Source organism: Streptomyces adelaidensis, from assembly GCF_016598475.1.
GTDB lineage: Bacteria > Actinomycetota > Actinomycetes > Streptomycetales > Streptomycetaceae > Streptomyces > Streptomyces adelaidensis.
On record NZ_JAEMUX010000049.1, the window covers coordinates 1 to 57,671 of the forward strand.

The window sequence follows — 57,671 nt, forward strand, 5'->3', positions numbered from 1 at the left end:
GCCCCTCAGCGCCCGAATACAAGCGAGGCTCATGGGAGGGGAGTTGCTCCTGCACCGGTCTCGCCCCCGAGAGGACGGCCATGGAGACCGGTGAGAGCCACCCGGGGAACGGGCTGCGCGACCCACCCGGGAGACACTCGTGGGCACGCTCGCAAACCGGCCGTGGCGCCCGCCCGGACCCGAACGCGGGCCCGCCGGGACGCGGGCCCGCCGGGAAACCAGCCGTGCGGCCCCCGCGCGGAATCCGAACGCGGGTGGCAACCGGCGCGAACACCTCGCGACTATGCGGGCACGACGTCAACGTCCGCCCCCGCTACGGCTTCCCCCCTTGTGGTTGACCGAACGCGGCGGCCGGCTTCGGACGCGCGAGATCGAGGACCGGTTCGCTCTCCACCGCGAGGAACTGGGGCTCCCGGAGCTGGGCCGCCGTGGCCGTCAGGACCGCATACGCAGCCGGGGTGGCTCGCCGACTGGAGCTTCTGACCGCCCGCCTGCGAAGGCGGCTCGCGTTTGACGCCGCCGCACGCCAAGAGCTCGGTTCCCGGTGGCGTTGAGGTGCGGCGTGAAGTGCCGCGACCGGTCCGCCGCTCACGGCCCCCAGGGCTCGAAGTGGGCGTATGAGAGGGAGTACTCACGGGCGGCGCACACGCCTCGGCGCGCACCCGCACGCCTCTCGGAGGTGACTCCGCCGCCCGAACGAGGGCGAGCCTCCGCACACATGATGTGCGGAGGCTCGCCTGCTGTCGGCCGCAGCTGAGTCGGAACCGGCGCCGGGGGAAGTGCGCCGGCTCCCGGTCGGTCTAGAAGACGCTGACGCCGTACGCGCTCAGGGCCTCGGTGACCGGCTGGAAGAAGGTCGTGCCGCCGGAGGTGCAGTTGCCACTGCCGCCGGAGGTGAGACCGTACGCCACACCGTTGCTGCCGTAGAGCGGGCCGCCGGAGTCGCCGGGCTCGGCACAGACCGTGGTCTGGATCATGCCGTAGACAACGTCGCCGCCACCGTAGTTGACGGTCGCGTTGAGGGCGGTCACGCGTCCCGTGCGGGTACCGGTGGTGGAGCCGGTACGGATGACGTTGGTGCCCACGCTCGGGGTGGCCGCGCTGGTGATGTCCACGCTGCCCGCGGTGCCGTCCTTGGCGATGGACGTGTTGCTGTAGCGCACGATGCCGTAGTCGTTGGTCGGGAAGCTCGACCCGGTGGTCGGGCCGAGGACCGTGGTACGACCGGAGTTGGAGTACCAGGTGCCCGCGCCGTCGGTGCAGTGACCGGCGGTCAGGAAGTAGTTGGTGCTCCCGCTGCGGACGTTGAAGCCGAGGGAGCAGCGCCAGCTACTCGCATAGACCGCGTCGCCGCCCTTGATCAGCTTGTTGAACCTGCCCGGCGTCCGCTTGATCGTCAGGGCGTCGGCGTTCTCGCCCGCCACCTTCGCGATCTTCGCGAGCTCCGCCTTGGAGACGGTGCTGTCGGCGGTGACGACGACCTTGTCCGTCGCCGGGTCGATCACCCAGGAGGTGCCCGGGATATCGGCCTGGAGCACCGATGAGCTGGCGCTCTTCAGCTCGGCGGCACTGAAGGTCTGGGTGCCTGCCGCGCTGGCGGTGGGGACTGTGATGGCGGCTGCGGCCACGAGTCCGGTGGTCACGGCGATCAGCCGGGTCCGTCTCGTTATGCCACTGCGGGGGGTGGTGCGCGTGATCCTCACTGTTCGTTCCCTCCAAAGGGAAGTCGGGGGCCCGCGTGGGGGTCGGGGCCCGTGAGGCGTCAGATCAGGGACATCGGTCCGGATTCCGGACACGCCGTGTCCCTGACAAGGCGCTGGGGGGAAGTATTCGGCCGCGCGACCGACCCACGCAAGAGGGCCTTTCGGCCTCTCGGAATGCAACCGGCGCTCCCTCCCCGGCGGTTGACCCCACCAGGGGGTATGTGCGGGTTCTGTGCGAATCCTGAGCGCCCCTCGCGACGGCCGTCGAACGGACCGTCACAGCAGGCCGCGCGACCCGCCGACGACCACCACCGCGCTCACCCGCACCGCCGGGCCTCGCCCGCCGCACCCGGCCGAACCCCTTCGCCACCCGCCCGCGCCTGGCCGGAAGTCATCCTGCCGATCCGCCACGATCCCTTCTCCCGCCGCTCCTTCCTCCCCTTCCTCCCCTTCCTTCGCCCCTTCGCCCCTTCGCACCCGCACCCGCACCCGCACCCGCACCCGCACGGTCACGGTCACGTCGCTCCCCCGGTCGCGGCACGGCAAGCCGCACCCGTCGCTCCGTCGCTCCGTCGCTCACGCGGCGGCGCGACCCCGCAGGTCTCGCAGGAACACAAGGACCCGGGCGGTCGCGTCGTTCTGGCGGAACGCCGGCCCGCCGGTACGCGGCCGGGTGAACGCACCCGGCGTACGGCTGTCCGTGTAGGGCCCGAGCGCGAACCACCGGGGGTGCGGCCGGCCGGACCCGTCCAGCACCCGCCCGTCCGCCGGGTCGACGGCGACCAGTCCTTCCGGTGTCTCGACGTCACCCCCGTCGTCGTACAGCTCGCGCAGCAACATGTCGCGGACCCGCGCGACCGTCGGCTCCGGCAACCGCGCCTCCACGAGCGCCCTCGCCTCGACCGAGCCCCCGGGCACGGTGACACTGGACGCCCGGAACACCCCGCCCTCGGCGGCCACGGCCATGTCCGCCCCGAGGAAGTTCAGGACACCGGCCCGTGACAGGGCGAGCATCTGCCGCAGCCGGGGTCCGGGCGGCCCGGAGGCCAGATAGCTGAAGAAGCCGTGCCACCAGGACCCGACATCCCCGAGCCGGATCAACTGCCCAAACACGGACAACAGCCCGAAGAACACCGCCAGGTCGCCACTGAAGGAAGGATCATGACGTCGACTCAGGTCACCCTCGATATGACCGCGCAGCCCTTCCTGGAACTCCTCGTACGAGCCGTACCGCACCCCCTCCAGCGGAGGGTCCAGCGCGGCGAGGTCCAGCCGGTCGGCGGCATCCGGCACGGCGGAGGCGACCAGCACCGCCCGCTCCCCCGCATCCACCACGGCCGCGTACTTCTCCTCGAAGTCCGCCCAGGCCATGGCCGTCCGCTCGGGGTGGGCCGTGAACAGCCGGTGGTAGTGCGCGAACCCCAACTCCCGCTCCACCAGCGGCCACACATCCCGCCGGAAATCCAACCTGTCGGCCCGCGCGAGCAGTTCGTCGGCCTCGGCCGGCCCGAAGAACCTCGGCAGCGGCGGCCGCTCGCCCTCCAGGTCGTACCCGATCTTCGAGTGGTACGGCACCCCGCCGCGAGCCGACGTGCAGCACCGGCTCCCGCCCGGACGGGTGATACGTCAACTCGCCCTCCGCGTCGCCCTCGTACCGTCCGCCGCGCCCCTCCGTGAGCAACACCATGAGGTCGACGAAGGCGAGCCCGAAGCCCCGGACGAGTACCGGTTCGCCGGGCGCGAGCGGGACAGGTCGCTGTCGGCGGTGAAGTCCGGCGGCAGATGGACGAGCCCATGAGTGCGGGCGTAACCGGCCAACTCGCCCTGCTCCTCGTCGGGTTCGGCGTCCAGATGGCCGAGCGCGAGGACGACGAGGTCCGCGAGCAGCGGCCGTGTACGCCCCTCCAGCCATACCTGCTGGCGCCCCTCGCGCGGACCGCCGATCCGCAGCGCGCGACACGGGTGATGGCGGACGGTGACCCCCTCGGGGAGGGCCGCCACGGCATCCTCGTACGCCCAGCGCAGATACTCCCCCTGTATCCGCCGGTCCGAGAAGAGCCGCCCGTCGAGCCCCGCCCACTCGTACAGGGTGGGTCCCTCCCGTACAGGGCCGTCCATCCGTACGGTCTCGTCGGTGAACACGGTGACGTCCTCGGCCCGCGAGTTCATCCACAGCAACCGCGACTGGTCCGCACGCCAGATCCGCCCGGCACCCGGCGGACAGGGATCGACGAGATGGATGTCGAAGCCGGCGCCGGCGATGCCCGAACCGGCATACAGCTCACCGGTCGAGTGTGGTCCTCTTCCTGTTGAGCCGGACCTGATCCACTGCGCGCCCTGATTCCGCGGGGCGCCTTCGTGTTCTTCCCTCGCTTCTTCCCCCCGCCTTCACACGCGCCCCTCCCCTCGCGCGCCACCTCGTCAGCGGTCGCGACTTCAGCGGTCGCCTCGTCAGCAGTCGCATGCCTCACAGCAGTCGCAGTCCCGGCAGCAGCCCTCACGCTTCTTACGGGACCAGGGACCCTCGTACTCCTTGGCACAGCACAGTCGGCAGGTGCAGCACAGCAGCCAGAACATCCCGCACCCCGCCCAGAACCCCCGCCGCTGCGGCGGCTGAGGCGAGGGCACCCCACCGAAACCACCGCCCCCGCCACCATGGGCGCCGCCCCCACCGAACGGGTTCCCACCGCCTCCCGCAAACGGATTCCCGTCGCCGCCCGCGTACGGGTGGCCGCCGCCTCCGTACGGATCACCCTGCTGGGGCGGCCCGCCCGGCTGATGCGCGGAGCACACCGGGACCGTCCCGAACGCGCGGTGCACCGACCTGCGCAACTCGTGCACGAGCAGCAGATGGGCCAGCCCGCCGTCCACGAAGTGGGCCTCGCGCAGGGCGAGCCGGATGCCGTGCAGGGCGTCCTCGGCGAGCCGTCGGGCCTCGGCCGGAGAGGTCCCCGTGGCGGTCAGCGGGTTCCACGCCCCGTGGGCCGCGTCGGCGGCCCGGTCCTCCACCGCGTCCAGCAGATGGGCGAGCCGCCCGAACAGGCGTCCTGCCTCGGCGAGCGGAGCGGCGTTGTCCGGCCGCCCGGCCAGCACCGCGGTGTAGGCGAAGGCCGCCGCGGTCGCCGTCTCGGTCGGTTCCGTGACCGTCAGCAGCGGGGTGCCCGGCCCGGCGAGTGCCTCGATGCCGACCTGCCGGTCCACGGCGTCGACCAGCACCGCCGTATCGAACCCGATGTCCGATCCCGTACGGGCGCCCGCGCGCCCCCAGTTCGTCGCGACCCGGCGCGCCGCGAGCGCCACCGGCTTGCGCCCGAGCAGTCCGTCCCCGTCGGCCATGTGGTCACGCACCTTGGCCGAGGCGAGCACCAGCGAGACGGCGGCGGCGAGCCGCGCGCCCTCGCCCCGCGCGACCGAGGCGGTGCGCATCCCGCGCAGCAGACAGGGTCCGGCGGTGCGCCGCAGATCGGTGGCTTGCCCGGCCTGAGCCTCCGTCAACACTGATACCAGCAAACCGTCATAATTGGTGACGACACGAGCGAACTGCCCGTGGTCTCCGCGCAGTGCGAGACAGAGCCCGCACAGATGCGCCATCCACTGCGTCCGCAGCCCCTCGCCGAGCCGATGGCTGCATGGCCTCACGATTCCGAACACGACACTCCCCCGTGTCTTCCGTGCACTCGTCGTTGTGGCGGCAGCGTAGCCGCCGGAACGTTCACCCGGACGCACCGACACTCACCCAAACGCCGCGAACAATATTATTTCACTCAGCGTCAGCACGTGTGTACAGCAGAGCCCTTGGGGCACATGGACTCTCGACGAATTCGTTCTGCACCAGTACCGTCACGAAACCCCCGTGCGGCGTCTATCCACTTGGCGAGACATCCGCATCATGGACGACGATAGAGATGCGGAAAGCACGAAAGACCGCTGCGAGAGGAGGCGTCCATGGGATCGGTGCGCAAGGCGAGTGCCTGGCTTGGCCTCGTCGACGACAACGATGACGAGCGTTACTACGACGACGACTACGCCGATGAGCGGGAGTCCGGCTCCGGCGAGGCCTGGGTCACCGACCCTCGCGTCAAGGTCGCGTCCGAGTCCGCGCAGGTGCAGGGACGGCGGATCGGCACGGTCACGCCGGACAGCTTCCGTGACGCCCGGCACATCGGTGAGCTTTTCCGGGACGGCGTCCCGGTCATCATGAATCTCACGAACATGGAGGCCTCCGACGCCAAGCGCGTCGTCGACTTCGCGGCCGGTCTGATCTTCGGTCTGCGTGGTTCGATCGAGCGGGTGTCCAACCGGGTGTTCCTGCTGACCCCCGCCGACACGGAGATCGTCAGCGGCGAGGCCGCTGGCCGTCCGGTGGACGGTTTCTTCAACCAGAGCTGAGGCAGGGCCGCTCGCCGGCCCGTCTTCCGGCGCGCGGGTCATGCCCCGTGGCTCACCGGAAGGCGTCGAGTCCGGTGAGCGCCTTGCCCAGCACCAGTTGGTGCATTTCGACGGTTCCCTCGTAGGTGAGCACGGACTCCAGGTTCGTCGCGTGCCGCATCACCGGATATTCGAGTGAGATCCCGTTCGCGCCGAGGATCGTGCGGGCGGTACGGCAGATCTCGATCGCCTCGCGTACGTTGTTCAGCTTGCCGAAACTGATCTGTTCGGGACGGAGCCGTCCCGCGTCCATCCGCCGCCCCAGATGGTGGGCGAGCAGAATCCCCTTGTGCAACTCGACCGCCATGTCGGCGAGTTTGGCCTGGGTGAGCTGGAATCCCCCGATCGGCTTCCCGAACTGCTCGCGCGACTTGGCGTATTCGACCGCCGTCTCGAAACACGCCCGCGCGGCTCCCATCGCGCCCCACACGATTCCGTAGCGGGCGTGGGAGAGACAACTGAGCGGCCCTTTCAGCCCCGTGACCTCCGGCAGTACGGCGTCGGCGGGCAACCGGACGTCGTCCAGGACGAGTTCACTGGTGACGGAGGCGCGCAGGGACCACTTGTGCTTGATCTCCGGCGCGGAGAACCCGGCGGTGTCCGTGGGCACGACGAACCCCCGGATCCCTTCCTCGGTCCGCGCCCACACGACGGCGACGCCGGCGACGGACCCGTTGGTGATCCACATCTTGCGTCCGTTGAGGACCCAGTCGCCGCCGTCCCGCTTGGCGTGCGTCCGCATCGCCGCCGGGTCGGACCCGTGGTCGGGTTCGGTGAGGCCGAAGCACCCGATCACCTCGCCGGAGGCCATCCTCGGCAGCCACGTCTGCTTCTGCTCCTCGCTCCCGAAGCGGTGGACGGCGTACATCGCGAGCGATCCCTGCACCGACACCAGTGACCGGATCCCGGAGTCCGCCGCCTCAAGTTCCAGACAGGCGAGCCCGTACTGCACGGCACTGGCCCCGGCGCACCCGTACCCGTCCAGGGACATCCCCAGCGCGCCGATCGCCCCCAGCTCCCGGGCCAGTTCCCGGATCCCCGGCAGCTCACCCTGCTCGTACCAGTCGGCCACCCGGGGCAGCACCCGGTCCGCCGCCCAGCTCCGCACGGTGTCCCGGACGGCGAGTTCCTCGGGGTCGAGCAGGTCGTCGAGTCCGAGCGGGTCGGCGGGGTCGAAGGGCGGCAACTTCGCGGGCGCGGACATGGGCAACCTCCGGCTCAGTAAAACTAGCACCGCTAGTCACGGTGCAGGGCGACGGTATCGCCATGCCCGGCTGCGGGCAATCACGCCGACGAGGCGGCCGAGCGCGACTCACCCTCCCGGGCGCCCAGCCCGGTGCGCCGGGGCAGCTCAGCGGATCGACTCGGCGCGGACCGGCGCCTTCGTGGCCTCGCGGGGCCCGGGAACATCCGCCGAGCCCGCCGCGGGCGCCCCGCACTCCATCGCCCGGGGCAGCCGCAGCGCCATGACCGCGCCGAGGACGAGCAGTGCCGCGCTCACCAGCAGTGTCACGTGCAAGCCGTGGACGAAGGAGTCACGGGCGGCATGGCGAAGGGCCTCGCCCGAGGGCCCGCCCAGCCGGTCGGCGACCTCGTACGCCTCGCCGAGCGAATGCCCGGCGGAGTTCGACGCCGAGGCCGGCACACCCGGCACGGAGGACAGCCCAGGCGCGTACGCCGCGTTCATGACGCTGCCGAGGAGGGCGATGCCGATGCCCGCGCCCAGCTGATAGGAGGTCTCGCCGATCGCGGCGGCGCCACCCGCGGCGGACGGGGGCGCCTCGCTCAGCATCGACTCGTACGCGCCGAAGAGGGTCGTCTCCAGGCCGAAGCCGAGCAGCACGAACCCGGCGAGCAGCAGGCCGGCGTTGTCGTGGCGGCCCATCGCGGTGAGCAGGACGACGGCGAGGGCGGTGAGGCAGAAGCCGAGGGACACCATGCGTCGGGGCCCGAAGCGGTGCAGCAGGTGGGAGCCGGCGAGGCCGGCCGCCATCGCGGCGATGGTCAGCGGCAGCAGCCGCAGACCCGTCTGGAGCGGGGACAGCCCGAGGACCAGTTGCAGATACTGCGCGGCGATCAGCTCCAGGCCCACCAGCGCGAGCATGGCCAGCACGATGCAGCCGACGGAGGTGCTGAACGCGGGGCGCGCGAACATCCGCAGGTCGACCAGCGGCTGCGCCCGGCGCCGCTGCCGTCGTACGAACGCGATCAGCAGCCCGCCGCCGCCGAGGAGCGCCAGCGCGGTGCCCGGGTCGAACGGCGGGTGGCCGCCACCGAGCCGCTTCACCCCGAGGACCACGCCGAAGAGACCGACGGCGGCCGTCAGGGCTCCGACCACGTCCCAGGGGCCGTCGCGCTCGCCCGTCGACTCGGGCAGCAGCAGCCGGCCGACCGGCAGGCTGACGAGCATCAGCGGGATGTTGATGAGGAAGACCGAACCCCACCAGAAGTGCTCCAGCAGGAACCCGCCGAGCAGCGGCCCGACCGCCGCGCCCACGGCGGCGACGGCGCTCCAGACGCCGATGGCGAGCGCCCGCTCGCGCCGGTCGGGAAAGACCTGGCGCAGGATCGACAGCGTCGCGGGCATGATCATCGCGCCGCCGACGCCGAGCAGGGCACGGGCCGCGATCAGGACCTGAGGGGTCTCGGCGAAGGCCGCGAGTCCGGAGGCGACGCCGAAGAGGGCGTAACCGAGGAGGAGGATCCGTCTGCGGCCGACCCGGTCGCCGAGCGTGCCGAAGAGGATCAGCAGCGAGGCGCAGACGAGCGGGTAGACGTCGACGATCCACAGGAGCTCCATGGCGCCGGGCTTGATGTCCTCGGTGACGGCGGGCACCGCCACATGGAGCACGGTGGCGTCGACGGCGACGAGGAGCAGGCTGACGCAGAGCACGACGAGGACGACCCAGCGGTTCGCACCGGCCCCGGTCTCCCGACGGCGTCGCGCGGCGGCCGTGGGCGTCCCGGACATGTACCTACCTCCCAGATGCTCTCGCGTTCGGCGGGACCGCAGGGATGGGGACTCCCCAGCGGCTACGGTTCGGGAGGAGTGGTGTCCCGGACCCGCGCAACGAAAGGCGAGCGAGCCGTCAGCGTACGCGAGTCCCGGCAGGTGGAACGTGGCGGGTGTCTCATGGAACCCTCATGCGACGTGTGGCATACGCCACGCCGTAGGCCGTCCACCGGTCCTCCACGGCTCCTTCATCACTCGTCCGTGTTCCGCCCGTCACGGTCCATCACGTGCGGGCGTCCTGGCCGCTTCCTGGCTCCGCCGATAATCGAGCGCGTGACCGATCTCGCTACGCGCCCGGCGCCGCCCCTGCTGCGGCGGGCCGCCCCCGCACTCCTCGGGTACGCCGCCGTGCGCGCTCTGGGGATCGTCGCGCTGACCCTGTGGAGCGCGGCGCGCGACAAGAGCGCCCTCACGCTGCTGTCGGCCCGCTGGGACTCGCTCTGGTACACCCGCGTCGCCGAGCTGGGTTACGGCTACGAGGTGCGCCTGCCGAACGGCGACGTCCATTCGAACCTGGCCTTCTTCCCGCTGCTGCCGTGGCTGGAGCGGGCGGTGTCGGCGGTGACCCCGCTGTCGTACGCGCACGCGGGCCTCGTCGTCGCCACGCTCGCCTCGCTCGCCGCGGCCTGGGGGATCTTCGCGGTCGTCGACCAGGTGTACGGGCGCCGGGTCGGGGTGTGCGCGGTGCTCCTGTGGGCCGTGCTGCCGGTCGGCGTCGTGCAGTCGATGGCGTACACGGAGTCGCTGTTCACCGCGCTGGCCGCCTGGTCGCTGTACGCCGTCCTGACCGGCCGCTGGGTGAGCGCGGGCGCCCTGGCCGCGCTCGCCGGGCTGACCCGCCCGGTGGGGCTCGCCGTGGTCGCGGCGGTGTGGGCGGCGGCGATCGCGTCGTACCTACGAGATCGGAGCACGGGGACATCGGACGGCGCTCCCGTCTGGCCGCGCGCCCTCGGCATGCTGCTCGCGCCCATGGGTGCCGCCGGATACGTCCTGTGGGTCGGCCGGCACACGGGCAGGGGCCCGCTCGGTTATCTCGACGTCCAGGCGGGCTGGCGCAACGGCTTCGACGGGGGTTACGCCTTCGCCCGTTTCGTCGCCGACAAGTTCACGTCGTTCCCGTCGGCCCTGGCGGGGATCGGGCTGATCGTCGGAGTGGCGTTGATCATCTGGCTGTACGTGCTGTGTGTACGACAGGGGCAGCCGCTGTCACTGCTGGTGTACGCGGGGGTCGTCACCGCGCTGGCGCTGTGCGCGTCGAGCTACTTCGGCTCGAAACCACGGCTGCTGATGCCCGCTTTCCCCCTCCTGCTGCCCCTCGCACAGGCCCTGGCACGGGCGCGTACGCCCAGGTCAGCGGCGATCCTCGGGGGCGCCGCGGCGGCGATGGCGGTGTACGGGGCGTTCTGGCTGAATGGCTCCGGCCCTCCGTGACCGGGCGGCGCGGGACGGAGAGCGCCCGGGTAATTCCACGCGAGCATTCGGTGAACGAATTCAAAAGGGTGGTAAAACCGATACCCCCTATTGAGTCATGGAATTAAAGACGGAGCGTCACGGCGATTCGTCCAGCTGAAATAACCATCGATCTGAGAGCAATCCCACATCACGGCGTCATCACAAAGCCGGTGATTCACAGCGCGTCGGAGCTCACTCGCTGTAACGTCGATTGAGTGCGTACCGAACGAAAGCTGACCCGTCTGGACCGGGTCTTCTCCAGGCTGGACCGTGAGCCGGAACGACCGGCCCACATCGATGTGCCGGTGATGACCCGGCACAGGGTGGTGCTGTTCTCCTCCACCCTGGCCTTCTACGGGGCGATCGTGTGGGCCGTGGTGATCACGTCGTGGCTGGTGCGGCTCGACTGGCAGATCATGTTCTTCCGGCCGTACCAGCAGTGGCAGCAGATCCACGCGTTCCTGGACTACTACGTCGTCCTGGGCCAGCGTGGCCCCACCGCCGTGATGGTCGCCGCCTGGCTGGGCTGGCGCTCGTGGCGGCAGCACACCCTGCGGCCGTTGCTCGCGCTCGGCGTCTCGCTGCTGCTGCTGAACATCACGGTCGGCGCCGCCAAGCTCGGCATGGGCCGGCTCGGCCCGCACTACGCGACCGAGATCGGCGCCAACGAGATGTGGCTGGGCGGTGACATATTCCCTTCGGGCCACACCGCGAACGCCGTGGTGACCTGGGGAATCCTGGCCTATCTGGCGTCGACGCCGAGGGCCAGACGCTGGCTGTCCGCGCTGTCCGCCGTGATCTCGCTGGGCGTCGGTCTCACCACGGTCTACCTCGGTACGCACTGGTTGAGCGACGTCGTGCTGGGCTGGGCAGCCGGTCTGCTGATCATGCTGGGACTGCCCTGGTTCGAGCCGCTGATCGCCCGCGCCGAGGCCTGGGTCTTCTCGCTGCGGGACGGCTGGCGCGACCGGCGTACCGCCCCTGTGCCGAGTACGGCGCCCTTGCCCGGTGCAGCGCCGATGCCCGGGACGGCACCCGTGCCCGCTACCGCGTCCGTGCCCGGGACGGCACCCGCGCCGGCGTCCACCGCCGTGGCCGCGGCCTCGCTGCGCAAGCCCGGCGAGGAGTCCCCGGGCGCCCGTGACACGACCATCGCGGCCCGCACCACGCACCCGCCGATCGTGCCGCTGCACCTGGCTCCCGGACCGCATCTGACCAGGTCGGAGCGGGCGTCGGTCACTCCGCTCGGCGCCCGTCGGCCACCCCACGCGGACCGGGTCGCGCACAACGCGAGCTCGGCCCGGCCGCTCGCGGGCGGCTGACACGAGACAGCGGGGCCGGTACGCACACACCTCATGCCCCGCACGGGCGAAGGCCCGGCTCGCGAGAGCCGGGCCTTCGCCCGTCCTGGACCTGACGGCGTGCGGAGTCAGCCCTTCCAGGCGCGCTTCACCCGGCCGTCCTCGACCTCCAGGTTCAGCCGGCCGAAGCGGTACTCCATGGTGATGATCGCGCCCGGCGGCAGCTTTCTGACCGTGGACCAGCCGCGCTCCCGGGCGCGGTGCTCGGCGTTCGGCGCCTCCAGTCCGACGTATGCGTCGGGGTTGTCCCGGGGCTCTTCGGAAGGGGTGGGAATGGGTGCCATGACCGCCACGTTAGGCGGCCGGAGGGCCCGTTGTCCTCCCACAGTCACGCTTCTGTCACAGAACCACGACACGCGATTCGACCGCCCCGACATCCCCTGTCGGCGTAGTGAGCCGTCACACGTACGAGCGGTTCCGTACGCCTTCCGCGCGCTGTCGAACCTAATTCTGGGCCTCTTCGGCACCATCTCGAATAGCCCGTCGGAAAGTATGTCCGGGGCCGTGTGTCCGGTGCGTGTCCGGCCTTTTCCCGCTGATTCCCGAACGGCCCCCGAAAGCCCGTTCCTCATGGGAAATACATGGTTCCCGCACACTTCCCCCCTACGCCCCCTGTCGGAGCGGCGGGGGCACGAGCATCATGGCGTGCTTCACGGGCCCAGGACGCGGCAGCGAAGGGGCGAGCGATGGGGACCGAGACCGTACAGGCACCGGTACGACCCGTGCGGGTCAAGCGGCCGGGGCGGCTGGTGGTCGACTGGCTGACCACCACGGACCACAAGAAGATCGGCCATCTCTACCTGGTCACGTCGTTCCTGTTCTTCCTGGCCGCCGGTCTGATGGCGCTGGTGATGCGCGCCGAGCTGGCCCGGCCGGGTACCCAGATCGTGGACAACGAGCAGTTCAACCAGCTGTTCACGCTGCACGGCACGATCATGCTGCTGCTCTTCGCGACGCCCACCTTCGCCGGGTTCGCCAACGAGATCATGCCGCTGCAGATCGGTGCGCCCGATGTCGCCTTCCCCCGGCTGAACATGCTGTCGTACTGGCTTTTCCTGTTCGGCGGGCTGATCGTGCTGGGCTCGCTGCTGGTGCCGTCGGGGCCCGCGGCCTTCGGCTGGTTCGCCTACGCGCCGCTGAACGGTCTGGAACGGTCACCGGGGATCGGGGCCGACATGTGGATCATGGGGCTCGCGCTGGCCGGCTTCGGCACGATCCTCGGCGCGGTGAACTTCCTGACCACGATCATCGCGATGCGCGCCCCCGGCATGACGATGTTCCGGATGCCGATCTTCACCTGGAACACGCTGTTCACGTCGATCCTGATCCTGATGGCGTTCCCCGTGCTGGCGGCCGCGCTGCTCTGTCTGGAGGCCGACCGGCGGTTCGGCTCGCACGTCTTCGCCGCGGCGAACGGCGGCGCGCTGCTGTGGCAGCACCTCTTCTGGTTCTTCGGACACCCTGAGGTCTACATCATCGCCCTCCCCTTCTTCGGGATCGTCTCGGAGATCATCCCGGTCTTCAGCCGTAAGCCGATCTTCGGCTATCTGACGCTGGTCGCGGCGACGATGGCGATCACCGGGCTGTCGGTGGTGGTGTGGGCGCACCACATGTTCGCGACGGGCGCGGTGCTGCTGCCGTTCTTCTCGTTCATGAGCTTCCTGATCGCCGTCCCGACGGGGGTGAAGTTCTTCAACTGGACGGGGACGATGCTGAGGGGCTCCCTGTCGTTCGAGACGCCGATGCTGTGGGCGACCGGCTTCCTGGTGTCGTTCCTCTTCGGCGGTCTGACGGGGGTGATCCTGGCCTCGCCGCCGATGGACTTCCACGTCACGGACTCGTACTTCGTGGTCGCGCACTTCCACTACGTCGTCTTCGGCACGGTCGTCTTCGCGACCTTCGCGGGGTTCTACTTCTGGTGGCCGAAGTTCACCGGGAAGATGCTCGACGAGCGGCTCGGCAAGATCCAGTTCTGGACGCTCTTCGTCGGCTTCCACACCACGTTCCTGGTGCAGCACTGGCTGGGCGCCGAGGGCATGCCGCGCCGGTACGCGGACTATCTGGCCGCCGACGGCTTCACGGCCCTCAACACGCTCTCGACGATCGGCGCGTTCCTGCTGGGCCTGTCCACACTGCCGTTCCTCTACAACGTCTGGAAGACCTCCCGGTACGGCGTGCGGGTCGACGTCGACGACCCGTGGGGCTACGGCCGGTCACTGGAGTGGGCGACCTCCTGTCCGCCGCCGCGCCACAACTTCGTGACGCTGCCCCGGGTCCGCTCCGAGTCCCCTGCGTTCGACCTGCACCATCCGAAGTTCGCGGCGATCACACCGCCCCAGACCCGGGAGGGGCAGGAGCGGACCCCGCATCCCCGCTTCGGTCAAGAGCGGCCGACAGGCGGTCCCGAAGGGTCCTGATCGTCCCGGTCAGCTCCGCCGGCTCGACGACCTCGAACTCGACGCCCGTCATCATCACGTGAATGGCCATCACGTCCAGGTTCGGGGCCCTGGTACGCAGCAGACAGCTGTGCTCGTCGCAGGCCTCCAGGGTGCCCGCCGAGGGCGAGATCCGCTCGGTGGCCTCCGGCCAGGGGCACGAGCAGCCGTACGACCGCGTGCGAGGCGTACGCGCGCGTCGAGACCCCTTTGGAGACGTACGCGGCGAGGTCCTCGGCCGGTGGCTCGCGGGGCGTGAAGCGCGGGCCGTGCGGCGGCCTGGGCGTGACCCGGTCCACGCGGAAGGTGCGCCAGTCGGCGCGGTCGACGTCCCAGGCGACCAGGTACCAGCGGCGCTCGGTGCACACCAGGCGGTGCGGCTCGACGGTACGGCGGGTGGCGACGCCGATGGGGGTCCACCGGTCGAGGTCGTTCGAGACTGGGGGAGGTCGCGGTACTCGAAGCACAGCCGCTCGGCGTCCCGGCAGGCGTTCGCGAGCTCGGTGAGCACTTCCGGGGCTACGGCGGAGAGCTGCGGTCCGCGCAGCAGGGGCACGGTGAAGGCGTTCAGCGCGCCCACGCGGCGGCGCAGCCGGCCGGGCAGCACCTGTTCGAGCTTGGCGAGGGCGCGTACGGAGGACTCGCCGATGCCCTCGACGCCCTGTCCGGCGGCCGTGCGCAGGCCGACGGCCACCGCGACCTCCCCCATCCTCGAACCTGCTCGGGCGGGAGGGGCCCCACCGTCGTCGTCGAGGAGCAGCGGCGGGAGTTCGGCCCCGGCGCCGAGCTGGTAGCCGCCGCCCGTGCCGGGGCCGGCGTTGACGGGGTAGCCCAAGCTCGCGCAGCCGGTCCACGTCCCGGCGGACCGTGCGCGGGGTGACCCCGAGCCGGTCGGCCGGCGCGGAGCCGGACCATTCGCGGTGGGCCTGCAGAAGCGAGAGCAGCCGCAGCAGCCGTGCCGATGTCTCCGAATAGGGGCGAGTCTGCCGGCGGTCGCGGACAGGGTGTGTCCGCGACCGCCGGTACTCCGTTCGGCTCAGCTCACGGCGCCGACCCTGACCGACAGGTCGTTGTCGGCCGTGTAGAACGGCTCGGCCTCCAGCGGTCCGTGATCCGTCTCGACGCGGGTCCTGGGATAGACGAAGACGGGATGCTTGTCGACGATGTCGTCGAGCAGCCGTGCGATCCGCACGCGCGGGCCGTTCTCCCCCCGCGGCCGCAGCCACAGGTCCCAGGTGCCGGGACGCAGCGCGCCATAGGCCACGGCGCAGCGGAAGCCGCCCTGGCCCGGGGTGAGTTCGGCCCGGACGGCGGGTGCCGACTCCTCGCGGTCGGTGAACTCGGCGTACGCGTCGGGCGTCGGTTCGGTGCCGTACGTCTCGACGGTCACCTCCAGTTCGCCGTCGCCGATGTGGAGTGCGCCCGCCTCGGCGTGCGGGGAGCGCTCCCAGCTGCGGATGGTGAGGTTGCCGTGCTTGGTGCCGTACGGGATGCGGACGGCGATCCGGTCGGCGGTGGGGGCGCGGTCGACGAGGGAGCGCAGGTCGTTGAGGCCCGGAGACAGCCGGCTCGGCTCGCCGCCGGCCACCTGGAGGTAGGCGTCCCAGCGGCCCTCGGGGACGTCCACGCCACTGGGCAGCGCGGCCCGGAGGCGGCCGTCGCCGGCCGGGGTGAGCGGCAGGCTCACCCGCTGATCGCTGTCGCGGAGGAAGAGGACCAGGTGGGCGGGGCCGGGCTCGCCGCGGTCGGCGATGTCGAAGGTCAGGCCGCCCGCCGAGTCGGCGACGCAATCCGTGCGCGGGATGGCCCGGTCCTCCTCGTCGTCGCGGTGCGTGGGCTGCTGCGGAGCCAGCGTCATCATGCGGTGCGCCCCTTCTTGAGAGCGGAACGTCCGGCGTCCCGGACGGCGTACGCGCCGCCGAGCAGCGCGCCCCGGGTGCGGTGCAGGGAGCCGCGCATCCGGCCCACCGACGAGCCGCCGCCACGGGCGACGAGGTCGCCGAAGAGCGTCTCGTAGCGTTCGGCGATGCGGGACGGGTCGAAGCGCTCGGAGTCCGTGAGCGCGGCGTGCGCCATCCGCTGCCGCTTGTCGTCGTCGTTGATGAGTTCGAGGAGACCGTCGGCGATGGCCTTGACGTCGCCGACCTTGACCAGGCGGCCGTCCACGCCGTCCTCGATGATCTCGCCGGGGCCGTGCGGGCAGTCGGTGGAGACCACCGGCAGGCCGCAGCGCATGGCCTCGACGATGGTCATGCCGAAGGACTCCAGGCTGGAGGTGACGGCGGCGATGGAGCCCTTGGCCCACTCGGGCTCGATGGGGTTGGCGGGGCCCATCAGGTAGACGTGGTTGTAGAGGCCCAGTTTGTCGATGAGGGCGCGCAGCTTGTCCTTCTGCTTGCCGCCGCCGTAGATCCGCAGGCGCCAGTCGGGCCGCTCCTCGCGGACCTTGTCGAAGGCATTGACGAGCAGGTCGTAGCGCTTGACGGGGGCGAGCCGTCCGGCGGCGACGACCCACTTGCCGGTGCCGTCGGCGGGGTCGAGGCCCGGCGCGGGCACCGGGTTGGGCACGGCCAGCAGTTGGACCCCCGGCAGCCGCATCTTCGAGCCGTACGCGCGCGCGTCGGCCTCGGTGGTCGTGGTGAGCGCGTCGAGCCGCGGGTAGACGCCGCGCAGGGTGGCGCGCAGGGCCGGGGAGTGACTGTCGAGCGTGAGGTGCTCCTGGCCGACGCGGACCGGACCGCGGCGGGTCTGCCGCGCCATGTGCACGTTCAGCCCCGGCCGGGTGCCCACGAGAACGTCGGCGTCGACGGCGCCGAGGTGCTCGGCCATGCGCCGGTCGGTCAGTGCGCTGTACTGCCCGAAGCGGCCCTCGGCGCGCGGGAAGACCTTCGCCGGGCGCTCCAGATCGGCGTGGCCATTGTCGGCGCCACCCTCCCGGATGTCGACGAGGGCGCGCAGCCGGACCTTCGGGTCCACGTCGAAGACCGGCTCGTCGCGGTGGCGGAAGACGGAGACGATCTCCACGTCGTGCTGCTCGGTCAGGGTGTTCGCCAGGTTGTACGTCGTCCGGATCGTGCCCCCGATTCCGTACGCGTTGTGTATCAGGAAAGAAATGTGCATGCGTCCCCCGAACCCCCGTTTTCCCTGGTCATCCATCAATGGCGGTTCTGGTCAACCGCCACACGGTTAGACCCGGCATCCTGGGGAATGGTTGGACATCCACATCAAGTTGTTCTCCAACGGTTGCGCGATCGGTAGCCGGATGAGGGAACCCGATCGCCCCGAAACGCATCAGGGTCGGTAGGGCAGCTGCGGGACGTCGAAACAGGTGGCGTTCATGTCCCCCTGACTGACCCATCCCTTCCCGTCCTGCCAACGGGCCACCGACACACAGGACCTGCGGGTCTTCGGGGGCTCGGCGAGCCGCTCGAAGCGGACGGGGACGAGGAGTCCACCGGCGTCGTAGGGCTCGTCCCGGTTCATGAACCGGTCGACGCACGCCCGCGTGACACCTCTCTCGCTTCCTTCCCGGCTTCCCGCGCACGATCTCGCCGCGTCCGTGAACCACATCGCGGCCGCCCAGCCCTCCAACTGCCACTGGGAGCGCGTCTTCAGAGTCTTCGTCGCGTCCCGGAACTCCCGCACCGCCGGGTGCCCGGTGTCCTCGTAGTCGCGGCTGGACCCGGTGGCCCACAGGGCGTTGCGGCAGCGCGGGGCGTCCCGGTAGTCCTCGGCGACCTCGGAGGTCCAGTTCTGCACATTGGTGACCTTGGCGGTCACCTCGGCGCCGGCCTCGTCCATCGCCTCGCAGAGCCGGGCGTTGCCGTGGCCGTCGATGGCGTCGAAGACCAGGTCGGCGCCCTGCTCCTTGATGTCGGCGGCGGCCGCGCGGAAGTTGGGCAGCGCGAAGTCGACCTGCTCGGTGACCACCTCGTACCCCTCGGCCTTCAGCCCCTGGACGACGAGCCGCGCGTACGCGGCGGACGCCGACTGGTTGTACGAGACCACGGCGGCGGTACGGGCGCCGTGCTCGCGCTTGAAGTAGCGGTAGACCTCGGTGCCGCCGTACTGCTCGCCGTCCCAGCCGGTCGTGCCGTTCCGTGGCGCGAGGCTGCCGTAGACGCTGTACAGGTGCGGATAGGTGTCGTACGCCGGGCCGATGGGCTGGCCGCCGATGTCGGGCACGCGCGCGCGTGCGACCCGGGAGGCGCCCGCGTAGTCGAGGGCGGTGGTGGCGACCAGCGCCACCACCTCGTCATCCTCCACCAGTTTCCGCACGCACTCGTTGTTGCCGACGCCGCTGCCCCCGTCGTCGCACTCCCGCACCTCGACCCGGCGGCCGTCGATGCCGCCGCGCGCGTTGAGCGCCGCGAAGTAGGCCTTGGCCCCGTCGCGCGGCCCGGTGAACGCGGTGCCGCCGACCGGGCTGGTGACACTGGTGATGATGCCGACGCGCAGCGGCTCACGGTTCGGCGGCGTGGTGCCGGCGGTGTCCCGGTGTTCGAAGTCGCTCTCCGGGAGCCGGCTGCCGCAGGCCGTGGCCAGCAGGAGCAGCAGGCCCGCCGCGGCCGACTCAGCAGCCCGGGCCCGGGGTCGCATTGCCGCTCAGCGTGACCAGCCCGCACAGCGTCTTGACGGACACCTTCCAGGTGCCGTCCTGCTCGACGGCCGTGCCCGCCGCGTCGGGCAGGGCGGTGGCGCCCTCCAGGAGCAGGGTGTAGGTCACGTCGGCGCCGGTCGCCGAGGTGAACGCGACCTTCTGGACCTCGGCCTCCACCTGCCCGCCGCGCTCGTCGCCGCTGAAGGCCTTCAGTACCGGACCCATCTCCTCACCGTTCTCCAGAACGGCCTGTTTCTCCTTCGTGGAGGTGGCCGGATCGAAGAACTTCCGCCAGTTCTCCTTGATCTCCTGCTCCGCCGCCGCCTCGTCCGCCGGCCCGGCCGCGCTCGTACTCGGATCGGCCGGCTCGCTGGTCGTCCGCTCCACCGACGGGGTGGGCAGGGGTGTGTCGCCGCCGCCACCGCTGTCGTCGCTGCATGCCGCGAGGGCCGGGGCGAGGAGGAGGACCAAGGTGGCGGCCAGGGCCGTACCCCGTCCCGCCGCTCCTGGGCCGCGGCCCCGCCGTCCGTTCGCCCGCCTGAGGTCGCTCCCGAGAACCATCTGGCTCACCACCGGGTGTCGGTCCGGGCGGTCTACGCCCGGTGCTTTCAGGGTCAGCTTGCAGGGGGCATAGTGCAAGCCATCGGCTGAGATGGACAGACACACGACGTGTGGAGGCCCGGATGCGAACAGTCCGACCGCGGACCACTCACCCCGTCCTCTGGGCCGGCTGGGCCGCGCTCGCCGGTGGCGCCGTGCTGTGCGTCGTCGGCTGGTACGGCATCTCCGGCGAACGCTTCGCCGAGCGGCAGCTCCCCTACCTGGCCTCCTGCACGGTGCCCGGAGCCGCGCTGATCATCGCGGGCGCGGTCCTCCTCGCCCACGGCCAAAACGCCCTGGCCGCCACGCGCGTCGAGGAGTTGTACGGCCTCCTGGTCACCGCCGAGCCCGCCGGCGCCGACGTGTCCGGGCCGGCGGCGGTCGTGCCCCTCGCCACCAGCGGCAAGCTGCTGATGGTGCCCGGCGGCACCCTCTGGCACCGCGCGGACTGCCCGCTGGTGGCCGGCAAGGCGGAGGCGGTGCCGGTGGACTCCCGGGTGCCGGCGAGCGGCGAACTGCGGCCGTGCCCGATCTGCGAGGCGCCCTCCGGGAGTGACGCGGCCGAGCCCACGGAGGGCTGATGGCGTCGTTGACGTACGACCTCACGCTGGCCGGGCTGTCGGTCGGCGGCGCGGCGGCCCTCACCGGGATCGGTCTGATCGTGACGTACCGGGCCACCGGTGTGCTCAACTTCGCGCACGGGGCGATCGCGATGGTGTGCGCGTATCTGCTGCGGCAGTTCACCGTGGAGTGGGACTGGCCCCTCTGGCTCGGCGCCTCGGTGACGCTGCTGGTGGTGGCTCCCGTCATCGGCCTGGTGCTGGAGCGCTTCGTCTTCCGCCCGCTCGCCGTGCTCGGCGGCGACCCGGCGCAGACCCTCGTGGCGTCCATCGGCGTCTTCGTCCTCCTCGTCGGCGGGGCCGCCCTGCTGTGGGGGCAGGGGGCGCGGGCCGACGCGCCGACGCTGGTGTCCGCCGAGCCGTGGGGCCAGTTGGCGGTGGTCCTGGCGGTCGCGGCGGCCGTCGGCGCGGTCACGCGCTTCACGCGCTTCGGCCGCGAACTGCGCGCCGTCGTGGACGACAGGTCCCTCGCCGTCCTCGCAGGCGTCGACGCGGACCGGGTGGCCGCCGCGGGCTGGGCCTTCGGCTCCTTCACTGCGGGCCTGACGGGCGTCCTGCTGGTCCCGTACGTACGCCTCGACCCGTACGGCATGCCGCTCCTGGTGATGGAGGTGGTCGCCGTGGCGGTCGCCGCCCGGATGCGCGGCCTGCCGGTGGCGGTGGTGGTGGCGCTCGGCATCGGGGTCGCCCAGAGCCAGCTGACCCGGCTGCATCCCTCGGGCTGGGCGGAGCCGCTGCTCCGGGCGGTGGGCGCCGACCTCTTCGTCGTGGCCCTGCTCATCGCGGCCCTCGTCCTGCCCGGCGTCGGCACCCGGGACGCCCTGCCGCGCACGGCGACCGCACGGGTGCGCACGCCCGCCGGGGCCTGGATCGTGGCGGCGCTGCTCTTCCTGATCCCACTGGGCTTCGCGGGCCCGGACCTGCATACGGCCGTCCAGGTGCCGGCGCTGGGCGTGGTCCTGCTCTCCCTGGTGGTGGTGACGGGCCGGGGCGGCCAGATCTCCCTCGGACAGGCGGCGTACGCGGGCCTGGGCGCGCTGTTCACCGCGCTCCTGGCGGCCGGCCGCTTCCCCTTCCTGCCCCCGCTCCCCGAACTGACCGCCCTGCTGGTCGCCGTGCTTCTGGTGGCCCCCCTCGGCCTGCTGACCGGCCGGCCCGCCATCAGCCGCCACGGCCTGGCCCTCGCCCTCGCCACCTTCGCGGTGGGCGTCGGCGTCAGCCGCTTCGTCTTCGCCCAGCCGTACGCGACCTCCGGCCTCACCCTCTCCCGCCCTGCCGGTTTCGAGGGGGACCGCGCGTACTACGTCCTGGAGTTGGCCCTCCTGGCCTGCGCGCTCCTGGCCGTCCACGCGCTGCGCCGGGGCCGCACCGGCCGGGCCCTCGCCGCCCTGCGCGACCACGAGTCCGGCGCCTCGGCGGCGGGCGTCCGCGTACCCGCCCTCAAGCTCACGGCCTTCGTGGCGGGCGCCGCGCTCGCTGCCCTCGGCGGCGGCCTCCTCGCCATGGGCGTCCACGCCTTCGACCCCGGCGCCTACGACCCCGTCCGCGGCCTCCTCTGGTTCGCCGCCGTCGTCGTCCTGGGCGCCGACAGCGCCCTGGGCGCCCTCGCGGCGGCCGCCCTGCTCGTAGGCCTCGACGCCGGCACCAAGGGCGGCGTGGCCGCCGCCGTGATCGGCGTCCTGGCCGTACTGGTGGGCCGCTTCCCCGGCGGCCCGTACGAGGCGGCTCGCGCGGCGGCCACCCGGCTGCGGCGGGGGACGACGCCCCGGGGCGAGCTGACGCCGACGGGGGTACGGGCCCGGGAGCGGGTACGGGCGGGGATGTCGGCCGGGGCGGCTCTGCGGCCCGCGGGCGACTCGGGCGGGGCAGCGGCGGCATCCCCCGAGGCGGGCGGCTCGGGGCGGGACGGCGCCCAGGAACAGCCGCCCACCCCGGCCGCCGCGCCCACCCCGAGACCCACCACCACCGGCACCACCCCTCCCCCTCCCCGCGCCCCCTCCCTCGGAGCCCGCCACCTCAGCCTCCGCTACGGCGAGTTCACCGCTCTCGACGGTGTCGACCTCGACGTCCCGCCAGGTCGCGTCAGTGCGGTCGTGGGGCCCAACGGGGCAGGGAAGAGCACCCTGTTCCACTGTCTCGCCGGAACGCTGCGGCCCGGCGGCGGCCGGGTGAGCTTCGGTGAGCGGGACATCACACGACTTCCGGCACATGCGCGCACCCGGCTCGGTATCGCTCGGACGTTCCAACAGCTGGCTGTTTTCCCATCCTTGACGGTCGCCGAAAATGTGCGGGTGGGCGCCGAGCAGGGTCGGGTCACCGATCCCGGGGCGGTGGAGCGGGCCCTACGGCTGCTCGGACTGGACGGGCCGGTGCGGACGTTGCCCGCCGCCGGGCTGGCGACCGGGACGCTGCGGCGGGTCGAGCTGGCGCGGGCGCTGGCCGGCGGCCCCCGGGTGCTGCTGCTGGACGAGCCGGCCGCCGGGCTCGACGCGGGCGAGGTGGCCGCCCTCGCCCGCGTGCTGCGCGCCCTCGCCGACGACGGCACGGCCCTGCTGGTCGTCGAACACGACCTCGACCTCGTCGCAGACCTCGCGGACGTCGTGCACGTGATGGCGGCGGGCCGGATCGTCACCTCCGGCCCCGCCGAACGGATCCTCCGCTCACTCGACCCGGCGGCCGAACGATGACCCACATCTCCCTGCGCCACGCCCGCGTCCGCTACGGCCCCCTGGAGGCCCTGCACGGCCTCACCCTCGCCGCTCCGGGCCCCGGCCTGACCGTCCTGCTGGGCCGCAACGGCTCCGGCCGTACGACCGCGCTGCGGGCCCTCGCCGGCACGGTCCCGCTCTCCGGCGGCGCCGTGGTGTGGGACGGTGCCGACGTGACCCGGGTGCCCGCCTACGAGCGCGCCCGGCGCGGCCTCGTCCTCGTACCGGAGCGGCGGGCCGTCTTCGGCTCGCTCACCGTGCGCGAGAACCTCGAACTCGCCGCGCCGGACGTCTCCTCCGCCCTGGACGCCTATCCACAGCTCGCCCCGCTCCTCCCCCGCCGCGCCGGCACCCTCTCCGGCGGCGAGCAGCGCATGGTCGCCCTCTCCCGGGCCCTGCCGCCCCACGTGCGAGTCGTCCTCGCCGACGAACCCACCCAGGGCATGTCACCGGCGGTCGCGACCCGCACGTACGCACTGCTCGGCGGCCTCGACGCCTGTGTGGTCGTCGCCGAACAGCGCCTGCCACCGGCGCTGCGCGAGACACCGGGCGTGCTCGTGTACGAACTCCGCCGCGGAGCACTGGCGTTCGGCGGCGAGGCGAGGGAACTCGACTGATCCGGCGCGGCACGGGTCCCGGGGCGCGCGGTCAGAGGTCGAGCCGCTGTCCGGGCACGATGAGGTGGGGGTCACCGCCGATGACGGCCTTGTTGGCTGCGTAGACCTGCCGCCAGGTGGTCCCGTTCCGGGTGGCGATACCGCTCAGGGTGTCGCCCTGACGGACGGTGTAGTCGCCGCGGAACGCGCTGCGGTCGGGATGGCTGGAGGCGCGCGAGGGCGTCTTCGACGACGTGCTCGGCGGAGCCGGCTTGGTGGACTTCGTGGATGCCGAGCCGGTGCCGGGCGCGGCGGGCGCGCCGCCGTACGCTCCGGCGCGCGCGGAGCACGTGGGCCACGCTCCCCAGCCCTGGGCGCGCTGGACCTTCGTGGCGATCGCGATCTGCTGGGACTTGGAGGCCTTGTCCGCGGTGGCCGCGTACGCCGTGCCGCCGTAGGCCCGCCAGGTGGAGGGGGCGAACTGGAGGCCGCCGTAGTAGCCGTTGCCGGTGTTGATGTGCCAGTTGCCGCCGCTCTCGCACTTGGCGATGCGGTCCCACACTCCGCTGTCGGCCGCCGCGGCGTCGCCGGCGGCGGTCAGCAGTCCGAGCGGGGCGAGCAGTGCCGCCCCGGCGAGGACCGCCGTCGTCCGCGCCCTGCGGAGGTCACGCGCCTTGGCGGCGTTCTGCGTCTTGCGAGTGTTCTCGCGTGTGTTGTCGGCACATGCGGACATGTAGTTCCCTCTCGAAGGACTCGGGGTCCCCCAAGGCGGGGCGCGCCGCGCGTCGCACAGGACGCGGTGGCGCGCTCAGCCCCGTCCGCCGGCGGTGGTGTTGCTGTGAGCTGGCTGCGGTGCGGCCGGCGGACGTACCCGAGCGGTGCTCGTTGCACACGGCGGGGAATGTATGGAGGTTGACGCGCTGTCAGCAACCGATGGCTTGTCATGCGAGGCCAGTTCGCCGTTACCGCGAGTAGCGGCCAATTCAGGCCACCCACTTCATTCCCTGATTTCAGGATTTGTCGACCAGACCCCTCGATGATCTGTGACCCACTTCACCCGGCCAACTTCCTGGCTACGCAGAGAAGTTGGCGCGGAGTAACCGATTCCGCCGGTGAATTCACCCTGCGCGTCGGATGGTTCGATTCCGTTCGTCCTCGGGCGTGACTCCGGCCACAGATCGCCCGTTGTCTCCTTCATGAGCCGGAACCTCCGCGCTCATGGGCCGGGCTCCACCCGGCACCGACCCGCACCGCATCCCGAGGAGCCACCGTGCCGCGCATGCTCGACGTCAGCGACGAGGTACGCGCCGAGATCGGCGACGAAGAAGCCGACCGGCTGCTCGCCGGCGAGAACGCCCCCGGCGGCTACGACTGCACGTCGTGCCGCACCCCCGGCGACTCCGAGCAGGAGCGCACCAGCACCGTCCTCTTCGTCGGCGACGAGACAGCCGTTCTCGCCTTCGCCCACGCCACCTGTCTGCCCTCCCAGGTCGTCCAGGTCACCGAGGAACAGTTGCAGGGCGCCGCCCGTTCCATCGCCGGGGACAGCCCGGTCCAGGCCGCGCCCGAGCAGGCCGTGCTCGGCGTCACCAGCGGACTGATCCTGCTCAGCGGCGAGTTGCACCCGGCGCTGGTGGTGGAACCGACCGCCCCCATCGCGCGCCCGGGCACGACCGGCGCGGGCGACGACTTCCTGCCCCTGCTCATCGAGCAGGGCTTCATGCCGCTCCCCCAGATCGACTCCGTACCGCCCGTACTGCACGGCTGGTCCATCCTGCTCGCGATGGGCCAGCTGCACGCCATCCTGCAGCCGGGAACCACCGGTGGTTCGCCGGTCGCGTGGTGGCAGGCGCACCAGGCCCTCCAGGTCGCCGACGCCTGGCGGGCGGCCGCGAACAAGCATCAGCAGGTGCTGATGTTCGCGGCGCCGGTCGGGTCGATCGGACGGCAGCCGCGGGAGGATCTGCTGCGGGACGCGCTCGACAAGGCGGCGGCCAACGGGAAGTTGGTGGCGGCCACGCTGCCGCTCGCCGGGACCTGAGCGCTCCGCCCTGCGGGCCGTCCCTCGGAAGCGGAGCCCGACCGGAGGCTGAATGGTGGAGTCGGCGCATCTCTTCCGCAGCGGGGTCGTTGGCACAGACGTGCACGCATACGACGTTCCCCGCCGCCAGCCCTACCAGTCGATCCCATCCATGCGGCCGACCCAGGATCCCTCGGGCGACCCCTCGGCCACACCGATCTACGACATGCTCTACGCGGAGTGGGTCAGAACCTATCGGACCCTGCCGGGCGACCGGCACGGTGAGGAGGAGATGGGGTTCACGGGCTTCGGGAGCCTCACGCACGGCTCCGGCGGCCAGCGCGGGTCGGGGTCGTACAGCTCCGGCTCGTACGGCGCCCGGCACGCGGCGGGACACCTCGCCACCCAGCGTGAGACGCACCCCGGTCACACGGCCTCGACGACCAGCGTCTGGCAGGCGGTCGGACGCATCCCCACCGGGCAGACGGGGATGCACCACATCCCGTCGCCCCTGCCGCCCAACCCGCGCCGAGGCCTCTGACGACGAAGAGACTCGAAGCGGCGCGCAGGGACACATGAGGAGGGCGGCTCCCCAAGGTCGACAGACCTTGGGGAGCCGCCCTCCTCATTCACGTCGTGCTGCAGGCGCAGGTCTACTTCTTGCGGCCGCGCTTCTCGCGCACCCGCACCGAGATGTGGATCGGGGTGCCCTCGAAGCCGAACTCCTCGCGCAGGCGGCGCTCGATGAAGCGGCGGTAGCCCGCCTCGATGAAGCCGGAGGCGAAGAGGACGAAGCGCGGCGGCTTGGTGCCGGCCTGGGTGCCGAAGAGGATGCGCGGCTGCTTGCCGCCCCGGATCGGGTGCGGGTGGGCGGAGACCAGCTCGCCGAGGAAGGCGTTCAGGCGGCCCGTCGGGACGCGGGTCTCCCATCCGGCGAGGGCCGTCTCGATCGCGGGGACCAGCTTCTCCATGTGCCGGCCGGTGCGCGCCGAGACATTGACCCGGGGCGCCCAGGCGACCTGGCCGAACTCGGTCTCGATCTCCCGCTCCAGGTAGTAGCGGCGCTCCTCGTCGAGGGTGTCCCACTTGTTGTACGCGATGACCAGCGCGCGGCCCGCGTCGACGGCCATCGTCACGATGCGCTGGTCCTGCACCGAGATGGACTCGGAGGCGTCGATCAGGATGACCGCGACCTCGGCCTTCTCGACGGCGGCGGCGGTGCGCAGCGAGGCGTAGTAGTCGGCGCCCTGCTGGAGGTGGACGCGCTTGCGGATGCCGGCCGTGTCGACGAACTTCCAGGTCACGCCGCCGAGTTCGATCAGCTCGTCGACCGGGTCGCGGGTGGTGCCGGCGACCTCGTTGACGACGACGCGGTCCTCGTTCGCCACCTTGTTGAGGAGGGAGGACTTGCCGACGTTCGGGCGGCCGATGAGGGCGATGCGGCGCGGGCCGCCGACCCCGGTGCCGAAGGTCTGCGCGGGCGCCTCGGGCAGCGCCTCCAGGACGGCGTCCAGCATGTCGCCGGTGCCGCGGCCGTGCAGCGAGGAGACGGGGTGCGGCTCGCCGAGCCCGAGGGCCCACAGGGCCGTGGCGTCGGCCTCGCCGCTCGGTCCGTCGACCTTGTTGGCGCACAGCACCACGGGCTTGCCGGCCTTGCGGAGCAGGCGTACGACGGCCTCGTCGGTGTCGGTGGCGCCGACCTTGGCGTCGACGACGAAGACGACCGCGTCGGCGGCCTCGATGGCGTACTCGGCCTGGGCGGCGACGGAGGCGTCGATGCCGAGGACGTCCTGCTCCCAGCCGCCGGTGTCGACGAGCTTGAAGCGGCGGCCCGCCCACTCGGCCTCGTAGGTGACGCGGTCACGGGTGACGCCGGGCTTGTCCTCGACGACGGCCTCGCGGCGGCCGATGATGCGGTTCACGAGTGTCGACTTGCCGACGTTCGGGCGGCCGACGACGGCGAGGACGGGCAGCGGGCCGTGGCCCGCCTCCTCGATCGCGCCCTCGACGGCTTCGAGGTCGAATCCCTCCTCCGCGGCGAGCTCCATGAACTCCGCGTACTCGGCGTCGCCGAGCGCCCCGTGATCGTGCTCGAAGCCGTCCGAGCCGTCGGGCTGGGTGTGGTCGTTCATGAAGTCCGTACCTCGTAGTTCATTCGTGGTGATCGGTGGAGCATCCGTTTTGTTGAGGTTGATCCACTACTTGGTTATTCAGTGTCGCTCAGCGCCCGGTCAGGCGCCTGGCGTTTTCCAGGTGGGCGGCCAGCTGTTTCTGGATGCGTTCGGTCGCCTCGTCCAGCGCCTTGCGGGTGCGCCGTCCGCTGCCGTCACCCGCCTCGAACGGGTCGCCGAAGACGACGTCGACGCGGGAGCGCAGCGGGGGCAGCCCCTTCAACAACCGTCCGCGCCGCTCGGAGCTTCCCAGCACGGCGACGGGCACGATCTGCGCCCCGCCGCGCACCGCGAAATAGGCGAGCCCGGCACGCAGCGCGGCGAAATCACCCTCGCCCCGGGTGCCCTCGGGGAAGATCCCGAGCACGCCGCCGTTCTCCAGGACGCCCAGCGCCCGGGTGATCGCCGTGCGGTCGGTGGTGTCACGGTCGACCCGGATCTGACCGACGCGGTTCATGAACGAGCCGAGTGGACCGATGAACGCCTCTTTCTTGACCAGGAAGTGCGACGTCCGGGGTGCCACACCGATGACCATCGGGCCGTCGATGACATGGGAGTGGTTGACGGCGAAGATCACCGGGCCGGTCGCGGGGACCTTCCAGGCGCCCAGGACACGCGGCTTCCACAGCCCGTACATCAGTCCGACGCCAATACGCCGACCGACCTCGGCACCCCGCAGCGTAGGGGCCTGGACCGAGGAAGTCCGGGCCGACGGAGTCCGGGCCGAGGGGGCCCGGCCCGCCGAAGCATCGTCGCTGGTGCTCACTTCCCCGCCCGCTTCTCCTCGACGAGGGTGACGACGCACTCGATGACCTGCTGGAGCGTGAGGTCCGAGGTGTCCACCTCGACCGCGTCGTCCGCCTTGGCGAGCGGCGAGGTCTTCCGGCTGGAGTCGGCCGCGTCCCGCTTGAGCAGGGCCTCACGGGTCGCCTGGACGTCGGAGCCCTTCAGCTCACCGCTGCGGCGGGCGGCGCGGGCCTCCGGGGAGGCGGTGAGGAAGATCTTCAGGTCGGCGTCCGGCAGCACGGTCGTACCGATGTCACGGCCCTCCACCACGATGCCGTGCTCCGCGTCGGCGGCGATGGAGCGCTGCAGCTCGGTGATCCGGGCACGCACCTCGGGCACCGCGCTGACCGCGCTGACCTTGGAGGTGACCTCCTGGGTGCGGATCGGACCGGCCACGTCCGTACCGTCGACCGTGATGGCCGGCGCGGACGGGTCGGTGCCGGAGACGATGTCCGGCTTCCCGGCGACGGCGGCGATCGCCGACGGGTCCTCTATGTCGATGCCGTTGGTGACCATCCACCATGTGATCGCCCGGTACTGGGCTCCCGTGTCCAGATAGCTCAGCCCGAGCTGCGCGGCCACGGCCTTCGAGGTGCTCGACTTGCCCGTGCCGGAGGGGCCGTCGATGGCAACGATCACTGTGGCGCGTTCCACTGGGGAGCACCTTTCCTGGTCCGAGGTGGCGGGGGCTGGACGGAAAGCGCCCCGGACAAGGGTACTGGCTGCCCGTACCCCATCCGGCCGCGCGCCCGGCCCGTCCGGCGTTCGAGGACGAGGCCGTCCAGGCCGACAGCGGGGGCCTGGGGGCGCAGCCCCCAGGAACGGGACGGGACGGGCACGGGCGGCGGGGACGAAAACCCCCACCCGGCCCCGCGCCGACACCATGCCACTACTGCCGGATCGCCCATCCCCGCTCACGCAACGCCCCCGTCAACACCGGCGCCGCCTTCGGCTCCACCATCAACTGCACCAGCCCCGCCTGCTGCCCCGTCGCATGCTCGATACGCACGTCCTCGATATTGACGCCCGCCATCCCCGCATCGGCGAAGATCCGGGCCAGCTGACCGGGCTGGTCGTCGATCAGCACGGCCACGACCTCGTAGACCAGCGGAGCGGTCCCGTGCTTGCCGGGAACCCGGACCTGCCCGGCATTGCCCCGGCGCAGGACGTCCTCGATACCGCCGGCACCCTCGCGGCGCTTGGCCTCGTCGGAGGCCTGAAGGGCGCGCAGCGCCTGGACCGTCTCGTCGAGGTCGGCGGAGACGTCCGCGAGCAGATCGGCGACCGGCCCGGGGTTGGCGGAGAGGATGTCGATCCACATACGGGGGTCGGAGGCCGCGATCCGGGTCACGTCCCGGATGCCCTGCCCGCACAGCCGTACGGCCGTCTCATCGGCGTGCTCCAGCCGTGCGGCGACCAGGCTGGAGACGAGGTGCGGCATGTGCGAGACCAAAGCCACGGCCCGGTCGTGGGCGTCCGCGTCCATGACCACCGGCACGGCCCGGCAGTGCGAGACCAGCTCCAGCGCGAGGTTCAGGACCTCGGTGTCGGTGTCCCGGGTCGGGGTCAGTACCCAGGGCCGGCCCTCGAAGAGGTCGCCCGTGGCAGCCAGCGGGCCGGATTTCTCCCGGCCCGACATGGGGTGCGTGCCGATGTACTGCGACATCACGGCGGGGTCGAGGCCCAGCGCCTCCAGCTCGCGGTGCGGGCCGCCCTTGACGGAGGCCACGTCGAGGTAGCCGCGCGCGAGCCCCCGCCGCATGGCGTCGGCGAGGGTCGCGGCCACATGGGCGGGCGGGGCCGCGACGATCGCGAGGTCCACCGGGCCGTCGGGCACCTCGTCGGTACCGGCGCCGAGCGCGGCCGCCGTACGGGCCTGCGCCGCGTCGTGGTCGGCGAGGTGGACGGTCACACCGCGCTGGGCGAGGGCGAGGGCGGCGGAGGTGCCGATCAGGCCGGTGCCGATGACGAGTGCGGTTCTCACTGGGCGATGTCCTTGCGGAGGGCGGCCGCGGTGCCCAGGTAGACGTGCGCGATCTCGGCGCGGGGCCGGTCGGACTCGATGTGCGCGAGGATCCGTACGACCCGGGGCATGGCGCCCGCGATGTCGAGCTCCTGTGCGCAGATCAGGGGTACGTCGACGATGCCGAGCTTGCGGGCCGCGGCGGCCGGGAAGTCGCTGTGCAGGTCGGGGGTGGCCGTGAACCAGATGCTGATCAGGTCGTCGGGCGTGAGGTCGTTGCGCTCCAGGACCGCGGTGAGCAGCTCGCCGACCTGCTCGTCCATGTGCCCCGCCTCGTCCCGCTCCAGTTGGACGGCGCCCCGGACCGCTCGTACCGCCACGGCTCTGCTCCTCGCTGATGTACATCCCGGCTCTGTTGTACTTCCAGGGTAGTGAGCCCGCGTCGGGCGGGCGCACGGCGCCCGCCTGCCGAGACGCCCGCACCGGCGAGCGTCCCCGGTGGTGGATCTCGGCCGCAGACCCTGACAATGTCCCGCGAACGTCACTGTCACGTCACTTGGGGTGAAACACCTCCGTGCGCCTCTGGACGCCGCCCCGCGCGTCCGCTTGCATGGGGGAGGCCGTCCGCGCCACGCCTCGGGGGAGGCTCGTATGAAGCGCTCCGGACCACTTCTCACACTTCTCGGCGGGCTCTTGCTGGCCCTGTTCATGCTGTCGCTCAACGCGACGACAGGGAGTCGCGCCACATCGTCGTCCACCACGTACGACCCACCGTCCGCCCCTGCCCCGGCCTCACCGAGCCCGTCGCCGACGAAGGTCTCGCCATCGCCGGATCCGTCGCCGAGCCCGAAACCCACGCCGCCGGCCGACGCCGACTACGCGGGCCGTACCGACGACGGCTCCTCGGCGATCGCCGTCACCCTGCGCGACGGCAGGGCGGTCGCGTACTTCTGCGACGGCCGGGACAAGGAGTCGTGGCTCAAGGGCGACGTCGAGGACGACGGCGGCATGAAGCTGACGAGCAAGGACGGCGCCGAACTGAACGGCACGGTCAAGGGCGGGAGCGTCCGCGGCACCGTGGACATCGGCGGTCGGGAGTACGGCTTCACCGCGGACCGCACGATCAAGCCGTCGGGGCTGTACCGCGCGACCGCCAATGTGCGCGGCGCCGAGGTCGACGGCGGCTGGATCGTGCTGCCGGACGGCGGCCAGGTCGGCATCCTCAAGCGCGACGGCAAGCCCGAGGCGGCGCCTCGGATCGACCCGGAGACCGGCGAGGTGACGGTCGACGGCGTGCGACTCACGGCCCGCCCGGTCACCCCGTGACACCGGCAGGGAGCAGCTCATGACCGTCGACCCGAACGCCGCCACCCAGGGCTTCCCGTCCCCGCATCCCGTCCCCGCCCGCGGCCCCGGCGCGACCCGTTATCTGGTCCCGGCCCTCGTGGCGTGCGCGGTGGCGGTCGGACTCGGCGTCTACGGCAAGGCGCACGACCCGGCGGGTACCGCGTTCAACCTCGCGGGTTTCAGCAGCACGGGCGCGGTGAAGTCGTGGCTGGCCACGGCGTCGTTCGGCTTCGCGCTCGTCCAGCTGGTGTCCGCGCTGATGGTGTACGGGAAGCTGCCGGGCCCCAGCTGGTCGGCGGTGCTGCACCGCTGGTCGGGGCGGGCGGCGTTCCTGATCGCGGTGCCGGTGGCGGTGCACTGCCTGTACGCGCTCGGCTTCCAGACGTACGAACCGCGCGTTCTGTGGCACTCTGTCCTGGGTTGTTTCTTCTTCGGTGTTTTCAGTGCGAAAATGCTGTTGCTCCGCTCGGAGCGACTTCCCGGCTGGCTCCTGCCGATCGTCGGCGGCCTCGTCTTCGCCGCTCTCACGGTCGTCTGGCTGACCTCCGCCCTCTGGTTCTTCCGCACGTTCGGAGTGACGACATGACGATGGGTTCGACGCGGCGCACGGTCCTGGCGACCGGCGCGGCGGGCACGGCGGCGCTGCTCGTGGGATGCGGCGAGTACGGCGGCGACAGCGACAGCGGCAGCGGCAGCGACAGCGACACCGTGGAGGAGGCCTCTCCCGGGGACACCGGCACGGGCGGCGGCGAGGAGCTGGCCAGGACGGCCGACATCCCGGTGGGCGGCGGCAAGATCTTCAAGGATCAGAAGGTCGTCGTGACCCAGCCCGAGGAGGGCGACTTCAAGGCCTTCTCGGCGGTCTGCACACACCAGGGCTGCATCGTCGCAAGCGTCTCGGACAAGACGATCAACTGCGCGTGCCACGGCAGCAAGTTCGAGATCGCGGACGGTGCGGTGGCGAACGGTCCGGCCACCAGGCCGCTGCCCGCCGAGGAGATCACGGTCTCGGGAAATTCGATTCAGCTGGCCTGAGCCACCCCGTACGCTCCCGGGCATGCAGCCCCCGCATCCGCACGCCCTGGTCCGCGACCACACGATCTACGCCTGTGTGATGGGTTCGCGCGCCTTCGGTCTCGCGACGGACGACAGCGACACGGACCGGCGGGGTGTCTTCCTGGCCCCGACCGCGCTGTTCTGGCGCTTCGAGAAGCCGCCGACGCATGTGGAGGGGCCGGCGGAGGAGCAGTTCGGCTGGGAACTGGAGCGCTTCTGCGGTCTGGCCCTGCGCGCCAACCCCAACATCCTGGAGTGCCTGCACTCCCCCTTGGTGGAGCACCTCGACGCCACCGGCCGTGAACTGCTCGCCCTGCGCGGGGCGTTCCTGTCCCGCCAGACCCAGGAGACGTTCGCCCGCTACGCCCTCGGCCAGCGCAAGAAGCTGGACGCGGACATCCGCACGCACGGCGCCCCCCGCTGGAAGCACGCCATGCACCTGCTCCGTCTGCTGATGAGCTGCCGGGACCTGCTGCGCACGGGCGCGCTCACCATCGACGTGGGCGACCAGCGCGAGCCTCTGCTGGCGGTGAGGCGCGGCGAGGTCCCGTGGCCCCGGGTCGAGTCCTGGATGACCCGTCTGGCGGCGGAGACCGAGAAGGCCGCGGCCCGCAGCCCGCTGCCGGCGGAGCCGGACCGGGCCCGCGTCGAGGACTTCCTCGTCCGTACCCGGCGCGCGTCAGCCCTGGGGCCCGTCGAGGCGGACGCGGACCACGAAGTCGTGCAGGGCGTCGTAGGCGGCCGGGTTCTCCGGCAGCACTGACAGGGCCTGCTCCTCGTCCAGCACCCGCTGCAGCCGCTCCACGTCCTGCGCGACGCGCTCCTGGTCGACCTCGGCCTTGCCGTGCTCCTGGGCGGCCTTCGCCGCGACCAGGTCCGGCAGATACGTGGGGGCCTCGTCGATCTCCGGCAGCAGGGTGGGCAGATGGGCCCGCACCTCGCCACTGCGCATCAGGTGGATGCCGGTGAGCAGCACCCGGAACGTGTAGAGCAGCGGCTTGAGTTCACCGGTCTTCTCGAAGAGCCGCCACTGGGTGGTCGCGAACCCGCGGTAGTGGTGGGCGTGGTGCCGGGTCAGGACACCGGGGGCGAGCGCGATCAGTTCGCGGTGCGCGTCGCTCGTGTGCACGACGAGCGGGGAGAGCAGCTGCTCCAGCACATAGCCGTTGCGGCGCAGCATCAGCCGGGCGAACTTGCGCACGTCGTGCGTGACGAGGTCCATTTCGACGCCGCCTTGGTCCCACATCCTCGACCGGGTCTCCTCCGGCTCGCCCAGCCCGACCAGTTCGGCCGTGGGCAGCAGGTGCACACCGCGCAGGTCGACGTCCGAGTCGCGTGAGGGGAAGCCGTACAGATGGGCTCCGGAGACGGTGGCGAACAGCAGCGGGTCGGGCTGTTCCGCCACCACCGGGGCCAGGTCGATATCGAGGGCGTCGGTCATCCCTCAAGCGTCCCAGAGGGCTCCCAACGACACGAGGTCGCCCTGGTACTCGATCCGGTCGGCCCACTCGGCGGGCCAGGCGCCCGGCCCGTGGTAGGCGCCCGCGAAGGCACCGGTGAGGCAGGCGATGGAGTCCGAGTCGCCCTTGGTGCAGGCGGCGCGGCGCAGTGCGGTGACGGGCTCGTCGACGAAGAGCAGGAAGCACAACAGGCCGGTGGCGAAGGCCTCTTCGGCGATCCAGCCCTCACCGGTGGCCAGGCAGGGGTCCGTCTCGGGCGACGGGAGCCGCAGGGCCTGCTGGACGCGGTCCAGGGCGCCCAGGCACTCGTCCCAGCCCCGGGAGATGTAGTGCTCGGCCGAGGGGTCCTGGCTGTACGTCCACAGGTCGCCGAGCCAGCGCGCGTGGTAGCGGGCGCGGTTCTCCTGCGCGTACGACCGCAGCCGTCCGACCAGGCCCATCGGCTCGACGCCCTGGGCGAGCAGCCGTATCGCGTGTGCGGTGAGGTCGGACGCGGCGAGCGCGGTGGGGTGACCGTGGGTGAGCGCAGCCTGCAACTGGGCGGCGCCCGCCCGCTGTTCGTCGCTGAGCGGGCCGATGAGGCCGAGCGGCGCGACCCGCATGTTGGCACCGCAGCCCTTGGAGTCGATCTGGCTGGCGAGCTGCCAGGGGGTGCGTTCGGCCGCGAGGAGTCCGCAGGCGACCATGCAGGTGTGGCCGGGGGCCCGGTTGTTCTCCGGGGAGCGGGACCACTCCACGAACTCCTTGCGGACCGCCCGCTCCAGGACTTCGGGGGCGAGCACGCCGCGGTCCATGGCCGCGCGCAGCCCGTGTCCCAGCGCCAGCGTCATCTGGGTGTCGTCGGTGACGATCGCGGGCCGCGGCAGCTCCATCTTCCGCCAGGGACCGAACTTGGCGAGGATGCCCGGGACGTCGTTGAACTCCGTGGGGAAGCCGAGGGCGTCTCCGAGGGCGAGTCCGAGCAGGGATCCGGTGGCGGAGCGCTTCGTACGCAGAGTCATGGTCATCAGGGCCGTCCTTCCGTGGTGGGTCGCAGCAGAGGCGGGTGCAGGGCGGTGGCCCCACCCGCTCGATACAGCGCGGCAGGCTTGCCGCGGCCGCCGGTCAGGCGCGCGGCGCCGGGCACCGGTTCGACGAAGCCCGGCGTGGCCAGCACCTTGCGCCGGAAGTTGGGCCGGTCGAGCGGAGTGCCCCACACGGTCTCGTAGACCTGCTGCAGCTCACCGAGGGTGAATTCGGCCGGACAGAAGGAGGTGGCGAGACAGGTGTACTCGAGCTTGGCGCCGACGCGTTCGTGGGCGTCGGCGAGGATGCGGTCGTGGTCGAAGGCGAGCGGACCGATGGCGTTGAACCGCAGCCACTGGGCCTGGGCCGCGTCACCGCCGCCGTGCGGGACGGGCGGGTCCGGGAACAGCGCGGCGAACGCGACGGTGACGACCCGCATCCGGGGGTCCCTGCCAGGCTCGCTGTAGGTCCGCAGCTGCTCCAGGTGGAGCCCGGAGACGTCCTTGACGCCGGTCTCCTCCGCGAGTTCGCGCCAGGCGGCCTCCTCCGCGGACTCCTCCGGCAGCACGAACCCGCCGGGCAGTGCCCAGCGGCCCGCGTACGGCTCCTGCCCGCGCTCGACGAGCAGCACCTGGAGGGTGCCCGCGCGGACGGTGAAGACGGCCAGGTCGACAGTGACGGCGAAGGGTTCGAAGGCGTACTTGTCGTAGCCCTCGGGTGTGGTCATGTCCCCCACCCCCTTTATGGTCACCTCGACTAATAGTCATGACGACTATAAAAGGGCGAACGCCGGGGCACAACCCCTTTACGGGGAAAGGAAGGCCAGGAGCGGGGCCGGGAACGGCAAAGGGCCGGCCCCGGGAGATGTCCCGGAACCGGCCCCCTCGGCACAGCCTGACGCGGACCCTAGAGGTCGACCTCCTGCATCAGCATCCCGACCTCGGTGTTCGACAGTCGGCGCAGCCAGCCCGACTTCTGGTCGCCGAGGGTGATCGGCCCGAAGGCGGTGCGCACGAGGCTCTCGACGGGGAAGCCGGCCTCGGCCAGCATCCGGCGCACGATGTGCTTGCGCCCCTCGTGGAGAGTCACCTCGACGAGGTAGTTCTTGCCGGTCTGCTGCACGACCCGGAAGTGGTCCGCGCGGGCGTACCCGTCCTCCAGCTGGATGCCGTCCTTGAGCTGCTTGCCCAGGTCACGCGGGATCGGGCCGACGATGTGCGCGAGGTAGACCTTCTTCACGCCGTACTTGGGGTGGGTCAGCCGGTGCGCCAGTTCACCGTGGTTGGTGAGCAGGATGACACCCTCGGTCTCGGTGTCGAGCCGCCCGACGTGGAAGAGCCGCGTCTCGCGGTTCGTCACATAGTCGCCGAGGCACTGCCGGCCGTCCGTGTCCTCCATGGTCGAGACGACACCGGCGGGCTTGTTCAGCGAGAAGAACTGGTACGACTGCGTGGCGACGGTCAGACCGTCGACCTTGACCTCGTCCCGCTCCGGGTCGACACGCTTGCCCTGCTCAAGGACGATCTCGCCGTTGACCTCGACGCGGGCCTGCTCGATCAGCTCCTCGCAGGACCGCCGGGAGCCGTAACCGGCGCGCGCGAGCACCTTCTGCAGCCGCTCGCCCTCCTGCTCGGCGCCGGGGAAGGTCTTGGGCGGCTTGACGTCCTTCTTGCCCGCGTACCGCTCGCGGTTGCGCTCCTCGGCCCGCGCGTCGTACTCGCGCGAGGTCGCCGGGACCGAACGGCCACGTCCGGTGCCCGGCTGGGTCTGCTTGGGGCGGCCCTTGGCGCCGCCGCGGGCCGCGTCGCCGCGCCCGGTCTTGGGGCCTTCGTGGGTGGCGCCGGGGCCCACGTCGTAGCGGCGCTCCTCGGGACGGGGCTTGCTGGGGCGGCCCTGCCCCTGCCCCTGCTTCTGGTCCCTGCCGTTACCGGCGCCGCGGGGTTTACCGCGTCCGCCGCTCTTGCCGCTGCCACTGCTTCGCATCAAAGTTCCGTCGTCGTCGGGTCATCTGTCTCCGGTGCGTCCGGATCGAACGACGGAACACCTTCCTGCGTCTCGGCCTCGATCGCCTCCGCCTCCGGAAGGAAGGGCGCGAGCTCCGGGAGCTCGTCCAGGCCGCGCAGGCCCATCCGCTCCAGAAAGTAGTTCGTCGTCGTGTACAGGATCGCACCTGTTTCGGGTTCCGCGCCCGCCTCCTCCACCAGACCCCGCTGCAGCAGGGTCCGCATGACCCCGTCGCAGTTGACTCCCCGTACGGCCGAGACCCGGCTGCGGCTCACCGGCTGCCGGTACGCCACCACGGCCAGCGTCTCCAGTGCGGCCTGGGTCAGCCGGGCCTGCTGCCCGTCGAGCACGAACCGCTCCACGGCGGCGGCGTACTCGGGCCTGCTGTAGAACCGCCACCCCCCGGCGATCAGCCGCAGCTCGAACCCGCGCCCCTGCCCGGCGTACTCGTCGGCCAGTTCCCTGAGCGCCTTCGCGATCTGCCGCTTCGGTCGCTCAAGGATCTTGCTCAGGTGCTCGGCGGTCGCGGGCTCGTCCACGACCATGAGGACGGCCTCCAGGGCGGGCTTGAGGTCGAGGTCGGCGACGGTACGCGGACCCGCGGGCATGTCGGTGGTCTCCTCGCTCACACCTTCTCCTCCTTCGCCGGCTCGGGCGGCCGGTCGAACTCGTCCGTGACAACGGGCTCCGCCTCCCCGTCCCCGCCGGTCCACCGCACGATCAGATCCCCGAGCGCGGTCTCCTGGTCGAGCGCCACCGCCTTCTCCCGGTACAGCTCCAGCAGCGCGAGGAACCGGGCCACGACGGTCAACGTGTCGTCGGTGTCCTCGATCAGCGCCCGGAACGAGGCCTCCCCCAGCTCCCGCAGCCGCGCGACCACGATCCCGGCCTGCTCCTGCACGCTCACCAGGGGCGCGTGGATGTGATCGACGTACACCTGCGGCTTGGGCTTCGGCTGCATCGCCTTCACGGCCAGCTTGGCGAATCCTTCCGCCCCGATGCTGATGACCACCTCGGGCAGCAGCTCCGCGTGGTGCGGCTCCAGAGCGACGGTACGGGGATAGCGCCGGGCCTCCTCCTCCAGCCGCCGGTTGAAGATGTCGGCGATCTGTTTGTACGCGCGGTACTGGAGCAGCCGGGCGAAGAGCAGGTCCCTGGCTTCGAGGAGCGCCAGGTCGGCCTCGTCCTCGACCTCGGCGGCGGGCAGCAGCCGGGCCGCCTTCAGGTCCAGCAGGGTCGCGGCCACGACGAGGAACTCGGTCGTCTCGTCCAGGTCCCAGTCCGGCCCCATCGCCCGGATGTGCGCCATGAACTCGTCGGTGACCTTGGAGAGCGCGACCTCGGTGACGTCCAGCTTGTGCTTGGAGATCAGCTGGAGGAGGAGGTCGAAGGGCCCCTCGAAGTTGGCGAGCCGAACCTTGAAGACACCGTCGTCGGAGGCCTCGGGCTCGACGGGCTCGACGGCGGAGTGCGCCGCCTCGGCCACCGCCTCGGCAGGCTCCGGTACAGGCCTCGCGGGCTCGGCCGGCGGGTCCGGGGGCTCGCCCCCGGGACCCCGCCCCAGCGCACGCCGACGACCGGCTGAACCGCCGGAGGCCGAGGTGTCATACGAGGTCATAACCCCCGCAGGCTACCCCTACCGCCCGCGAAGCCGTCGTACGAGGATGCTCGCGTCCCCGCGGGACTCCAGATCCGCCAGCACCACGGCGACGGCCTCCCGCACGATGCGGCCGCGGTCGACGGCCAGTCCGTGTTCCCCGCGCAGCACCAGCCGGGCGTGCTCAAGATCCATGAGCTCCTCGGCGGACACATACACGGTGATCTTCTCGTCGTGCCGTTCCCGCCCGCTGGGCCGGCGCCCGGAGGCCCGCCCCCGCTTGCGGGATCCGGCAGAACCTTCCTGCACCTGCGGCTGACGGCCTGCGGCGGCCGATCGCTCGGCCCCCGCGGCGGCGGCACGACTGCGTGGCTCGCCGTCGGACTCGGCGTCCGCGGCCACATGCTCGGACCCCTCGCCGTCACCGCCCTGTACGGGCACGGACGGTGGAGCGTCCTCCGCGGCGGCCCCGTCGCTGTCCCCGGCGGGAGCGGGCACCCGGGCTTCTCCGCCTGGCCCCCGCCGGGGAGCGGACGGCTGAAGCGCCGTTCCCCCTGTCGTACGGAAGAGTTCGTCGGCCCCCGGCAGACTCACTCGGCGTGACACCGGGCGAGCACCTCCCTGGCGAGCTGACGGTAGGCGGCGGCGCCGACGGAGTTGGAGGCGTACGTGGTGATCGGCTCACCGGCGACCGTGGTCTCCGGGAAGCGGACCGTCCGCCCGATGACCGTGTGGTAGACGTGCTCGTCGAACGCTTCGACGACACGCGCGAGCACCTCACGGCTGTGGACGGTGCGCGAGTCATACATCGTGGCGAGGATGCCGTCGAGCTCCAGGTCGGGGTTGAGCCGCTCCTGGACCTTCTCGATGGTCTCCGTCAGCAGCGCGACACCTCGCAGGGCGAAGAACTCGCACTCCAGCGGCACGATCACCTTGTGGGCGGCCGTCAGGGCGTTCACCGTGAGCAGGCCGAGCGAGGGCTGGCAGTCGATCACGATGTAGTCGTAGTCGGCCAGCAGCGGCTTGAGCGCTCGCTGCAGCGTGGACTCGCGCGCGACCTCGGAGACCAGCTGGACCTCGGCCGCCGACAGGTCGATGTTGCTCGGCAGCAGGTCCATGTTGGGCACCGCGGTCTTCAGCAGGACCTCGTCGGCCGACATGCCCCGCTCCATGAGCAGGTTGTAGACCGTGAGGTCGAGCTCCATCGGGTTCACCCCGAGGCCGACCGAGAGGGCGCCCTGCGGGTCGAAGTCGACGAGCAGGACCCGCCGGCCGTACTCCGCGAGCGCGGCGCCCAGGTTGATGGTCGACGTCGTCTTGCCGACGCCGCCCTTCTGGTTGCACATCGCGATGATCGTCGCGGGGCCGTGACTGGTCAGCGGTCCCGGGATCGGGAAGTACGGCAGCGGGCGACCGGTCGGACCGATGCGCTCACGGCGCTGACGCGCCGCGTCGGGCGCGAGCGTGGCCGCGTACTCCGGATCGGGCTCGTACTCGGCGTCGGGGTCGTAGAAGTGCCCGTCGGGCAGCTCGTCGTAGTCGGCGAAGTGGTTGTGGACCCCGCCACTTCCGTCGCCGGCCATGGCGTTCACGTGTTGGCCATCCATGCTCTGGTGTGCTGGCTGAGTTAGCCCGGCTGGTCGCTGACTCTGGTGTGCTGCGAAGGTGCGGACAGCGACAGAGCCGACAGCCGCGAACCCCGTGGGGCCCGAGACCCGCGCAGGCATTCCTGGTTGACCACCCCCGGGAGTAAATGTCGACTCATTCACAAGTCGTCTTACCTCCTTGGTGACCAGGAAACTTCTCGATAGGTCAGCGTGGCACCATGCCGACGGTTGGCGACTCTATGGCGTGTCGGCGGTCCGCAGCAACACAATCCGCCGGACCCGGCCCGATGTGTCGGCAATGAAACATGCGGCTGTCAAGGGCGTAGGGCCGTCGCACAGCAGGTTTCACCGGTGCGCGAAACATCCGAACGGTTACGTTCGAGGCGAGTTGCGCGAGTGTCGCAAAGTGACCATACACACATCCGGCCGGACCTTGTCGGGCAAGATCCGGCCGGGACGGCGCTGTTGACGACCTGTGTTGACGTATCGCCTTTTACCGAAAGGTGACTTAAAGCAGCCGGTCGGCGGCCGGTGGGCAGCTTTTTTCGGTGGCCGGTCAGCCGAGCAGCGAAGCCGGCTCGATGTACTCCAGTCCGTGCGCCTCGGCGACCTCGCGGTAAACGACCTTGCCGTCATAGGTGTTGAGGCCGCGGGCCAGCGCGGGGTCGCGGCGCAGGGCCCCGGCCCAGCCGTGGTCGGCGAGTTCCACGATGTACGGCAGCGTGGCGTTGGTCAGTGCGTAGGTGGAGGTGTTGGGCACCGCGCCGGGCATGTTGGCGACGCAGTAGAAGACCGAGTCGTGGACCGGGAAGGTCGGCTCGGCGTGGGTCGTCGGACGGGAGTCCTCGAAGCAGCCGCCCTGGTCGATCGCGATGTCGACAAGGACACTTCCGGGCTTCATCCGCGACACGAGCTCGTTGGAGACCAGCTTCGGAGCCTTGGCACCGGGGATGAGCACGGCACCGATGACGAGGTCCGCCTCCAGGCAGGCCTTCTCCAGTTCGAAGGCGTTGGAGACGACGGTCTGGATCTTGGTGCCGAAGATCTTGTCGGCTTCCTTGAGCTTGTTGATGTCCTTGTCGAGCAGGGTCACATGGAAGCCCATGCCGATGGCGATCTGCGCGGCGTTCCAGCCCGACACGCCGCCGCCGATGACGACGGCCCGGCCGGCCGCCACGCCCGGCACCCCGCCCGGCAGCACACCGCGCCCGCCGTTGGCGCGCATCAGGTGGTAGGCGCCGACCTGCGGGGCGAGCCGGCCCGCGACCTCGGACATCGGGGCGAGCAGCGGCAGCACACGGCCCGGCAGCTCGACGGTCTCGTACGCGATCGCGGTCGTGCCGGACTCGACGAGGGCGTCGGTGCACTCCTTGGAGGCGGCCAGGTGCAGGTACGTGAAGAGCGTCTGGTCCTTGCGGAGGCGGTGATACTCCTCGGCGATGGGCTCCTTGACCTTGAGCAGCAGGTCGGCGGTGGCCCACACCTCGTCGGCGGTCCGGAGGATCTCGGCACCGGCGGCGACGTACTCGGCATCCGGGATCGACGAGCCGACTCCGGCACCCTGCTCGATGACAACCCGGTGGCCGTGGCGTACGAGTTCGTGCACGCCGGCGGGGGTGATGGCCACCCGGAACTCGTTGTTCTTGACCTCGCGGGGGATGCCGACCTTCACGTCGATCACGGTCCTTGGCTCGGAGGGGTGTGGGGCTCGCACGCAGGGGCGGTACATGCCCGGGCGATGCGTGACATACCCGTACGCATCGGAGCGCACCGGGAGACACCGCAGGAGAACCGGCGGCGCAGCCAGTCTAATGAAGGCGTCCCCGCTGTCTAGCCTTTCAATGCATCAATCTTTCGCCGATGTACTACGGATTTCGCAGGCGTTAGAGCCGTGTTCCGTCTCGATCTCGTCGATGAGGCCGGTCTCGCCGGTCTCCCGGTCCGCAGACTCGTCGCCGAGCAGTCGCTCGGCGGCCGTCCGGTGCAGCCGGGCCGCCGCCGGGTCGCCGAGCCGCTCCAGGGTGTCGGCGAGCCGGAGCTGGAGCGCGGCCTGCAGCCGGGTGTCGTCGGCGCGCCGCGCCCACTCCACCGCCTCCTGGCAGGTGTGCAGCGACTCCTCGGGCCGGTCCGCGTACTCCTGGACGCGGGCCATCTCGCTCAACGCCCTTGCCTGGCCGCCGACATCGCCGAGCCTGCGGTAGCCGGTGAGCGCCGAGCTCCAGTTGCGCAGCGCCTCGCCGTACTGGCCCGCGTGGGTGTGCGCGGCGGCGATCCGGCCGTACAGCCGGGCGGCGTCCTCGCGCTCGTCCCGGGCGAGCCGCTGGACGAGCGCCCTGCCGTACCAGTCGGCGGCCCGTTCGTAGTCCGCCAGCTCCTGGTGGGCGCCGCCCACGGATTCCATCGCGCGGCCGGTCGCGTAGGGGTCGTTCGCGGCCCGTCCGGCGTCGAGCGCGGCCCGGTAGCGGGCCAGTGCCGCCTTCGAACGGCCGGTCCTGGCGTCCAGGTCGCCGAGGTTCAGCAGGGCCGCGGCCTGCTCGCGGGGCAGGTCGCGGCGCTCGGCCACATCGAGGACGAGCCGGTGGATGCCGTACAGGTCGGGAGCCGCGGCCTGCGTGCCGAAATGCGCCACCATGGCCCGGACCAGCTGGGACATCAGCCGCCGGGCCAGGGTGTCCAGCTCCCCGTCGGCGACGGCGAGCCGGGCCGCGGCGAGCAGCGCGGGCCGGCGCGTGCGCAGCCACTCCTCGGCGGCCCTGGGGCTCGGGAAGCGCAGCGCCTTCGGCATGCCGAGGAGCTTCTCGCGCGCCAGCGGGCTGTCGGTCTCGGTGATGGCCCGGCACGACTGCAGCAGCCGTACCGTCCGCTCCAGCATCCGCGCGCGGGCCAACTGCAGCTCGCCCGGCCGCTCCTGGCTCTCGGCGAGGGACCACAGCAGCGGCTGGAGGCAGCCGGGGACCTCGTACTGGGGCAGCGGCGAGTCGACCGGGTGCAGGAACCCGAGGGCCACGAAGTCGTCCAGCGTGGTGCGGGCCGCGCCGACCGAGGAGCCGGCGAGCCCGGAGGCGATGTGCGGGTCGACCAGGCCCTCAGGGGCGAGGGCGAGAAGGCGCAGTATCCGGGCGGCGGGGCTCGGCAGGGACGCGTACGACAGCTTGAAGACCTTGGCGAGCGGCGGGCTGTCGTCGCCCTCGGCGCGCAGCTGTTTGGCCAGGTCGGAGACGGCTGCCATGGGCCGGGCGGCGAGCCAGCCGCCGGCGAGCCGCAGCGCGGCGGGGTGGGCGCCGCACACCTCGGCGAGCCCCTCGGCCGAGCGCGGGTCCACGGTGATCCGCACGGAGCCGGTGAAGCGTTCCAGCAGCTCCACCGCGGACTTGGTGTCCAGTCCGCCCAGCGTGCACGGGCGGACGTCGGAGATGCCCGTCAGCGGCCCCTCGGAGACCGCCACGACCAGGGAGTCGGGGGTGGCCGGCAGCAGCGCGTCGACCTGCTCGGCGTCCGCCGCGTCGTCGAGCAGGAGCACCACCCGGCGCTCGGTCAGCGCCTCCCGCAACGCCTCGCTGAGATCGTCCTCGTCGGCCCCGGCCGGCGCCGACACCCCGAGCTCACCGAGCAGTTCCCGCGCCGCCCGCTCGACCGGGACACGGGTGCCGTCCGGCTCGGTGAGACGTGCCCGCAGCACGCCATCGGGGTAACCGTCGGTAACCTGCCGTACGAGTTCCTCGGCGAGGGCGCTGCGGCCGAAACCGGGCCGGCCGGCGATGAGCAGCACGCGCGCGTGGGGCGCCTTCCGGCCCGCGATGGTGTTCAGCCCGGCCCGGCCGATGTCGGCCCGCAGTTCCTTCAACTCTCTTGCCCGGCCGAGGAACTGACTGTCCGTGGGGGCGGCCTCGACAGCCGGGGGCCGCCCTGTACCGGAGACCCGGGCGCCCCCGATGTCCACCGCCTGATCCGCCACGGGCCACTCTCCCGTCCCACTGCACGAGCAAGCCCGCCGGGACTCCGGTTCGGGCGTTTCCCGAGCCTAGTTCACGCTCTGCGACGATCTGGGCGGAGCACGGCGGGCAGGTCCCTCGATCGGATCAGCAGATCGTAGGACTGGCGGTGTGAGGACGCTGTGAGGACGTCCTGAGGGCGGGTCAGGACTCGAACGGCCGCGCGGGCCACGGCGCCTCGGCCGGGCGCAGCGCTTCGATATCGCCCCCGGCGCGCGCCGCCACCAGCGAAAGCGCCCCCACCACCAGGCAGTTGTTGTGCAGCTCCCCGGCCAGCGCACCCCGCACCAGTTCGTCCAGGGGAACCCGGGCCAACTCCATGTCGGCCTCCTCGTCCTCCACCTCGAAACGCTGCCCCTCGGCCTCGGACAGGTCCCGGGCCAGGAAGATGCGCACGGCCTCGTCGCAGCCGCCGGGCGTGGTGTAGACGTCGGTCAGCACCCGCCAGTCCTCCGCCTTGACGTGCGCCTCCTCGTACAGCTCGCGCTGGGCGGCGTGCAGCGGGTTCTCCCCGGGCACATCGAGGAGCCCGGCCGGGATCTCCCACAGCTTCTGGCGGACGGGATGACGGTACTGCCGGATGACCAGGGCCCGGTCCTGGTCGTCGACGGCGAGGACGGCGACGGAGCCGGGGTGGACCTGGTAGTCGCGGCCGACGACCGAACCGTCCGGCATGACCACGTCGTCGGTGCGTACGGAGGTCTTCTTGCCGACGAACGGCGTCTCGCTCGCCCGGACCTCCCACTTTTCGGCGGTGTCCTTGATCGTCATGTCGACTCGTCCTCCCACACGTGCAACACAGAAACCGGGGCACACATCCCGAAAGACATGCACCCCGGTCACCGTACAGCTCTTGTGCCGCTCGGTTTTACTTACCGGTCTTGCGCTCCACGGCGGCCTTGACCAGCCCCGCGAAGAGCGGGTGCGGGCGGGTCGGACGGGAGCGCAGCTCGGGGTGCGCCTGGGTCGCGACCAGGTAGGGGTGCACCTCGCGCGGGTACTCGACGTACTCGACGAGCTTGCCGTCGGGCGAGGTCCCGGTGAACTGCAGACCGGCCTTCTTCTCCAGTTCCGCGCGGTAGGCGTTGTTCACCTCGTAGCGGTGGCGGTGGCGCTCCTCGACGTACTCCTTGCCGTCGTACACCTCGCGCACGATCGAGCCCTCGGCGAGCTTGGCCGGGTACATGCCCAGCCGCATCGTGCCGCCCATGTCGCCCTCACCGGCGACGATGTCGAGCTGCTCGGCCATGGTGGAGATGACCGGGTGGCCGGTGGCGGAGTCGAATTCGGTGGAGTTGGCGTCCGGGATGTCGGCCAGGTTCCGGGCGGCCTCGATCACGATGCACTGCAGACCCAGGCAGAGGCCCAGCAGCGGGATCTTGTTCTCGCGGGCGTACTGGATGGCGCCGACCTTGCCGGAGACACCGCGGTCGCCGAAGCCGCCGGGGATGCAGATCGCGTCGACGTCGGCCAGCTGGCCCGCGGCGCCGGCCGGGGTCTTGCAGTCGTCCGAGGTGACCCACTTGATCTTCACGCGGGCCTTGTTGGCGAAGCCGCCCGCGCGCAGCGCCTCGGTGACCGAGAGGTAGGCGTCGGGCAGGTCGATGTACTTGCCGACCAGCGCCAGGTTGATCTCGTGGTCGGGGTTGTGGACGCGGTCGAGCAGGTCGTCCCAGGTCGTCCAGTCCACATCGCGGAACGGCAGGTCCAGCTTGCGGACGACATAGGCGTCCAGGCCCTCGCCGTGCACGGTCTTCGGGATGTCGTAGATCGAGCGGGCGTCGGGACACGCGACGACGGCGGCCTCGTCGACGTCGCACATCAGGGAGATCTTGCGCTTGATCGCGGCGGGCACCTCGCGGTCGCAGCGCAGCACGATCGCATCTGGCTGGATACCGATGTTGCGCAGCGCCGCAACCGAGTGCTGCGTCGGCTTCGTCTTCAGCTCTCCCGAGGGCCCGATGTACGGCAGGAGCGAGATGTGCACGACGAAGACGTTGTCCCGGCCGACCTCGTGACGGACCTGGCGGACGGTCTCCAGGAACGGCAGCGACTCGATGTCGCCGACCGTGCCGCCGACCTCGGTGATCACGACGTCGACCTCGTCGGAGGCCATCCGCCGGATGCGGTGCTTGATCTCGTTGGTGATGTGCGGGATGACCTGCACGGTGTCGCCGAGGTACTCGCCGCGGCGCTCCTTGGCGATCACCGTGTTGTAGACCTGGCCCGTGGTGACGTTGGCCGAGCCGTCCAGGTCGCGGTCGAGGAAGCGCTCGTAGTGGCCGATGTCGAGGTCGGTCTCGGCGCCGTCGTTGGTGACGAAGACCTCACCGTGCTGGAAGGGGTTCATCGTGCCGGGGTCGACGTTCAGATACGGGTCCAGCTTCTGCATCACGACGCGCAGGCCCCGCGCCTTGAGCAGCATGCCGAGGCTGGAGGCCGTCAGACCCTTGCCGAGCGAGGAGGCGACACCCCCGGTGACGAAAATGTGCTTGGTCGTCGTGGCGTTGCTGTTTCGGAAAGCAGCGGGCGGCATGGCCAAGAGGGGGCTCCCGTGGTCGCGATTCGGTGTGCGGGTCGGCCGCCGCCCGATCAAGTCGTCGGGGGTGCCGTCGCTGCGGTTCGGGGGTCCCTTGCGAATTTTCGACGTGGGGCGTCCACCGGTCCACGGGCTACCAGGGTATCAGCGAAGGAACACGATCGCTTCCGGCCACGCTCCGCGCACGGGCCGCCACGGACCTGGTACGACGATCGGCGAATCTCGGTCAGGCGTCACCCTTGGGTCACCCGTTCGGCCCACCCGTGTTGTCGGGAGCGGCACGCGGAGCCCTCCGGTGCGTCGTATCCTCTTCGGACACTCGCTGCCGAGCCCGGCCGGCGCAACGGCACCACCCCCGGCCGTCACCGGTTAATCACGAGATCTCGTCAGTTCGTTGAGCAACGATCGCCTCGTTTGCGTTGAGGATCGTTGTAGCGACATCGCATGACACCGTCCCTTGGATCACTCTGGAATATGGATTCCCTGTCGATCCCTCGGGTCCCTTGACCGCACACCGCACAGCGACCGCCCCTCGGGGGGCGACGACGTGGCCGTTCGACTGGAGTTGCACGTGGCCGGGCGCATCGAAGACTACGCACTCATCGGAGACATGCAGACCGCTGCCCTGGTCTGCCGGGACGGCACGGTCGATTGGCTGTGCCTGCCCCGCTTCGACTCCCATGCCGTCTTCGCGGGACTGCTCGGCACGGAGGAACACGGGTTCTGGCGCCTGGGCCCCGCGCACGCGGCGGACGCGGAGCCGCCGACCGCCTCCCGGCGCAGGTACCGCGGCGACTCGCTGATCCTGGAATCCGAGTGGGACACCCCGCGCGGCACGGTCCGTGTGACCGATTTCATGCCGCCCCGTGACGGCGCCCCCCAGCTGATCCGCATCGTGGAGGGCATCAGCGGCCGGGTCCCGATGCGCTCGGCGCTGCGCATGCGGTTCTCCTACGGTCGGGTCGTGCCCTGGGTGCACAAGCACGAGGGGCGCACAGTAGCCGTGGCGGGGCCGGACTCGGTGTGGTTCGACACCGAGTGCGAGACATACGGCAAGGCGCTGACCACGTACGCCGACTTCACGGTGACGCCGGGCGACCGGATCGCGTTCACGATCTCCTGGGAGCCGTCGCACAAGCAGCCCCCGCCGCTGCCGGAGCCGGAGCCGTCGCTCCGGGCGACCGAGGAGTTCTGGCGCGAGTGGGTCGAGCAGTGCACGTACCACGGCCCGTACCGCGAGGCGGTGGTCCGCTCACTCATCACCCTGAAGGCCCTGACGTACGCCCCGACCGGCGGTATCGTCGCGGCGCCGACGACCTCCCTGCCGGAGCACATCGGCGGAGTCCGCAACTGGGACTACCGCTACACCTGGCTGCGTGACGCGGCCATCACCCTCTCCTCGCTGCTGCGGACCGGCTACCGCGACGAGGCCCGCGCCTGGCGCGAGTGGCTCCTGCGGGCGGTCGCCGGCGACCCGGAGAACCTGCAGATCATGTACGGCATCGCGGGTGAGCGGGAACTGGGCGAGGCCGAGCTGGAGTGGCTGCCCGGATACGAGAACTCGGGCCCGGTCCGGGTCGGCAACGGCGCCGCGCACCAGCTCCAGCTGGATGTGTACGGCGAGGTCACCGAGGCCCTGCACCTGGCCCACATGACGGGCCTGGCCCGCAACGACTACGCCTCCCTCCTCCAGCTGAAGCTGATCCGCTACCTGGAGGACCACTGGGACGAGCCCGACGAGGGCATCTGGGAGGTCCGCGGCCCGCGCCGGCACTTCGTGCACTCCAAGGTCATGGCCTGGGTCGCCGTCGACCGCACGATCAAGCTCATCGAGTCCGGCGACGCGGACGGCCCGCTGGAGAAGTGGCGCGAGCTGCGCGACGACATCCACCGGGACGTGTGCGAGAAGGGCTACGACAAGGAGCGCAACACCTTCACCCAGTCGTACGGCTCGAAGGAGCTGGACGCCTCGCTGCTCCTCATCCCGCAGATGGGCTTCCTGCCGCCGGACGACAAGCGGGTCATCGGCACCATCGAGGCGATCCAGCGCGAGCTGTCCACCACGGACGGCTTCATCCTGCGCTACCCGACCTCCGGCGCGGACGAGGGCGTGGACGGTCTGCCGGGCGACGAGGGCGCGTTCCTCGCCTGCTCGTTCTGGATGGCCGACGACCTGGCGATGATCGGCCGCGTGGACGAGGCCCGCAAGCTCTTCGAGAAGCTGCTCTCCCTCCGCAACGACCTGGGCCTGCTCGCCGAGGAGTGGGACCCGGTCCTCAAGCGCCAGGTCGGCAACTTCCCGCAGGCCTTCAGCCACGTGCCGCTCATCGACACGGCCCTGCGCCTGACCGCTTCGGGGGCGTACGGCGGCTGAGCGCGCCGTCGGGCCCGGCGCGCACGGCGGCGGACAGGGGCGCGGGCAGGCGCGCGCGGCAAGCGCTTGCGCTCGCTGGTACGGGTTGCTCGCGCCTGTCGGCGAGGCGCCCGCGCCTGCCGGGCGCGGGTGTTCGCGCCCCCTCCGCGCCGAACAGGACCGATCCGCGGTACACGCCTAGCCTGGGGATAGTCCTGTCCCCTGGCTGAAAGGGGGCGGCTGCGATGGCTCCCCTCTCGAAGGCGGGCGCGGCTCTCGCCGCGCTGCGCGAGGAGCTGGCCGGCGAGGTGTTCGCCCCGGAAGATCCTGGGTACGACGAGGCCCGGACGGTCTTCAACGCCATGATCGACCGGCGCCCGGCCGTGATCGCGCGGTGCGCGGACGAGATCGATGTCGTCCGTTCGGTGCGCTTCGCCCGTGACCTGGACCTGAAGATCGCGGTGCGCGGCGGCGGTCACAGCGTGGCCGGAATGGCACTGAACGACGGCGGACTCGTCATCGACCTGCGCCGGATGCACGCGGTCACGGTCCATCCCGGGTCCATGAGCGTACGGGTCGAGGGTGGGGCCACGATGAGCCATCTCGACCGCGCCACCGAGCCGTACGCCCTCGCGACCACCGGCGGCCGGGCCTCCACCACCGGCGTCGGCGGTTTCGTCCTCGGCGGCGGCAGCGGCTGGCTGGAACGGGCCTTCGGGCTCGCCGTCGACAATCTGCTCGGCGTCGAACTGGTGACCGCCGAGGGCCGTCCGGTCCGGGCGACCGCCGAGGAGAACCCGGAGCTCTTCTGGGCCCTGCACGGCGGCGGCGGGAACTTCGGCGTGGCCACCGCGCTCACCCTCCGGCTGCACGAACTCCCCGCCTTCGCCATCGCCCTGCTGCTGTACCTGCCGGAGCACGGCCCCGAGGTGGCCCGCACGTACCGCGAGATCATCGAGAACGGCCACCCGGAGGCGGGCGGCGGAATCCTGTACCTCACCGGCCCGCCCGAGGAGTTCGTCCCCGAACACCTGGTGGGCGAGCTCACCTGCGGCGCCCTCCTCACGTACGCGGGCACCGAGGACGACATGCGCAAGGTCGCCCAGCCGCTGCTGGCGCTTCCGCACGAGGCGGAGGTCGTCGGGGCCATGCCGTACGCGGACGTCCAGTGCATGATCGACGATCCGCCCGGTCTGCGTAACTACTGGTCGGCGGAGTATCTGACCGGGCTGCCGGACGACCTGGTCGACGTCTTCTGCCGCCGTGCCCGCACGATGCCCGTGCCGACCGGCACCCAGCACGTGCTGTTCCCGATGGGCGGCGCGGTCGCCGACGGCCCCGCCGAGTACCCGGTGCCCTACCGGGGCTCACCGTGGGCCGTGCACCCCTTCGGCATCTGGGAGAGCCCGGCCGACGACGAGCGGGGCGTTCGGTGGGTCCGGGACGTCCGCGCCGACGTCCGGCCGTGGCGCACCGGCGCGGTCTACCTCAACTTCATCGGCGACGAGGGCGCCGACCGGGTCGAGGCGGGCCTCGGCGCCGGGAACGCGCGGCGGCTGGCCGCGGTGAAGACGGAGTACGACCCGGACAACGTCTTCCGCTTCAACCACAACATCCGGCCCGTCTGAGGAGCGGGCGCCGGGCCGGGCCGGAGATGCCCCCGCGCCGCGCGCGCGGGTACCGTCCGGTCATGGACACCCGTGACAGCCGCGAACCCGGTGCCGGCCACGAGGCGCGGGGCGGCATCACCGTGCGCCGGGCGCTGGAGCTGCCCGGGCTGCGCGGCGGGCTGCCGGAGGTCCTGGCCGGCGCCGACCGGCTGCAGCGGACCGTGCGCTGGGTGCACGCGGGCGAGGTCCCGAACATCGCCTCGCTCCTCAAAGGCGGCGAACTGCTGCTGACCACCGGTTACGGGCTGGGCACCCGCCCCGCCGACGAGCGGGCGTTCGTACGGACCCTCGCCGAGCGCGGTATCGCGGCCCTCGTCATCGAACTGGGCCCGCGCTTCACCAGGCTCCCGGCCGCCCTCGTCGAGACCGCGCGCTCGGCCGGGCTCCCGCTCGTCCAGCTGCACCGCGAGGTGGCGTTCGTGACGGTCACCGAGGAGATCCACACCGAGATCGTCAACGGCCACTACGCACTCCTCCAGCAGGCCGAGGAGGTCCACCGGCGCTGCACCGAGGCCCTGCTCGGCGGGGGCGGCGTCCCCCAGGTCCTGGGCATCCTGGCCGACTTCAGCGGCAACCCGATCTTCCTGGAGACCGCCGACGGGCAGCTCCTGTTCGCCGCCGGGAGCGGTCCGGGGGACACCGATCCGCTCCAGGTGTGGGAGGGGCTGCGCGGCCGGCACAAGGAAGAGCCGCCGGCCGGGACGGCCATCGTCGACGTACCGGGCGGCGGCCCGGGAACCGGCTCGGTACGGGCCCGCCTCGTCCTCCTGCCCGCCCTCGCCCCACTGGCCCCCGTGCACCGGATCGCCGCCGAGCGGGCGGCCGGCATCCTCGCCGTGGTCCTCATGCAGGCCCGGCAGGAGGAGGAGCTGGCGGCACGCGGGCGGGGCGACTTCCTCACCGATCTCGCCGAAGGCCGTATCCGGACGGAGGACGCCCCCGCCCAGGCCCGTGTCCTGGGCTTCAAGCCGGGCGGCGGCCCCCTCCTGCCTGTGGTCATGCGCCTCGCCGACGCGGGCCTGGTCCCCGGCGGCGGCTGGGCGGTCCTGGCCCGCGCGGTGGCCGAGGAGCTGGCCTCCGTGGGCGTACCCGCCCTTTTCGGCGTACGCCCCGTCGAGGGCCGCGTCCCGCTGCTGCTGGGCCTGCGCGCGGAGGCGGAGCGCCCGGCGGTGGCGGACAAGGTCGCTGCGGCGCTGCGGGCCGGCGTGGAGCGGGCCGGGACGCGGCGGCCGGGCGACCGGCCGCCCGTGGTGGTCGTCGGGGTGCCCGGCGGCTGGGCGGCCGCCTCGGCGGGCCTCAGACACGCGGCGGCGACGGCGACGGCCGCGCAGGGCCTCGCCGACCGCCCCTGGTACGACGCCCGGCGCCTCGACATCGACCTGCTCCTGTGGCGGCTGCGCGACCACCCCGACCTGGCCGCCTTCGTGGACCGCGCGATCGGTCCCCTGCGCGACCACGACGACCGCTCCAAACCACCCCTGCTGCCCACCCTGGAGACCTACCTGGCCCACGCCGGCCGCAAGGCGGAGACCGCCCGCGAGCTGCACCTCAACCGGCAGACCCTTTACAACCGCCTCGCCCGCATCGGCGAACTCCTGGGCACCGACCTGGACGACCCGCAGGCCGTGCTGGCGCTGAGCCTGGCACTGCGGGCGCGCAGACACGTCATGTGAGCCTGCCGGGGCGTGAGAGTCAGCCGAGCGGCCGGAGCCGCGTCAACTCGTCGTAGACGCTGAGCACCTGGGCCACCGTCTCGTCCTCGGTCGGCCAGGTGGCGGCCTGCCGGGCGCCCCTCTCCCGCAGCGCTTCACGCAGGCCGGGGTCGCCGAGCAGGCGTACGACGGTGGTGGCGAGCGCCTCGGCATCGCCGTAGGGGACCAGTTCGGCGCCGTCGCCGACCAGGTCCGGCACCGATCCGACGGCGGCGGCGACGAGCGGCACGCGCGCGTGGAGGGCCTCCTGGGCGAGGACGGAGCGGGCCTCGGGGCCGCCGGGCAGCAGCGCGAGGTCGGCGGCGGCGATCAGCTCGGAGATGTCGTCGCGCCGGCCGACGAGCCGTACGGGCAGCTCCTCGTCCTCGATGCGCTGCTGGAGGACGCTCCGCAGCGGCCCCTCGCCGGCTACGACGAGCAGCGGCGCGGGGTCGAGACCGCGCCATTCCCGGGCGGCGTCGAGCAGCGTCTCGTACCCCCGGTGGCGGTCGAGCGTGCCGACGGCCATGAGCAGCGGGCGGTCCGTGGCGCCGAGTTCGGCCCGGGTCTTGGAGCGGGGCCGGTCCGTGTCGTCGCGGGAGTCGGCCCGGCGCGGCGCGGGCAGGGCGACGGCGGCGAGCCGGGCGTCGCGCGCGCCCCGGCTGCGGGCCCGGTCGACGAGCTCGGCGGAGGCGCCGAGGACCACCGCGGCGGCCTTGGCGACCCGCCGCTCCAGCAGCCGCAGCAGATGGGCCCGCGCCCCTTCCGCGTACGAACGCGTGTGCCAGGTGACGACGAGCGGGGTGCGCCGCCGGCCGAGCGCGAGGGTGGCCCTGAAGCCGGCGTGCAGCCCGTGCGCGTGCACCAGGTCGGCGTCCGCGCAGGCGCTGCGCAGGGTGGCCACCGAGGCCGGATCGCTGCTGCGGGGCACATGGACGTGGTGGGCACCGACGCCGGTGAAGTCGTACGCGCCGTCGATCTCGGTGGGGGCGCAGACGGTGACCCGTACGCCCCGGGCGACGAGGCCCGAGGCCAGCGATCGCACATGCGCGCCGCTCACCGCGCTGCCGCCGAGCACTTGCACGGTTCGCAGCGGCGACTGGCCTGGCGGTGAGTGGCTGCTCACGTGGCTCACGTGGCCGGGGCTCCTGGTTCGGGGTGGGACGGTCACGAAGGAACGTACAGAAGGATCCCGTGGTGGGGGCGGAACGCACGAAGCGCCTCCGTGTCGTCCACGCGGCACGTCCTGCTACGTCCTGCTCGTCCAAGGATGCCAGGCCGCAAGGGTGTTCTGGGACCGCCGGACGCGGCGGGACCCGGAGCCCCGGGCAACCACGGCCCCAGGGTCACCCACACGAGTGAACTCCCGCACTGGGTTGCCCCTCTGTACGACTCCGGCCCCGTTCCTCGCCGCCGCATTCACTCCAGATTTCCCTCGTGGTTCCACTCCCACTGCCATCCGCGGCCCAGCGAACGAGGCGTCCCCGCCCCCGCCTCACCCGTCCGCGCGGGCCGCCGCCAGCAGTTCCTCCGCATGTGCCCGCGCCGTCTCGGAGTCCTCCTGTCCGGCGAGCATCCGCGACAGCTCGCGCACCCGCTCCTCGCCCTCCAGGACCTTCACACCGGACCGGGTCACGGACCCGTCGCTGGTCTTCTCCACCAGCAACTGCCGGTCGGCGAAGGCGGCCACCTGCGGCAGGTGGGTGACGACCACGACCTGGGCCGACTTGGCGAGCTTGGCGAGCCGCCGGCCGATCTCGACGGCGGCCTTGCCACCGACACCGGCGTCGACCTCGTCGAAGAGATACGTCGGTACGGGGTCCGTCCCCGCGAACACGACCTCCACGGCCAGCATCACGCGCGACAGCTCACCGCCGGACGCGCCCTTGGCGATGGGCCGCGGCGGCGCCCCCGGATGCGGAGCGAGCAGCAGTTCGACCTCGTCGACTCCGGACGGCCCGTACGCGACCGTACGCCCGTCCACCTCTACACCCTCGACATCGTCCGTCTGCCGGATCTCGAACGACACGCGCGCGTGCGGCATGGCGAGCGAGGCCAGCTCGCCGGTGACGGCGGCGGCGAACCGCTCGGCCGCCTCCGCCCGGGCGTCCGTCAGGGCCTGCGCCAGCCCGCCCAGTTCGGCCCGCAGCGCGTCCCGCTCGGCGGTCAGCTCGTCGATCCGCTCGTCGTCGCCGTCGAGTTCGGTGAGCCGCTGGACGCCCTGCTCGGCCCAGGTCAGCACGGAGGCGACATCCTGGCCGTACTTCCGGGTGAGCGCGTTCAGCGCGGCCCGCCGCTCCTCCACGGCCGCCAGCCGCCGCGGATCGGCGTCCAGGTCGTCGGCGTACCCCGCCAGCTCCCCCGCCACATCACCCAGCAGGATCCCGATCTCCCCGATCCGGTCGGCGAGCGCGGCCAGCGCCGGGTCGTGCGACCGCACGGCCTCCAGTGCCCGGTGGGCGCCCGCGACGAGCGTCGAGGCGTCCACGCTTTCCGGGTCCTCGGGATTGCCCGCGAGCGCGGCGTGCGCGGCCGTGGCGGCGGACGCCAGCGCCTCCGCGTGCCCGAGCCGCTCGGCCTCCTCCGACAGTTCCACGTCCTCACCGGCCCGCGGCTCGACGCCCGCGATCTCGTCGAGCCCGTACCGCAGCATGTCGGCTTCCTGGGCCCGCTCACGCGCGCGCGTGACGATCTCGTCGAGCTCGACGGACACCGCCCGCAGCCGCCGATAGGCTTCGCCGTACTTGGTGAGCGGCACGGCCACCGCGTCCCCCGCGTACCGGTCGAGCGCCGCCCGCTGGCGGGACTGCTTCAGCAGCCCCTGCTGGTCGGTCTGCCCGTGCACGGCCACGAGTTCGTCGGCCAGCTCCGCGAGCACGCCCACGGGCACGCTCCGCCCGCCCAGGTGCGCCCGCGACCGCCCCTCGGCGGAAACGGTACGGCTGATCAGCAGCGCACCGTCGTCGAGTTCGGCCCCGGCCTCCTCGGCCCGGACGATCGCCGTCGCGCCCTCGGGCACGGCGATCCGCCCCTCGACGACCGCGTTCTTCGCCCCGATCCGCACCAGCGCCGGGTCCGCCCGCCCGCCGAGCAGCAGACCGAGGCTGGTGACCACCATGGTCTTGCCCGCGCCCGTCTCACCCGTCACGGCGGTGAAGCCTGGCGACAGCTCGACGACCGCGTCGTCGATGACTCCGAGCGACCGTATCCGCATCTCCTCCAACACGGACAAGACCTTACGAGGTCGAGGAGGGCAACCGCGACGCCCCCCGTCCCCAATGTCACCCCGGCGAGCGACAGCGCCCCTTCAGGGGCGCGGGGAACCGCGCGAGCGACCACAACGAAACCGCAGCCGCTGACGACTCCCCACCATCCTTACGGCGCGCTAGTTCCGAGCCCCCCGCCACCCGGAAACAGGCAGAGCGAACTTGGCCACCAACCGATCCGTGAACGACGCATGATGCAGCCGAGCCAGCCGCACAGGCACAGCCCCTCGCCGGACCTCCACCCGCGCCCCCGGCGGCAGCTCAACGGTCCGCCGCCCGTCACACCACAGAACCCCAGGCGGAACATGGGGCAGAACCTCCACCGCCAGCACCGAGTTCGGCGACGTCACCAACGGCTTGGCGAACAGCGCGTGCGCGCTGATCGGCACCATCAGCAGCGCCTCGACCTCCGGCCACACCACGGGCCCGCCCGCGGAGAACGCGTACGCCGTGGACCCGGTCGGGGTCGACAGGACGATGCCGTCGCACCCGAACCCGGTGACCGGCCGCCCGTCGATCTCCAGCACGACCTCCAGCAGCTTCTCCGCGCCCGCCTTCTGCACGGCCGCCTCGTTGAGCGCCCAGTCCGTGTGCACGATGTCACCGTTGCGATGGACGATGACGTCGACCGTCATGCGTTCCTCGACCTCGTACGACCTGGTCACCACCCGGTCGACGACCTTGTCGAGGTCGTCGCGCTCGGCCTCCGCGAGGAAGCCGACGCTGCCGAGGTTGACGCCGAGCATCGGCACCCCGGACGCGCGGGCGAACTCGGCGCCGCGCAGCAGCGTCCCGTCACCGCCGAGGACGATGAGCAGCTCGCACCCGTCGAGGCACTGCGGGGTGGCCTCCTTGACGAGTTCCACCTCCTCCGGCACCGGGATGTCCTCGGCCTCGTGCTCCAGAACGCGCACGCCGATGCCGTGGTGCAGCAGCCCCTTGACGACGAGTTCGGCACTGCGGATGGCCGCGGGCCGCCCGGTGTGCGTGAGCAGGAAAACAGTTCGAGCTCGGTTCTGAGTCAACGCGGCCCCTCCGCCACTGCTCGGTCGACATCGGCCGGGTCCAGCGCGGGCGCCCCGGCACGCAGCCACAGAAAGTACTCGACATTGCCCGAGGGTCCGGGCAGCGGACTGGCCGTCACACCCTTCACTCCGAGCCCCAGTGCCCCGGCCCGCCGGGCCACCCCGCGCACCGCTTCGGCACGCAGCTCCGGACTCCGTACGACTCCCCCACTGCCCAGCCGCTCCTTACCCACCTCGAACTGCGGCTTGACCATCATCACCAGATCGGCATCCGGCTTCACGCACCGCACCAGGGCGGGCAGTACCAGGCCGAGTGGGATGAAGGACAGATCCCCCACGACAAGATCCACAGGCTCCCCATCGATCGCTTCGAGCGTCAACTCGCGTACGTTCGTACGGTCCTTGACGGTGACGCGTTCATCACCGCGCAGAGTCCACGCGAGTTGTCCGTATCCGACGTCCACGGCGACGACGTGCGCGGCCCCGGTCCGCAGCAGTACATCGGTGAAGCCGCCGGTGGAGGCACCCGCGTCGAGGGCCCGGCGGCCCTCGACGGCGAGCCCCTGCGGGACGAAGACCGCGAGGGCGCCGGCGAGCTTGTGG

General features: G+C 71.7%; 47 protein-coding genes and 2 pseudogenes (1 of these 49 running past the window's edge). 16 read left to right on the forward strand and 33 right to left on the reverse strand.

The features are described from left to right. Positions 1-800: 800 nt before the first annotated feature. From I8N67_RS25595 to I8N67_RS25605, 3 genes and pseudogenes are all read right to left on the reverse strand, one after another. On the reverse strand, positions 801-1,703 hold the full coding sequence (locus tag I8N67_RS25595; RefSeq protein WP_200305958.1) for a S1 family peptidase: 903 nt from the start codon (positions 1,701-1,703) through the stop codon (positions 801-803). 576 nt (positions 1,704-2,279) lie between these two features. Continuing rightward, a pseudogene (locus I8N67_RS25600) lies at positions 2,280-4,028 on the reverse strand (FAD/NAD(P)-binding protein). Positions 4,029-4,154: 126 nt separating this feature from the next. Continuing rightward, positions 4,155-5,354: a DUF5685 family protein gene (locus tag I8N67_RS25605; RefSeq protein WP_200305960.1), complete on the reverse strand. Its 1,200-nt coding sequence runs from the start codon at positions 5,352-5,354 to the stop codon at positions 4,155-4,157. Positions 5,355-5,648: 294 nt separating this feature from the next. On the opposite strand from I8N67_RS25605, the gene I8N67_RS25610 reads away from it, so the two are divergent. Continuing rightward, on the forward strand, positions 5,649-6,092 hold the full coding sequence (locus tag I8N67_RS25610; protein ID WP_200305962.1) for a cell division protein SepF: 444 nt from the start codon (positions 5,649-5,651) through the stop codon (positions 6,090-6,092). 52 nt (positions 6,093-6,144) lie between these two features. On the opposite strand, the gene I8N67_RS25615 is transcribed toward I8N67_RS25610, so the two are convergent. Next, on the reverse strand, positions 6,145-7,335 hold the full coding sequence (locus I8N67_RS25615; RefSeq protein ID WP_200305964.1) for an acyl-CoA dehydrogenase family protein: 1,191 nt from the start codon (positions 7,333-7,335) through the stop codon (positions 6,145-6,147). A 147-nt stretch (positions 7,336-7,482) separates the two neighbouring features. Further along, positions 7,483-9,102: an MFS transporter gene (locus I8N67_RS25620; RefSeq protein ID WP_200305966.1), complete on the reverse strand. Its 1,620-nt coding sequence runs from the start codon at positions 9,100-9,102 to the stop codon at positions 7,483-7,485. 315 nt (positions 9,103-9,417) lie between these two features. Here I8N67_RS25620 and I8N67_RS25625 point away from each other — a divergent pair, with 315 nt between their 5' ends. Continuing rightward, positions 9,418-10,575: a glycosyltransferase family 39 protein gene (locus tag I8N67_RS25625; RefSeq protein WP_200305968.1), complete on the forward strand. Its 1,158-nt coding sequence runs from the start codon at positions 9,418-9,420 to the stop codon at positions 10,573-10,575. 236 nt (positions 10,576-10,811) lie between these two features. Further along, positions 10,812-11,918 carry a phosphatase PAP2 family protein gene (locus tag I8N67_RS25630; protein WP_200305970.1) on the forward strand — a complete coding sequence of 369 codons (1,107 nt, stop codon included), beginning with the start codon at positions 10,812-10,814 and terminating at the stop codon, positions 11,916-11,918. 107 nt (positions 11,919-12,025) lie between these two features. Here the strand turns inward: I8N67_RS25630 and I8N67_RS25635 are convergent, their stop codons facing one another. Then, positions 12,026-12,241 (reverse strand): I78 family peptidase inhibitor, encoded by a 216-nt coding sequence (locus tag I8N67_RS25635; RefSeq protein ID WP_200305972.1) that lies wholly within the window; start codon positions 12,239-12,241, stop codon positions 12,026-12,028. Positions 12,242-12,643: 402 nt separating this feature from the next. Between I8N67_RS25635 and ctaD the strand changes: the two genes are divergently transcribed. After that, positions 12,644-14,374, forward strand: a complete 1,731-nt coding sequence (gene ctaD, locus I8N67_RS25640; RefSeq protein ID WP_200305974.1) for an aa3-type cytochrome oxidase subunit I — start codon at positions 12,644-12,646, stop codon at positions 14,372-14,374. On the opposite strand, the pseudogene I8N67_RS25645 reads toward ctaD, so the two are convergent. From I8N67_RS25645 to I8N67_RS25665, 5 genes and pseudogenes are all read right to left on the reverse strand, one after another. Further along, positions 14,283-15,345 (reverse strand): annotated as a pseudogene (locus I8N67_RS25645) (helix-turn-helix transcriptional regulator). The gene ctaD and the pseudogene I8N67_RS25645 overlap by 92 nt on opposite strands. An 83-nt stretch (positions 15,346-15,428) precedes the next feature. Beyond that, a complete protein-coding gene (locus I8N67_RS25650) occupies positions 15,429-16,250 on the reverse strand; it encodes a hypothetical protein (RefSeq protein ID WP_200306077.1) in 822 nt (273 codons plus the stop codon). Next, positions 16,250-17,512 (reverse strand): glycosyltransferase family 4 protein, encoded by a 1,263-nt coding sequence (locus I8N67_RS25655; protein WP_200305976.1) that lies wholly within the window; start codon positions 17,510-17,512, stop codon positions 16,250-16,252. Before I8N67_RS25655 ends, I8N67_RS25650 begins: the two co-directional genes overlap by 1 nt. A gap of 171 nt (positions 17,513-17,683) precedes the next feature. Then, positions 17,684-18,991, reverse strand: a complete 1,308-nt coding sequence (locus tag I8N67_RS25660; protein ID WP_200305978.1) for an ABC transporter substrate-binding protein — start codon at positions 18,989-18,991, stop codon at positions 17,684-17,686. Then, positions 18,966-19,553 carry an MTB12 C-terminal domain-containing protein gene (locus tag I8N67_RS25665; RefSeq protein WP_200305980.1) on the reverse strand — a complete coding sequence of 196 codons (588 nt, stop codon included), beginning with the start codon at positions 19,551-19,553 and terminating at the stop codon, positions 18,966-18,968. The genes I8N67_RS25660 and I8N67_RS25665 overlap by 26 nt, the downstream gene beginning before the upstream one ends. Before the next feature lie 122 nt (positions 19,554-19,675). Here I8N67_RS25665 and I8N67_RS25670 point away from each other — a divergent pair, with 122 nt between their 5' ends. The 3 genes from I8N67_RS25670 to I8N67_RS25680 are packed head-to-tail and all read left to right on the forward strand — an operon-like array spanning position 19,676 to position 23,537. Beyond that, on the forward strand, positions 19,676-20,173 hold the full coding sequence (locus I8N67_RS25670) for a hypothetical protein (RefSeq protein ID WP_200305982.1): 498 nt from the start codon (positions 19,676-19,678) through the stop codon (positions 20,171-20,173). Further along, entirely contained in the window at positions 20,173-22,899 is a 2,727-nt protein-coding gene (locus I8N67_RS25675; RefSeq protein ID WP_200305984.1) for an ABC transporter permease subunit, read from the forward strand. Before I8N67_RS25670 ends, I8N67_RS25675 begins: the two co-directional genes overlap by 1 nt. Beyond that, positions 22,896-23,537, forward strand: coding sequence for an ATP-binding cassette domain-containing protein (locus I8N67_RS25680; protein WP_200305986.1), 642 nt, complete (start codon positions 22,896-22,898; stop codon positions 23,535-23,537). Before I8N67_RS25675 ends, I8N67_RS25680 begins: the two co-directional genes overlap by 4 nt. Before the next feature lie 31 nt (positions 23,538-23,568). Here the strand turns inward: I8N67_RS25680 and I8N67_RS25685 are convergent, their stop codons facing one another. Next, positions 23,569-24,249, reverse strand: a complete 681-nt coding sequence (locus I8N67_RS25685; protein WP_200305988.1) for a LysM peptidoglycan-binding domain-containing protein — start codon at positions 24,247-24,249, stop codon at positions 23,569-23,571. Positions 24,250-24,786: 537 nt separating this feature from the next. Here I8N67_RS25685 and I8N67_RS25690 point away from each other — a divergent pair. Beyond that, positions 24,787-25,557, forward strand: coding sequence for a DUF8842 C-terminal domain-containing protein (locus I8N67_RS25690; RefSeq protein WP_200305989.1), 771 nt, complete (start codon positions 24,787-24,789; stop codon positions 25,555-25,557). 151 nt (positions 25,558-25,708) lie between these two features. Beyond that, positions 25,709-26,077 (forward strand): hypothetical protein, encoded by a 369-nt coding sequence (locus tag I8N67_RS25695; RefSeq protein ID WP_200305991.1) that lies wholly within the window; start codon positions 25,709-25,711, stop codon positions 26,075-26,077. Positions 26,078-26,189: 112 nt separating this feature from the next. Here the strand turns inward: I8N67_RS25695 and der are convergent, their stop codons facing one another. The 5 genes from der to aroH all read right to left on the reverse strand — a co-directional run bounded on the left by der (position 26,190) and on the right by aroH (position 30,836). After that, positions 26,190-27,668, reverse strand: coding sequence for a ribosome biogenesis GTPase Der (gene der / locus I8N67_RS25700; protein ID WP_200305993.1), 1,479 nt, complete (start codon positions 27,666-27,668; stop codon positions 26,190-26,192). A gap of 88 nt (positions 27,669-27,756) precedes the next feature. Beyond that, positions 27,757-28,344 carry a lysophospholipid acyltransferase family protein gene (locus I8N67_RS25705; RefSeq protein WP_234046281.1) on the reverse strand — a complete coding sequence of 196 codons (588 nt, stop codon included), beginning with the start codon at positions 28,342-28,344 and terminating at the stop codon, positions 27,757-27,759. A gap of 125 nt (positions 28,345-28,469) precedes the next feature. After that, entirely contained in the window at positions 28,470-29,147 is a 678-nt protein-coding gene (cmk, locus tag I8N67_RS25710; RefSeq protein ID WP_200305997.1) for a (d)CMP kinase, read from the reverse strand. A 235-nt stretch (positions 29,148-29,382) separates the two neighbouring features. Further along, positions 29,383-30,477 carry a prephenate dehydrogenase gene (locus I8N67_RS25715; RefSeq protein WP_200305999.1) on the reverse strand — a complete coding sequence of 365 codons (1,095 nt, stop codon included), beginning with the start codon at positions 30,475-30,477 and terminating at the stop codon, positions 29,383-29,385. Continuing rightward, a complete protein-coding gene (gene aroH / locus I8N67_RS25720) occupies positions 30,474-30,836 on the reverse strand; it encodes a chorismate mutase (RefSeq protein WP_200306001.1) in 363 nt (120 codons plus the stop codon). Before aroH ends, I8N67_RS25715 begins: the two co-directional genes overlap by 4 nt. A gap of 271 nt (positions 30,837-31,107) precedes the next feature. On the opposite strand from aroH, the gene I8N67_RS25725 reads away from it, so the two are divergent. Genes I8N67_RS25725 through I8N67_RS25740 form a run of 4 tightly spaced genes read left to right on the forward strand, consistent with a single transcriptional unit; the run spans position 31,108 to position 33,622 of the window. Then, positions 31,108-31,782: a hypothetical protein gene (locus I8N67_RS25725; RefSeq protein WP_200306003.1), complete on the forward strand. Its 675-nt coding sequence runs from the start codon at positions 31,108-31,110 to the stop codon at positions 31,780-31,782. A gap of 19 nt (positions 31,783-31,801) precedes the next feature. Further along, positions 31,802-32,389, forward strand: a complete 588-nt coding sequence (locus tag I8N67_RS25730) for a DUF6529 family protein (RefSeq protein ID WP_200306005.1) — start codon at positions 31,802-31,804, stop codon at positions 32,387-32,389. Then, positions 32,386-32,838 (forward strand): Rieske (2Fe-2S) protein, encoded by a 453-nt coding sequence (locus tag I8N67_RS25735; RefSeq protein ID WP_200306007.1) that lies wholly within the window; start codon positions 32,386-32,388, stop codon positions 32,836-32,838. The genes I8N67_RS25730 and I8N67_RS25735 overlap by 4 nt, the downstream gene beginning before the upstream one ends. A 22-nt stretch (positions 32,839-32,860) precedes the next feature. Continuing rightward, positions 32,861-33,622, forward strand: a complete 762-nt coding sequence (locus tag I8N67_RS25740) for a nucleotidyltransferase domain-containing protein (RefSeq protein ID WP_200306009.1) — start codon at positions 32,861-32,863, stop codon at positions 33,620-33,622. On the opposite strand, the gene I8N67_RS25745 is transcribed toward I8N67_RS25740, so the two are convergent. The 12 genes from I8N67_RS25745 to pyrG form a co-directional block, all read right to left on the reverse strand. After that, the gene (locus I8N67_RS25745; protein ID WP_200306011.1) at positions 33,539-34,300 is read right to left on the reverse strand and encodes a nucleotidyltransferase domain-containing protein; all 762 of its coding nucleotides are present in this window, start codon (positions 34,298-34,300) and stop codon (positions 33,539-33,541) included. The two genes, I8N67_RS25740 and I8N67_RS25745, sit on opposite strands and share 84 nt — an antisense overlap. 3 nt (positions 34,301-34,303) lie before the next feature. Continuing rightward, on the reverse strand, positions 34,304-35,326 hold the full coding sequence (locus I8N67_RS25750) for an ADP-ribosylglycohydrolase family protein (protein WP_200306013.1): 1,023 nt from the start codon (positions 35,324-35,326) through the stop codon (positions 34,304-34,306). Beyond that, the gene (locus I8N67_RS25755) at positions 35,326-36,051 is read right to left on the reverse strand and encodes an NUDIX hydrolase (RefSeq protein WP_200306015.1); all 726 of its coding nucleotides are present in this window, start codon (positions 36,049-36,051) and stop codon (positions 35,326-35,328) included. Before I8N67_RS25755 ends, I8N67_RS25750 begins: the two co-directional genes overlap by 1 nt. A 179-nt stretch (positions 36,052-36,230) precedes the next feature. Further along, positions 36,231-37,307, reverse strand: coding sequence for a pseudouridine synthase (locus tag I8N67_RS25760; protein ID WP_200306017.1), 1,077 nt, complete (start codon positions 37,305-37,307; stop codon positions 36,231-36,233). Then, entirely contained in the window at positions 37,307-37,957 is a 651-nt protein-coding gene (scpB, locus tag I8N67_RS25765; protein WP_200306019.1) for an SMC-Scp complex subunit ScpB, read from the reverse strand. Before scpB ends, I8N67_RS25760 begins: the two co-directional genes overlap by 1 nt. After that, positions 37,954-38,946, reverse strand: coding sequence for a segregation and condensation protein A (locus I8N67_RS25770; RefSeq protein ID WP_200306021.1), 993 nt, complete (start codon positions 38,944-38,946; stop codon positions 37,954-37,956). The genes scpB and I8N67_RS25770 overlap by 4 nt, the downstream gene beginning before the upstream one ends. A gap of 18 nt (positions 38,947-38,964) precedes the next feature. Further along, positions 38,965-39,531: a hypothetical protein gene (locus tag I8N67_RS25775; protein ID WP_200306023.1), complete on the reverse strand. Its 567-nt coding sequence runs from the start codon at positions 39,529-39,531 to the stop codon at positions 38,965-38,967. After that, positions 39,516-40,652: a ParA family protein gene (locus I8N67_RS25780; RefSeq protein ID WP_200306025.1), complete on the reverse strand. Its 1,137-nt coding sequence runs from the start codon at positions 40,650-40,652 to the stop codon at positions 39,516-39,518. Before I8N67_RS25780 ends, I8N67_RS25775 begins: the two co-directional genes overlap by 16 nt. Positions 40,653-41,088: 436 nt before the next feature. Next, on the reverse strand, positions 41,089-42,213 hold the full coding sequence (gene ald / locus I8N67_RS25785) for an alanine dehydrogenase (RefSeq protein ID WP_200306047.1): 1,125 nt from the start codon (positions 42,211-42,213) through the stop codon (positions 41,089-41,091). A 165-nt stretch (positions 42,214-42,378) separates the two neighbouring features. Beyond that, entirely contained in the window at positions 42,379-44,487 is a 2,109-nt protein-coding gene (locus I8N67_RS25790; RefSeq protein ID WP_200306049.1) for a tetratricopeptide repeat protein, read from the reverse strand. A gap of 181 nt (positions 44,488-44,668) precedes the next feature. Continuing rightward, positions 44,669-45,295, reverse strand: a complete 627-nt coding sequence (locus tag I8N67_RS25795) for an NUDIX domain-containing protein (protein ID WP_200306051.1) — start codon at positions 45,293-45,295, stop codon at positions 44,669-44,671. Between the two features lie 97 nt (positions 45,296-45,392). Beyond that, a complete protein-coding gene (gene pyrG / locus I8N67_RS25800) occupies positions 45,393-47,060 on the reverse strand; it encodes a CTP synthase (protein WP_200306053.1) in 1,668 nt (555 codons plus the stop codon). A gap of 574 nt (positions 47,061-47,634) precedes the next feature. On the opposite strand from pyrG, the gene I8N67_RS25805 reads away from it, so the two are divergent. The 3 genes from I8N67_RS25805 (at position 47,635) to I8N67_RS25815 (ending at position 52,759) form a co-directional block, all read left to right on the forward strand. Continuing rightward, positions 47,635-49,437, forward strand: a complete 1,803-nt coding sequence (locus I8N67_RS25805) for a glycoside hydrolase family 15 protein (protein WP_200306079.1) — start codon at positions 47,635-47,637, stop codon at positions 49,435-49,437. A gap of 224 nt (positions 49,438-49,661) precedes the next feature. After that, entirely contained in the window at positions 49,662-51,044 is a 1,383-nt protein-coding gene (locus I8N67_RS25810; protein WP_200306055.1) for an FAD-binding oxidoreductase, read from the forward strand. 62 nt (positions 51,045-51,106) lie between these two features. Continuing rightward, positions 51,107-52,759, forward strand: coding sequence for a PucR family transcriptional regulator (locus tag I8N67_RS25815; protein WP_200306057.1), 1,653 nt, complete (start codon positions 51,107-51,109; stop codon positions 52,757-52,759). 19 nt (positions 52,760-52,778) lie between these two features. Here I8N67_RS25815 and I8N67_RS25820 read toward each other — a convergent pair whose 3' ends face one another. The 4 genes from I8N67_RS25820 to I8N67_RS25835 all read right to left on the reverse strand — a co-directional run. After that, a complete protein-coding gene (locus I8N67_RS25820; RefSeq protein ID WP_200306060.1) occupies positions 52,779-53,912 on the reverse strand; it encodes a glycosyltransferase family 4 protein in 1,134 nt (377 codons plus the stop codon). 360 nt (positions 53,913-54,272) lie between these two features. Beyond that, positions 54,273-55,991: a DNA repair protein RecN gene (gene recN / locus I8N67_RS25825; RefSeq protein WP_200306081.1), complete on the reverse strand. Its 1,719-nt coding sequence runs from the start codon at positions 55,989-55,991 to the stop codon at positions 54,273-54,275. A gap of 171 nt (positions 55,992-56,162) precedes the next feature. Further along, complete coding sequence (locus tag I8N67_RS25830; RefSeq protein ID WP_200306062.1) at positions 56,163-57,068, reverse strand: NAD kinase; 906 nt, start codon at positions 57,066-57,068, stop codon at positions 56,163-56,165. After that, on the reverse strand, positions 57,065-57,671 hold the 3' portion of the coding sequence (locus I8N67_RS25835; RefSeq protein WP_200306064.1) for a TlyA family RNA methyltransferase. It continues 209 nt past the right edge of the window; the window shows 607 of its 816 coding nt (coding positions 210-816); its start codon lies off the right edge, out of view; its stop codon occupies positions 57,065-57,067. The genes I8N67_RS25830 and I8N67_RS25835 overlap by 4 nt, the downstream gene beginning before the upstream one ends.

Coding starts and splice junctions, on each gene's coding strand:
- I8N67_RS25635 (WP_200305972.1), bottom strand. CDS start 12,241: ATGGCACCCATTCCCACCCCTTCCGAAGAGCCCCGGGACAACCCCGAC.
- I8N67_RS25815 (WP_200306057.1), top strand. CDS start 51,107: ATGGACACCCGTGACAGCCGCGAACCCGGTGCCGGCCACGAGGCGCGG.
- I8N67_RS25770 (WP_200306021.1), bottom strand. CDS start 38,946: ATGACCTCGTATGACACCTCGGCCTCCGGCGGTTCAGCCGGTCGTCGG.
- I8N67_RS25620 (WP_200305966.1), bottom strand. CDS start 9,102: ATGTCCGGGACGCCCACGGCCGCCGCGCGACGCCGTCGGGAGACCGGG.
- I8N67_RS25740 (WP_200306009.1), top strand. CDS start 32,861: ATGCAGCCCCCGCATCCGCACGCCCTGGTCCGCGACCACACGATCTAC.
- I8N67_RS25735 (WP_200306007.1), top strand. CDS start 32,386: ATGACGATGGGTTCGACGCGGCGCACGGTCCTGGCGACCGGCGCGGCG.
- I8N67_RS25680 (WP_200305986.1), top strand. CDS start 22,896: ATGACCCACATCTCCCTGCGCCACGCCCGCGTCCGCTACGGCCCCCTG.
- I8N67_RS25755 (WP_200306015.1), bottom strand. CDS start 36,051: ATGACCACACCCGAGGGCTACGACAAGTACGCCTTCGAACCCTTCGCC.
- I8N67_RS25705 (WP_234046281.1), bottom strand. CDS start 28,344: ATGTACGGGCTGTGGAAGCCGCGTGTCCTGGGCGCCTGGAAGGTCCCC.
- I8N67_RS25760 (WP_200306017.1), bottom strand. CDS start 37,307: ATGCGAAGCAGTGGCAGCGGCAAGAGCGGCGGACGCGGTAAACCCCGC.
- I8N67_RS25660 (WP_200305978.1), bottom strand. CDS start 18,991: ATGCGACCCCGGGCCCGGGCTGCTGAGTCGGCCGCGGCGGGCCTGCTG.
- I8N67_RS25665 (WP_200305980.1), bottom strand. CDS start 19,553: ATGGTTCTCGGGAGCGACCTCAGGCGGGCGAACGGACGGCGGGGCCGC.
- I8N67_RS25670 (WP_200305982.1), top strand. CDS start 19,676: ATGCGAACAGTCCGACCGCGGACCACTCACCCCGTCCTCTGGGCCGGC.
- recN (WP_200306081.1), bottom strand. CDS start 55,991: ATGCGGATACGGTCGCTCGGAGTCATCGACGACGCGGTCGTCGAGCTG.
- I8N67_RS25695 (WP_200305991.1), top strand. CDS start 25,709: ATGCGGCCGACCCAGGATCCCTCGGGCGACCCCTCGGCCACACCGATC.
- pyrG (WP_200306053.1), bottom strand. CDS start 47,060: ATGCCGCCCGCTGCTTTCCGAAACAGCAACGCCACGACGACCAAGCAC.
- ctaD (WP_200305974.1), top strand. CDS start 12,644: ATGGGGACCGAGACCGTACAGGCACCGGTACGACCCGTGCGGGTCAAG.
- I8N67_RS25685 (WP_200305988.1), bottom strand. CDS start 24,249: ATGTCCGCATGTGCCGACAACACACGCGAGAACACTCGCAAGACGCAG.
- I8N67_RS25795 (WP_200306051.1), bottom strand. CDS start 45,295: ATGACGATCAAGGACACCGCCGAAAAGTGGGAGGTCCGGGCGAGCGAG.
- I8N67_RS25650 (WP_200306077.1), bottom strand. CDS start 16,250: ATGACGCTGGCTCCGCAGCAGCCCACGCACCGCGACGACGAGGAGGAC.
- I8N67_RS25750 (WP_200306013.1), bottom strand. CDS start 35,326: ATGACCATGACTCTGCGTACGAAGCGCTCCGCCACCGGATCCCTGCTC.
- I8N67_RS25780 (WP_200306025.1), bottom strand. CDS start 40,652: ATGCCTGCGCGGGTCTCGGGCCCCACGGGGTTCGCGGCTGTCGGCTCT.
- I8N67_RS25675 (WP_200305984.1), top strand. CDS start 20,173: ATGGCGTCGTTGACGTACGACCTCACGCTGGCCGGGCTGTCGGTCGGC.
- der (WP_200305993.1), bottom strand. CDS start 27,668: ATGAACGACCACACCCAGCCCGACGGCTCGGACGGCTTCGAGCACGAT.
- I8N67_RS25655 (WP_200305976.1), bottom strand. CDS start 17,512: ATGCACATTTCTTTCCTGATACACAACGCGTACGGAATCGGGGGCACG.
- I8N67_RS25610 (WP_200305962.1), top strand. CDS start 5,649: ATGGGATCGGTGCGCAAGGCGAGTGCCTGGCTTGGCCTCGTCGACGAC.
- I8N67_RS25725 (WP_200306003.1), top strand. CDS start 31,108: ATGAAGCGCTCCGGACCACTTCTCACACTTCTCGGCGGGCTCTTGCTG.
- I8N67_RS25810 (WP_200306055.1), top strand. CDS start 49,662: ATGGCTCCCCTCTCGAAGGCGGGCGCGGCTCTCGCCGCGCTGCGCGAG.
- I8N67_RS25745 (WP_200306011.1), bottom strand. CDS start 34,300: ATGACCGACGCCCTCGATATCGACCTGGCCCCGGTGGTGGCGGAACAG.
- I8N67_RS25615 (WP_200305964.1), bottom strand. CDS start 7,335: ATGTCCGCGCCCGCGAAGTTGCCGCCCTTCGACCCCGCCGACCCGCTC.
- I8N67_RS25730 (WP_200306005.1), top strand. CDS start 31,802: ATGACCGTCGACCCGAACGCCGCCACCCAGGGCTTCCCGTCCCCGCAT.